The 55,491-nt window shown below is 69.6% G+C and carries 53 protein-coding genes, 1 rRNA gene and 1 riboswitch (1 of these 55 only partly in view); of the genes, 15 read left to right on the top strand and 39 right to left on the bottom strand.

Going from position 1 to position 55,491, the window contains the following annotated elements; translation table 11 throughout:
• The 6 genes from ung to ACTMVF_RS31600 form a co-directional block, all read right to left on the bottom strand.
• Nucleotides 1–140: the 5' portion of a uracil-DNA glycosylase gene (ung, locus tag ACTMVF_RS31625; RefSeq protein ID WP_441274502.1), read on the bottom strand. 544 nt of this gene lie to the left of the window's left edge; the window shows 140 of its 684 coding nt (coding positions 1–140); its start codon is at nt 138–140; its stop codon lies beyond the left edge, outside the window.
• Nucleotides 141–258: 118 nt separating this feature from the next.
• Nucleotides 259–1,842 carry an ABC transporter substrate-binding protein gene (locus tag ACTMVF_RS31620; protein ID WP_441274501.1) on the bottom strand — a complete coding sequence of 528 codons (1,584 nt, stop codon included), beginning with the start codon at nt 1,840–1,842 and terminating at the stop codon, nt 259–261.
• 206 nt (nt 1,843–2,048) lie between these two features.
• On the bottom strand, nt 2,049–2,810 hold the full coding sequence (locus ACTMVF_RS31615) for an SDR family oxidoreductase (protein WP_441274500.1): 762 nt from the start codon (nt 2,808–2,810) through the stop codon (nt 2,049–2,051).
• Nucleotides 2,811–2,830: 20 nt separating this feature from the next.
• Complete coding sequence (gene fabG / locus ACTMVF_RS31610; protein WP_048586257.1) at nt 2,831–3,592, bottom strand: 3-oxoacyl-ACP reductase FabG; 762 nt, start codon at nt 3,590–3,592, stop codon at nt 2,831–2,833.
• Nucleotides 3,593–3,718: 126 nt separating this feature from the next.
• On the bottom strand, nt 3,719–4,129 hold the full coding sequence (locus ACTMVF_RS31605) for a DUF3037 domain-containing protein (protein ID WP_441274499.1): 411 nt from the start codon (nt 4,127–4,129) through the stop codon (nt 3,719–3,721).
• The gene (locus ACTMVF_RS31600; protein ID WP_441274498.1) at nt 4,126–4,881 is read right to left on the bottom strand and encodes a HipA family kinase; all 756 of its coding nucleotides are present in this window, start codon (nt 4,879–4,881) and stop codon (nt 4,126–4,128) included. The genes ACTMVF_RS31605 and ACTMVF_RS31600 overlap by 4 nt, the downstream gene beginning before the upstream one ends.
• Nucleotides 4,882–5,100: 219 nt before the next feature.
• Here ACTMVF_RS31600 and ACTMVF_RS31595 point away from each other — a divergent pair, with 219 nt between their 5' ends.
• Nucleotides 5,101–5,589 carry a Rieske 2Fe-2S domain-containing protein gene (locus ACTMVF_RS31595; RefSeq protein ID WP_441274497.1) on the top strand — a complete coding sequence of 163 codons (489 nt, stop codon included), beginning with the start codon at nt 5,101–5,103 and terminating at the stop codon, nt 5,587–5,589.
• On the opposite strand, the gene ACTMVF_RS31590 is transcribed toward ACTMVF_RS31595, so the two are convergent.
• Nucleotides 5,576–6,226: a cysteine hydrolase gene (locus tag ACTMVF_RS31590; RefSeq protein WP_441274496.1), complete on the bottom strand. Its 651-nt coding sequence runs from the start codon at nt 6,224–6,226 to the stop codon at nt 5,576–5,578. The two genes, ACTMVF_RS31595 and ACTMVF_RS31590, sit on opposite strands and share 14 nt — an antisense overlap.
• A 160-nt stretch (nt 6,227–6,386) precedes the next feature.
• On the opposite strand from ACTMVF_RS31590, the gene ACTMVF_RS31585 reads away from it, so the two are divergent.
• Nucleotides 6,387–6,857 carry a pyridoxamine 5'-phosphate oxidase family protein gene (locus tag ACTMVF_RS31585; RefSeq protein ID WP_302002262.1) on the top strand — a complete coding sequence of 157 codons (471 nt, stop codon included), beginning with the start codon at nt 6,387–6,389 and terminating at the stop codon, nt 6,855–6,857.
• Nucleotides 6,858–6,863: 6 nt separating this feature from the next.
• On the opposite strand, the gene ACTMVF_RS31580 is transcribed toward ACTMVF_RS31585, so the two are convergent.
• On the bottom strand, nt 6,864–7,766 hold the full coding sequence (locus tag ACTMVF_RS31580) for a LysR family transcriptional regulator (protein WP_441274495.1): 903 nt from the start codon (nt 7,764–7,766) through the stop codon (nt 6,864–6,866).
• Nucleotides 7,767–7,840: 74 nt separating this feature from the next.
• On the opposite strand from ACTMVF_RS31580, the gene ACTMVF_RS31575 reads away from it, so the two are divergent.
• Entirely contained in the window at nt 7,841–8,776 is a 936-nt protein-coding gene (locus tag ACTMVF_RS31575) for a DMT family transporter (RefSeq protein WP_441274494.1), read from the top strand.
• A 100-nt stretch (nt 8,777–8,876) separates the two neighbouring features.
• Here the strand turns inward: ACTMVF_RS31575 and ACTMVF_RS31570 are convergent, their stop codons facing one another.
• Nucleotides 8,877–10,208 (bottom strand): aminotransferase class I/II-fold pyridoxal phosphate-dependent enzyme, encoded by a 1,332-nt coding sequence (locus tag ACTMVF_RS31570; protein WP_441274493.1) that lies wholly within the window; start codon nt 10,206–10,208, stop codon nt 8,877–8,879.
• Nucleotides 10,209–10,243: 35 nt separating this feature from the next.
• Here ACTMVF_RS31570 and ACTMVF_RS31565 point away from each other — a divergent pair, with 35 nt between their 5' ends.
• Together ACTMVF_RS31565 and ACTMVF_RS31560 are read left to right on the top strand one after the other, a co-directional pair.
• Nucleotides 10,244–10,927, top strand: coding sequence for a pyridoxamine 5'-phosphate oxidase family protein (locus tag ACTMVF_RS31565; protein ID WP_441274492.1), 684 nt, complete (start codon nt 10,244–10,246; stop codon nt 10,925–10,927).
• The gene (locus ACTMVF_RS31560; RefSeq protein WP_441274491.1) at nt 10,927–11,559 is read left to right on the top strand and encodes an FMN-binding negative transcriptional regulator; all 633 of its coding nucleotides are present in this window, start codon (nt 10,927–10,929) and stop codon (nt 11,557–11,559) included. Before ACTMVF_RS31565 ends, ACTMVF_RS31560 begins: the two co-directional genes overlap by 1 nt.
• A 36-nt stretch (nt 11,560–11,595) precedes the next feature.
• Here the strand turns inward: ACTMVF_RS31560 and ACTMVF_RS31555 are convergent, their stop codons facing one another.
• From ACTMVF_RS31555 to ACTMVF_RS31545, 3 genes are all read right to left on the bottom strand, one after another.
• Nucleotides 11,596–12,540, bottom strand: coding sequence for a DMT family transporter (locus ACTMVF_RS31555; protein WP_441274490.1), 945 nt, complete (start codon nt 12,538–12,540; stop codon nt 11,596–11,598).
• A gap of 238 nt (nt 12,541–12,778) precedes the next feature.
• The gene (locus ACTMVF_RS31550; protein WP_441274489.1) at nt 12,779–13,777 is read right to left on the bottom strand and encodes an EamA family transporter; all 999 of its coding nucleotides are present in this window, start codon (nt 13,775–13,777) and stop codon (nt 12,779–12,781) included.
• Nucleotides 13,778–13,917: 140 nt separating this feature from the next.
• Nucleotides 13,918–14,478 carry a Clp protease N-terminal domain-containing protein gene (locus ACTMVF_RS31545; RefSeq protein ID WP_441274488.1) on the bottom strand — a complete coding sequence of 187 codons (561 nt, stop codon included), beginning with the start codon at nt 14,476–14,478 and terminating at the stop codon, nt 13,918–13,920.
• 197 nt (nt 14,479–14,675) lie between these two features.
• Between ACTMVF_RS31545 and ACTMVF_RS31540 the strand changes: the two genes are divergently transcribed.
• Both ACTMVF_RS31540 and ACTMVF_RS31535 read left to right on the top strand, forming a co-directional pair.
• Complete coding sequence (locus ACTMVF_RS31540) at nt 14,676–14,864, top strand: hypothetical protein (protein ID WP_441274673.1); 189 nt, start codon at nt 14,676–14,678, stop codon at nt 14,862–14,864.
• 101 nt (nt 14,865–14,965) lie between these two features.
• On the top strand, nt 14,966–15,397 hold the full coding sequence (locus ACTMVF_RS31535; protein WP_441274487.1) for a type II toxin-antitoxin system Rv0910 family toxin: 432 nt from the start codon (nt 14,966–14,968) through the stop codon (nt 15,395–15,397).
• Between the two features lie 112 nt (nt 15,398–15,509).
• Here ACTMVF_RS31535 and ACTMVF_RS31530 read toward each other — a convergent pair whose 3' ends face one another.
• On the bottom strand, nt 15,510–16,130 hold the full coding sequence (locus tag ACTMVF_RS31530; protein WP_441274486.1) for a PadR family transcriptional regulator: 621 nt from the start codon (nt 16,128–16,130) through the stop codon (nt 15,510–15,512).
• Nucleotides 16,131–16,253: 123 nt separating this feature from the next.
• On the opposite strand from ACTMVF_RS31530, the gene ACTMVF_RS31525 reads away from it, so the two are divergent.
• Entirely contained in the window at nt 16,254–16,904 is a 651-nt protein-coding gene (locus ACTMVF_RS31525; RefSeq protein ID WP_441274485.1) for an HAD family hydrolase, read from the top strand.
• Nucleotides 16,905–17,013: 109 nt separating this feature from the next.
• Complete coding sequence (locus tag ACTMVF_RS31520; RefSeq protein WP_441274484.1) at nt 17,014–17,823, top strand: PhzF family phenazine biosynthesis protein; 810 nt, start codon at nt 17,014–17,016, stop codon at nt 17,821–17,823.
• Nucleotides 17,824–17,885: 62 nt separating this feature from the next.
• On the opposite strand, the gene ACTMVF_RS31515 is transcribed toward ACTMVF_RS31520, so the two are convergent.
• Both ACTMVF_RS31515 and ACTMVF_RS31510 read right to left on the bottom strand, forming a co-directional pair.
• Complete coding sequence (locus ACTMVF_RS31515; RefSeq protein WP_441274666.1) at nt 17,886–18,686, bottom strand: CPBP family intramembrane glutamic endopeptidase; 801 nt, start codon at nt 18,684–18,686, stop codon at nt 17,886–17,888.
• A 371-nt stretch (nt 18,687–19,057) separates the two neighbouring features.
• Nucleotides 19,058–20,575 (bottom strand): glutamate--cysteine ligase, encoded by a 1,518-nt coding sequence (locus tag ACTMVF_RS31510; RefSeq protein ID WP_441274483.1) that lies wholly within the window; start codon nt 20,573–20,575, stop codon nt 19,058–19,060.
• 558 nt (nt 20,576–21,133) lie between these two features.
• Here ACTMVF_RS31510 and ACTMVF_RS31505 point away from each other — a divergent pair.
• Both ACTMVF_RS31505 and ACTMVF_RS31500 read left to right on the top strand, forming a co-directional pair.
• Nucleotides 21,134–21,727 (top strand): hypothetical protein, encoded by a 594-nt coding sequence (locus ACTMVF_RS31505; protein WP_441274482.1) that lies wholly within the window; start codon nt 21,134–21,136, stop codon nt 21,725–21,727.
• 446 nt (nt 21,728–22,173) lie between these two features.
• On the top strand, nt 22,174–22,380 hold the full coding sequence (locus tag ACTMVF_RS31500) for a DUF5999 family protein (protein ID WP_030053671.1): 207 nt from the start codon (nt 22,174–22,176) through the stop codon (nt 22,378–22,380).
• A 146-nt stretch (nt 22,381–22,526) separates the two neighbouring features.
• Here the strand turns inward: ACTMVF_RS31500 and ACTMVF_RS31495 are convergent, their stop codons facing one another.
• From ACTMVF_RS31495 to kdpF, 12 genes are all read right to left on the bottom strand, one after another.
• Nucleotides 22,527–23,597 carry an endo-1,4-beta-xylanase gene (locus ACTMVF_RS31495; RefSeq protein ID WP_441274481.1) on the bottom strand — a complete coding sequence of 357 codons (1,071 nt, stop codon included), beginning with the start codon at nt 23,595–23,597 and terminating at the stop codon, nt 22,527–22,529.
• A gap of 55 nt (nt 23,598–23,652) precedes the next feature.
• Complete coding sequence (locus ACTMVF_RS31490; protein WP_441274665.1) at nt 23,653–24,417, bottom strand: carbohydrate ABC transporter permease; 765 nt, start codon at nt 24,415–24,417, stop codon at nt 23,653–23,655.
• 74 nt (nt 24,418–24,491) lie between these two features.
• Entirely contained in the window at nt 24,492–25,499 is a 1,008-nt protein-coding gene (locus tag ACTMVF_RS31485; protein ID WP_441274480.1) for a carbohydrate ABC transporter permease, read from the bottom strand.
• Between the two features lie 6 nt (nt 25,500–25,505).
• Nucleotides 25,506–26,801, bottom strand: a complete 1,296-nt coding sequence (locus ACTMVF_RS31480; RefSeq protein WP_441274664.1) for an extracellular solute-binding protein — start codon at nt 26,799–26,801, stop codon at nt 25,506–25,508.
• 347 nt (nt 26,802–27,148) lie between these two features.
• Nucleotides 27,149–28,483 carry a diaminopimelate decarboxylase gene (lysA, locus tag ACTMVF_RS31475; RefSeq protein WP_441274479.1) on the bottom strand — a complete coding sequence of 445 codons (1,335 nt, stop codon included), beginning with the start codon at nt 28,481–28,483 and terminating at the stop codon, nt 27,149–27,151.
• Between the two features lie 12 nt (nt 28,484–28,495).
• Nucleotides 28,496–28,735 carry an SAV_915 family protein gene (locus ACTMVF_RS31470; RefSeq protein ID WP_441274478.1) on the bottom strand — a complete coding sequence of 80 codons (240 nt, stop codon included), beginning with the start codon at nt 28,733–28,735 and terminating at the stop codon, nt 28,496–28,498.
• 297 nt (nt 28,736–29,032) lie between these two features.
• On the bottom strand, nt 29,033–31,585 hold the full coding sequence (locus ACTMVF_RS31465; RefSeq protein ID WP_441274477.1) for a DUF4118 domain-containing protein: 2,553 nt from the start codon (nt 31,583–31,585) through the stop codon (nt 29,033–29,035).
• 2 nt (nt 31,586–31,587) lie between these two features.
• Entirely contained in the window at nt 31,588–32,271 is a 684-nt protein-coding gene (locus ACTMVF_RS31460) for a response regulator (protein WP_441274476.1), read from the bottom strand.
• A gap of 3 nt (nt 32,272–32,274) precedes the next feature.
• The gene (locus ACTMVF_RS31455) at nt 32,275–32,907 is read right to left on the bottom strand and encodes a potassium-transporting ATPase subunit C (protein ID WP_441274475.1); all 633 of its coding nucleotides are present in this window, start codon (nt 32,905–32,907) and stop codon (nt 32,275–32,277) included.
• A gap of 25 nt (nt 32,908–32,932) precedes the next feature.
• Nucleotides 32,933–35,062 (bottom strand): potassium-transporting ATPase subunit KdpB, encoded by a 2,130-nt coding sequence (kdpB, locus tag ACTMVF_RS31450; protein WP_441274474.1) that lies wholly within the window; start codon nt 35,060–35,062, stop codon nt 32,933–32,935.
• On the bottom strand, nt 35,059–36,723 hold the full coding sequence (gene kdpA / locus ACTMVF_RS31445) for a potassium-transporting ATPase subunit KdpA (RefSeq protein ID WP_441274473.1): 1,665 nt from the start codon (nt 36,721–36,723) through the stop codon (nt 35,059–35,061). The genes kdpB and kdpA overlap by 4 nt, the downstream gene beginning before the upstream one ends.
• An 8-nt stretch (nt 36,724–36,731) precedes the next feature.
• A complete protein-coding gene (gene kdpF / locus ACTMVF_RS31440) occupies nt 36,732–36,821 on the bottom strand; it encodes a K(+)-transporting ATPase subunit F (protein ID WP_016434100.1) in 90 nt (29 codons plus the stop codon).
• A gap of 545 nt (nt 36,822–37,366) precedes the next feature.
• Between kdpF and ACTMVF_RS31435 the strand changes: the two genes are divergently transcribed.
• From ACTMVF_RS31435 to ACTMVF_RS31425, 3 genes are all read left to right on the top strand, one after another.
• Complete coding sequence (locus ACTMVF_RS31435; RefSeq protein WP_441274472.1) at nt 37,367–39,322, top strand: amino acid transporter; 1,956 nt, start codon at nt 37,367–37,369, stop codon at nt 39,320–39,322.
• 177 nt (nt 39,323–39,499) lie between these two features.
• Nucleotides 39,500–39,952: a hypothetical protein gene (locus ACTMVF_RS31430; protein ID WP_441274663.1), complete on the top strand. Its 453-nt coding sequence runs from the start codon at nt 39,500–39,502 to the stop codon at nt 39,950–39,952.
• Between the two features lie 82 nt (nt 39,953–40,034).
• Nucleotides 40,035–40,454, top strand: a complete 420-nt coding sequence (locus ACTMVF_RS31425) for a TOBE domain-containing protein (RefSeq protein WP_441274471.1) — start codon at nt 40,035–40,037, stop codon at nt 40,452–40,454.
• Between the two features lie 65 nt (nt 40,455–40,519).
• Here ACTMVF_RS31425 and gcvP read toward each other — a convergent pair whose 3' ends face one another.
• Nucleotides 40,520–43,405, bottom strand: coding sequence for an aminomethyl-transferring glycine dehydrogenase (gene gcvP / locus ACTMVF_RS31420; protein ID WP_441274470.1), 2,886 nt, complete (start codon nt 43,403–43,405; stop codon nt 40,520–40,522).
• 177 nt (nt 43,406–43,582) lie between these two features.
• Nucleotides 43,583–43,679: riboswitch (glycine riboswitch) on the bottom strand.
• Nucleotides 43,680–43,793: 114 nt separating this feature from the next.
• Between gcvP and ACTMVF_RS31415 the strand changes: the two genes are divergently transcribed.
• Nucleotides 43,794–44,201, top strand: coding sequence for a PRC-barrel domain-containing protein (locus ACTMVF_RS31415; RefSeq protein ID WP_441274469.1), 408 nt, complete (start codon nt 43,794–43,796; stop codon nt 44,199–44,201).
• A gap of 678 nt (nt 44,202–44,879) precedes the next feature.
• Here the strand turns inward: ACTMVF_RS31415 and ACTMVF_RS31410 are convergent.
• The 11 genes from ACTMVF_RS31410 to rrf all read right to left on the bottom strand — a co-directional run bounded on the left by ACTMVF_RS31410 (nt 44,880) and on the right by rrf (nt 55,346).
• Complete coding sequence (locus ACTMVF_RS31410) at nt 44,880–46,343, bottom strand: DNA polymerase IV (protein WP_441274468.1); 1,464 nt, start codon at nt 46,341–46,343, stop codon at nt 44,880–44,882.
• Nucleotides 46,344–46,478: 135 nt separating this feature from the next.
• Nucleotides 46,479–47,138 carry a MerR family transcriptional regulator gene (locus ACTMVF_RS31405; protein ID WP_441274467.1) on the bottom strand — a complete coding sequence of 220 codons (660 nt, stop codon included), beginning with the start codon at nt 47,136–47,138 and terminating at the stop codon, nt 46,479–46,481.
• 266 nt (nt 47,139–47,404) lie between these two features.
• Entirely contained in the window at nt 47,405–47,878 is a 474-nt protein-coding gene (locus tag ACTMVF_RS31400; protein WP_004002801.1) for a bifunctional nuclease family protein, read from the bottom strand.
• Nucleotides 47,879–47,963: 85 nt separating this feature from the next.
• The gene (ftsR, locus tag ACTMVF_RS31395) at nt 47,964–48,701 is read right to left on the bottom strand and encodes a transcriptional regulator FtsR (protein WP_441274466.1); all 738 of its coding nucleotides are present in this window, start codon (nt 48,699–48,701) and stop codon (nt 47,964–47,966) included.
• 41 nt (nt 48,702–48,742) lie between these two features.
• Complete coding sequence (locus tag ACTMVF_RS31390; protein ID WP_441274465.1) at nt 48,743–49,648, bottom strand: FHA domain-containing protein; 906 nt, start codon at nt 49,646–49,648, stop codon at nt 48,743–48,745.
• 61 nt (nt 49,649–49,709) lie between these two features.
• Nucleotides 49,710–50,555 carry a DUF881 domain-containing protein gene (locus tag ACTMVF_RS31385; protein WP_441274464.1) on the bottom strand — a complete coding sequence of 282 codons (846 nt, stop codon included), beginning with the start codon at nt 50,553–50,555 and terminating at the stop codon, nt 49,710–49,712.
• Nucleotides 50,556–50,560: 5 nt separating this feature from the next.
• Nucleotides 50,561–50,893, bottom strand: coding sequence for a small basic family protein (locus ACTMVF_RS31380; protein ID WP_003988855.1), 333 nt, complete (start codon nt 50,891–50,893; stop codon nt 50,561–50,563).
• A complete protein-coding gene (locus ACTMVF_RS31375) occupies nt 50,890–51,801 on the bottom strand; it encodes a DUF881 domain-containing protein (protein ID WP_441274463.1) in 912 nt (303 codons plus the stop codon). The genes ACTMVF_RS31380 and ACTMVF_RS31375 overlap by 4 nt, the downstream gene beginning before the upstream one ends.
• A 100-nt stretch (nt 51,802–51,901) precedes the next feature.
• Nucleotides 51,902–54,397: a sugar phosphate nucleotidyltransferase gene (locus ACTMVF_RS31370; protein WP_441274462.1), complete on the bottom strand. Its 2,496-nt coding sequence runs from the start codon at nt 54,395–54,397 to the stop codon at nt 51,902–51,904.
• A gap of 114 nt (nt 54,398–54,511) precedes the next feature.
• Nucleotides 54,512–55,120 carry a CDP-alcohol phosphatidyltransferase family protein gene (locus ACTMVF_RS31365; protein ID WP_441274461.1) on the bottom strand — a complete coding sequence of 203 codons (609 nt, stop codon included), beginning with the start codon at nt 55,118–55,120 and terminating at the stop codon, nt 54,512–54,514.
• A gap of 109 nt (nt 55,121–55,229) precedes the next feature.
• Nucleotides 55,230–55,346: ribosomal RNA gene (rrf, locus tag ACTMVF_RS31360) — 5S ribosomal RNA — on the bottom strand.
• Nucleotides 55,347–55,491 lie beyond the last annotated feature (145 nt).

The raw sequence follows: 55,491 nt of genomic DNA, 5'->3' as shown, positions 1-55,491 counted from the left end.
ACCTCCTCGCGCGGCGGGTAGACGGGACCCTTCGCCCGCTCCTCCTCGACGAACTCCGTCAGCTCCTTGAAATAGGGCTGCTGCAGCTCGTCACCCAGAACCCCGCGCCAGGACTCGGGCAGCATGGCGATGTCGGTCACGTCAACTTCCTTACGATGTGCGGCGAACGGTGGGAGGTGACCGCCGCGCGGTCACTTCCAGGCCTCCGAACCTACAGGCGGGCACTGACAATCGCCCCGCCCACCGCACATCCCGCCGCTACCAGCTGGTCTTGCGGTACAGCTCCCCCACCATCATGATCGTCGACGGGTCCAGCGCCCGCTCCGCGCCCGAGATCTCCGCGCTCGCGGCCACGTACTGCCGGCCCTGCCACAGCGGCAGCAGTCGCGCGTCCTCGACGAGGATCCGCTGGGCCTCCTCGAAGTCCTTGACCACGTTGGCACGGTCGCTCTGGGAGCGGGAGTTGGGCAGCAGCGTCTCGGTGATCTTGGGCGTCACATACGGCGTACCGAGCGCGTTCTGCTTGCCGACGAACGGCGCGATGAAGTTGTCCGCGTCCGGGAAGTCGGGGAACCAGCCGCGTCCGAACACGGGGTACTCGCCGTTCTGGTAGCCCGTGACGTACGTCTTCCAGGGGCGGCTCTTGAGGGTGACCTCGAAGAGACCGGACGCCTCGAGCTGGCTCTTCAGCTCCTGGAACTCCGCCTTGGTGGCGGAGCCGTAGCGGTCGCTGGTGTACCAGAGCTCAAGCGGGACGGGCGTCGTGATGCCGGCGTCGGTGAGGATCTTGGCGGCCTTGGCCTTGCTGGGCTCGCCGTAGTCGTCGAAGAAGCCCGTGGTGTGTCCGGTCAGGCCCTTGGGGACCATGGAGTACAGCGGCTCGACGGTGTCCTTGTAGACCTTGTGGGCGATCGCGGGGCGGTCGACGACCTGGGCGATGGCCTTGCGGACGGCGGACTTGCCCGCCATGGGGTCCTTGGGGTTGAAGACCAGGTAGTTGATCTCGGTGCCGGAGCCCTCGATCAGCTGGAGCTCGTCATCGTCGTCGGCCTGGATGTCGACGATGTCGTCGGCGGCGAGGCCACGGAAGGCGACGTCGAGCTCCTTGTCGCGCAGCGCGGCGACCATGGTGGGCGAGTCCTGGAAGTAACGGATGGTCACCGCATCGTTCTTGCGCTCCGCGTATCCCTGGTAGCCGTCGTACTTGACGAGCTCGGCCTGCTGGCCCTCGTCGTAGGACTCAAGGGTGTACGGCCCGGAACCGACGACGGTGGCGTCGTCCTCGCGCAGCTTGTCGGCCGGGTAGTCGTCGGGGTCGACGATCGACATGGCGGGTGTGGCGAGCACGAACGGGAAGGTCGCGTCGGCCTTGTTGAGGTGGAAGACGACCTCGCGGTCGTTGAGCACCTGGACCCGGTTGAGGCTGCCCAGCAGACCGGCCGGGCCGCCGTTGACGTTGATCTTCCGGATGCGGTCGATGGAGTACTTGACCGCCTGCGCGTCGAGGGCGTGTCCGTCGGAGAACTTCAGGCCCTCGCGCAGCTCGCACTTGTACTTCGTATTCGAGCTGTCGGTGAACTGGCAGCTCTCGGCGGCGTCGGGCTCGGGCGCGCTCGCGCCGGAGGGGTAGCTCAGCAGCGTCTGGTAAATGTTCCGGAACAGTTCCCAGGAGCTGTCCCAGGACGCGGCGGGATCAAGGGTGCTGGGGGCGGCGGTCGTCCCCACGACGATCGCGCCCTCCTCCTCCGTCGAATCGGACGAGAGGACGCCGCACCCTGCCACCAGGGACGATATGGACGCGATGGCCGCCACCTGCCGCAGGCGTCGGATCCGGTTGAACACGCGCACGCTCCTCGATCTGCCATGCCAAGGGTCGGCAAAACATACCGCAGTGTTCCGGCCGGTGGACCTCCGGTCTCAGGAGCGCTTGCTCACCTCTGCGGTGACTACGTTGTCAAGGGCTGTTGATCCCCCGATACGCCGACACGGGCGCCGCTGGTGTCCAGCAGCGCCCGTGTCGCCGAGTCCCGTGTCCTGAGTCCCCTGCGTCAGCCGACGCCGGCGTTGAGGAAGATGCCGCCGTCGACGACGAGCGTCTGCCCGGTGACCCAGTCGGACTGGTCCGAGGTGAGGAACGCGGCGGCGCCGCCGATGTCGGACGGCACGCCGAGCCGGCCCAGCGGGTAGGACGCGGCGGCCTCCGCCTCCCGGCCCTCGTACAGGGCCTGGGCGAACTTGGTCTTCACCACGGCCGGGGCGATCGCGTTGACCCGCACCTTGGGCGCGAACTCGTGCGCGAGCTGCTGGGTGAGGTTGATCAGCGCGGCCTTGCTGACGCCGTAGGCGGCGATGAACGGCGAGGGCGCGATGCCCGCGACGGAGGCGATGTTGACGATCGCGCCGCCGTTGTCCTTCTGCCAGGCGTGCCAGGTCTTCTGCGCGAAGCCGAGCGCCGAGATCACGTTGGTCTCGAAGACCTTGCGGGCCACGTTCAGGTCGAGGTCGGCGATGGGGCCGAACACCGGGTTCGTACCGGCGTTGTTGACCAGGTAGTCGACCCGGCCGAAGGCCTCCATGGCGCGCTCGACGGCGGCGGCCTGGTGGGCCTCGTCATGGGCCTTGCCTGCCACGTAGACGGCGCGGTCGGCGCCGAGTTGCTCGACGGCCTCCTTGAGGGCGTCCTCGCCCCGGCCGGTGATGACGACGCGGTCGCCGCGGGCGACGAGCGCCTCGGCCACGCCGTAACCGATGCCGCGGCTGGCGCCCGTGACGAGGGCGACCTTGCCGGAGAGTTCAGGCAGTCCAGTCATGTCCGTGTGTCCCCAGTTCCCTAGTCGAGCGGTCCGCCGGCGACGTACAGCACCTGGCCGGAGACGAAGCCGGCCGCCTCACCGGTGAAGAAGGCGATGGCGTTGGCGATGTCCTCCGGCTCACCGACCCGCGCCACCGGGATCTGGGTGGCGGCGGCGGCCTTGAAGTCCTCGAAGCCCATGCCGACGCGGTCGGCGGTGGCCTTGGTCATCTCGGTGGCGATGAAGCCGGGGGCGACGGCGTTGGCGGTGACGCCGAACTTGCCGAGCTCCTTGGCGAGGGTCTTGGTGAAGCCCTGGAGACCGGCCTTGGCGGCGGAGTAGTTGACCTGGCCGCGGTTGCCGAGCGCGGAGGACGAGGAGAGGTTGACGATCCGGCCGAAGCCCGCGTCCACCATGTGCTTCTGACAGGCCTTGGACATCAGGAAGGCGCCGCGCAGGTGCACGTTCATGACGGTGTCCCAGTCGGCGACGCTCATCTTGAACAGCAGGTTGTCACGGAGCACACCCGCGTTGTTGACCAGGATCGTCGGGGCACCGAGCTCCTCGGCGATCCGCGCGACGGCCGCCTCGACCTGCGCCTCGTCGGAGACGTCGCAGCCGACCGCGATGGCCTTGCCGCCGGCCGCGGTGATCTTCTCCACGGTGTCCTTGCAGGCGGCCTCGTCGAGGTCGATCACGGCGACCGCGCGGCCCTCGGCGGCCAGGCGTACGGCGGTGGCGGCGCCGATGCCGCGCGCTCCGCCGGTGACTACGGCGACCCGCTGCTCAGTGGTGGACATGGATGACTCTCCTCGGGTGAGCGACCGCTTAGTACCTTCGATGGACGTGACGCTAGAAGTCCTGGCACGCGGTGTCAACGGCCACCGCACGCATGTGATCCATTACCTGATCCGTAACCCGATCCGTCACTTCACCAACAGATCGAGCAGCCGCTCCGCCTCGACCGCCGGATCCGACGTGAGCCCGGTGTGCACGGGCCCCGGCTGGACGACCGTGGAGCGGGGCGCGATCAGCCAGCGAAAGCGCCGGCCGGCGTCGTCGGCCCCGGCCTGCCCGGCCGCGTCGCCGCCCGCGCAGACGCCCTCGACGGCACGGAGTGCGGCCCGCACCCCGGCGAGGTCGGCATCGGGGTCCAGCGCCCGAAGCCTGGTCTCGTCCAGGTGGGTCCGGGCGGCGACGAAGGACCGGGCGCGGCAGTACACGAGCACGCCCGCGTTGAGGCACTCCCCGCGCTCGATGCGCGGGACGACCCTCAGCAGCGCGTACTCGAAGACGTCCTGCGTGCGGGAACGGGTCCCCAGGGTGCGCTCGCTCACTTGATCCCCTCGATGCGTTCATGGATGACGGCGGCCCGTGCGACCAGTGGCTGCGCGTACGCCCTCCGGAGTGCGTCCGCCGACTCGAACCCCGGCTCGTCCGCCAGCCACACGCCGGGGATCTCGGCGGTCACCTCGGCGAGCAACTCCTCGGTGACCAGCGGCGCCAACTCGGCCGCGGCTGCCCGCACATCCGGCGCGAAGGAGGCGAGGGCGTGGTCGGAGGCGTCGTACGGGCGAGCCGCCGAAGCCTGTGCCCCGGGCCAGTTGTGCTGCCAGATCATGGTCGCGCCGTGGTCGATGAGCCACAACTCGCCCTGCCACATCAGCAGGTTGGGGTTGCGCCAGGAGCGGTCGACGTTGTTCACCAGGGCGTCGAACCAGACGATCCGGCCGGCGTCCTCGGGGCTCACCTCGAACGCGAGGGGGTCGAAGCCGAGCGCTCCGGAGAGGAAGTCCATGCCGAGGTTGGTGCCGCCGCTGGACTTGAGCAGCCCCTGCACCTCCTGGTCCGGTTCGCCGAGCCCCAGTACCGGATCGAGCTCCACGGTCACCAGGCGGGGCACCCGGAAGCCCAGTCTGCGGGCGAGTTCACCGCAGACGACCTCGGCGACCAGCGTCTTACGGCCCTGTCCGGCGCCGGTGAACTTGATGACGTACGTCCCGAAGTCGTCGGCCTCGACGAGCCCCGGCAGCGAGCCGCCCTCACGCAGGGGCGTGATGAAGCGGGTCGCGATGACTTCCTTGAGCATCGCCCCAGGTTACTGGCGCGGAGGCGGGCACGGGACGGCCCGGGCGGGCGGCGGCGGGTTTGCGCCGACAGCACATCGACAGCACCGGACAGTGAACCGACAGCTCCGCTTTACCCACCTCTTCACCGGGGCGGGCCAGGATTTCGACTGCATCTGAACAGCCGGTCCCGAAGGACCGTACCTCTCGCCAGATCAAGAATCCGTGGAAGGAACGTCAGCATGACCAGCGAATCAGTTCAGCCGGTGTCGGGCCCGAGTCGCCGTACCGTCGTGGCGGCGGTCGGCTCGGCGGGGCTCGCCGTTGCGCTGACCGCGTGCGGGTCGGACGACGACGCGTCCGGCTCGTCCACCGAACAGGGCGCCACCAGTGGCGGTGCGAGCACCGAAGCGGGTGGCTCGTCCCCCGAAGCCGGTGCCGGCGGTGCGGCGCTCGCGAAGACCAGCGACATCCCGGAGGGCGGCGGCAAGGTCTTCAGCGACGAGAAGGTGGTGGTCTCGCAGCCGACGGCGGGCGATTACAAGGCCTTCTCGACGATCTGCACCCATCAGAAGTGTCCGATGACGGACCTGCAGGGCGACACGATCACCTGCGCCTGCCACAAGAGCCAGTTCTCCGTCCTCGACGGCAGCGTGAAGAAGGGGCCCGCCACCGAGCCGCTGGAGGCCAAGCAGATCAGCGTGGCGGGCGACTCGATCACCCTCGCCTGACCTGACGCGGACGCTTGAAGCCGTCCAGTACCTCGTCCGTGGTCGCGACCGTGGCGACCAATGCGAGGGTGTGGCGGATCATCGCGGGGGTGTAGTCGGAGGGCACCCCCGCGATGGCGTCCCGGGGCACGACCACGACGTAACCCCGGTTCACGGCGTCGAAGACGGCGTTGGGGATCGCCACGTTGGCCGAGACGCCGGTGACGATCAGCGTGCGGCAGCCGAGGTTGCGCAGCAGGGCGTCGACATCGGTGCCCTGGATCGGGGACAGGCCGTGCAGCCGTCGTACGACGAGGTCCTCCTCGGCGACCTCGATCGGCGCCGCCACGCGGACCGCCGACGAACCGGACAGCTGCTGGACGGGGAGCCGTGCGGCGGCCCGGAACAGGCGGGCGTTGCGGTTGGCGCCCCGGCCGTCGGGGCGGCGTTCGGCGACCGCGTGGACCACCTGGACGCCGCCGGCGTGGGCGGCCGCGACCAGCCGGGCGACGTTGGCGAGGGCGCCCGAGGAGCGGGCCTGCTCGGCGAGTTCGGGCAGCGCGCTGTCCGGTCCGACGACGCCCTGCTGGCACTCGACGGTGAGCAGGACGGTGCTCGCGGGGTCGAGGAGGTCGCTGAGTTCGGCGTACGACGGCATGGGTCCCCCTGTGACCGACGGCGGCGTGGGCCGGCGAGCGTAGCCACCTTCGGGTGAGGACGGAACCACCATTGCGTGTGGACGGAAGACGACCCATCCTTTTCTGACGTGATGTCAGAGGATCTCTCCTCTGACACGACGTGAGAGAAGAGGGGGCCGCATGACCGTCACTGAGCAGCGCCGGGGCCGGAAGATCATGATGACGCCCGGTGAGTTGGACGAGTTCCTCACCAGCCAGCGCACCTGCCGGGTCGCCACGGTGTCCGCCGACGGCTTCCCGCATGTCAGCGCCCTGTGGTTCGCCTGGGACGGCACCTCGCTGTGGCTGTACTCGGTCGTCCGCAGCAAGCGGTGGGCCGAGATGCGGCGCGATCCGCGGGTCGCCGTCGTGATCGACACGGGCGAGGAGTACGAGCAGCTGCGCGGCGTCGAGCTGTCCGGGACCGTCGAGTTCGTGGGCGAGAGCCCTCGCGTCGGCGAACTGCGCGCCGAACTCGACGTCCCCGAGACGCTGTTCGCGCGCAAGAACTTCGGCCTCGACGAGATGCCGCACGACGGCCGGCACGCGTGGGTGCGGCTGACGCCCGAGAAGATCGTGTCCTGGGACTTCCGGAAGCTGGGCGCGCTGTAGCCGGCGTCAGGAGACGTTCGCCCCCGCCTCCTGCAGCGCCCGCACCGCCGCCCGGATCGACGGTCGGCGGTCGGCGTCGGCTCGCCAGACGACGTGCACATGGCGCCGCACCCGCTGCTTCAGCGGCACGGTCACGACCCCCGCGGGCATCGGGTGCCGCCCCAGCAGCGGCGCGATGCACACGCCGAGTCCGGCTGCGACCAGCGCCAGCTGGGTGTGTGTCTCGGGGGCACGGTGGCCGAGAAGGGGCTCGATGCCCTTGGAGCGCAGCGTGAACATCAGCCACTCGTGGCAGAACTCTCCCTCGCCCCAGGTGATCCACTCGTCCTCGGCGAACTCGGCGAGGTCCACCTCGTCCCGGTCGGCGAACCGGTGCCCCGCGGGCATCGCCACGTCGGCCGGATCGTCCAGGATGTGCGCCTTGACCAGGCCCTCGGGCAGTGCCATCGGCTTGTTGTACCAGTCGAGCACGACGGCCAGGTCGAGGTCGCCGCGGATCACCCCGGCGATGCCGCTCTCCGGCTCCAGCTCGCAACTGCGCACGCGCAGCGCGGGATGCGCCGTGCGCAGGGCGGACAGCGCGGCCGGGAACAGCCCTCGGGCGCCCGTCGGGAACGCGGCCAGCCGCAGCTCGCCGACGACCTTCCCGCGCTGCGCCTCCAGGTCGGACTGGGCCAGCTCGACCTGCGACAGGATGCGCGCCGCGTGCTCGGCCAGCAGCCGGCCCGCGTCGGTGAGCCGTACGCCCCGGCCGTTCTTGGCGAGGAGTTGCTGGCCGACCTCCCGCTCCAGCTTCGACATCTGCTGCGACACGGCCGACGTCGTGATGTGCAGCCCCTCGGCCGCGCCGCTGACCGAGCCGTGGCGGGCGAGGGCGTCGAGGGTGCGCAGGCGCTCCAGATTCAACATATAAGCAATACTACGAGGTATCACGTGCGAAATCTCGATTGTGCTACGAGATTGGCTGCACCATCGTTGCTGCCATGACCACCGCCACCGCGTCCCGCAACCCGGCCGAAGCCGCCGCCCGCCCGCTCCCCCGCGCCCGCCTCGACTGGCGTCTGCGCTTCGCCGCCCTCTCCTTGATCTGGGGCTTCAGCTTCCTGCTCATCAAGGTGGGCACCGACGGCTACGCCCCCTTCCAAGTCACCTTCGGGCGGCTGGTGTTCGGTACGGCCGTACTGGCGGCCGCGATGGCGGTGAAGCGGGAGCGGCTGCCGCGCGGGGCCCGCACGTGGGGGCATCTCACGGTCGCCGCGTTTCTGCTCAACGCGCTGCCGTTCTCGTTGTTCGCGTACGCAGAGCTGACGATCCCGTCCACGCTCGCGGGCATCTGCAACGCGACCTCGCCGCTGTGGGGCATGGCCCTGTCCCTGGTCGCCCTCTCCGAGGACCGGCCGACGCGGGTCAGGGTCGCGGGTCTCGGCATCGGCTTCCTCGGCGTGCTGACGGTGCTCGGGGCGTGGCAGGGCTTTCATGGGCTGGATGCCACGGGGACGGCGATGGCACTGCTGGCCTCGTTGAGCTACCCGATCGGCTGGATATACGTCCGGCGTACGCTGGCCGGGTCCCGTGAGTCGCATCTGTCGCTGACCGGGGCACAGTTGTTGCTGGCCACGGTGCAACTGGCCGTTGTGACACCGGTGTTCACGTCCGTGCCGAGCAGCTTGCCGGTGCTGCCCCTGCTCGCGATCGTGGCGTTGGGCGCGCTCGGTACGGGGCTCGCGGTTCTGCTGCAGTACGGGCTGGTCGCCGAGGTGGGGCCGACCACGGCTCAGATGGTCACGTACTTCGTTCCGGTCATCGCGACGGCTGCGGGGGTGGCTGTTCTTGGGGAGTCTCTGAGCTGGTCGACGCCGGTGGGTGCGGTGGTCGTTCTTGTGGGGGCGGCGCTCACTCAGGTGCAGCGGGGCGCCTAGTGGGGTGGGGGCGGGGAGTGTTGGCGGCTGCGGGCCGATTGTGGCTGGTCGCGCAGTTCCCCGCGCCCCCAAGAAGCAGGTTGGCTGCACCCGCCCCTGTCTAGACGTAACCCCTCGGCGGTGCTGAGCCAACCGCCTTCGCCACCGCGTCTGCCAGCGGGGCGATCTCGTCGGCACCGAGCGTCGCGATGGTGATGCGGATCCCAGGCGGCGCACTCATGCGGAAGCGGGCGCCTGGTGCTACGGCCCAGCCGGCGTGCAGCAGCCGGGCCACGGCGCCCGTCTCGTCGGGCACCGGGATCCACACGTTCAGCCCGCTGCGGCCGTGGGCCGTGATGCCTCGCTCCGCCAGCGCGGCAATCAGCGCGTCCCGGCGGGTGGCGTACGCCGCTGACACCGCCTTCGGGTCGACGGCGCCGTCGGCCCACAGTCGCGCCAGGGCCCGCTGACCGATGCGGCTGACCCAGCCGGGGCCGAGGCGCTGGCGGCCTCGGACCCGGTCGACGGTGACGGCGTCGCCGGTGAACACGGCGAGCCGCAGGTCGGGGCCGTACGCCTTGGCGGCCGAGCGGACGAACGCCCAGTGACGGGTGACGCCGGCCAGGGCGTGCAGGGGCAGGTCGACGATGCCGTGTCCGTGGTCGTCCTCGATGAGCAGGACGTCCGGGTGGTCCTTCAGCAGGGATCGCAGGGCACGCGCGCGTGCGGCGCTCAGGACCGCGCCCGTCGGATTCTGCGCCCGATCGGTGACGATCAAGGCGCGCGCCCCGGCTTCCAGGGCCCGGCGCACGTCGTCCGGGAGCGGGCCCTCGTCGTCCACGCCGACAGGAGCCGTCCGCAGCCCGACGGCCGGGACGAGGTCGAGCAGGCTGCCCCATCCGGGATCCTCGACGGCGACGGCGTCGCCGGGCTTGAGATGGGCGGCGAGGACCCGTTCGATCATGTCGAGCGAGCCGGAGGTGACGACGATCGGCCCGTCCGGGACGCCGTCGACGTCGAGCGCGGCCCGCGCGATGCGCGCGAACTCCGGCTCCACGGCCTCGTCCCCATACATGACGGGCGCGCGGTCGTTCTGTTCGGCGGCCGCCGCGAACGCCTTGGCCAACGGCGGCAGCAGCAGCGGGTCCGGGTTGCCGGTCGCCACGTCCCGTACGCCCTCCGGTACGTCCACCCGGATGGACTCGCGCCCGGTCGTGGCCGGCCTGGGCCGCACCCGACTGCCCCGTCGCCCCGCCGTCTCGATCACCCCGCGCTCACGCAGGATGCGATACGCGGCCGCGACGGTATTGGGATTCACGCCCAGTTCGACCGCCAACTCCCTCATGGGTGGCAGCAGTTGACCCGGTTCCAGTTCCCCGGACCCGACCGCGCGCTCGACGCTCGCCGCGATCTCGGCTGCACGTCGCCCTTCGATCCGATATCCTCCTAGCACAAACCACATTATGCACTAGTGCAATGGAGAGCGCAATGCAGGGGACCCCGCAGCCGACGTCGCCGCCCGCCGCCTACTCGCCGACCGACCGCACCGTCCCCACGCGCTCCCCGGACAGGGCGTCGTACGACAAGGAACTGGTGCACGCGATACTCGACGAGGCCTACGTCTGCCATCTCGGCTTCGTGCGCGACGGCACGCCGGTCGTGCTGCCCACGCTGTTCGGCCGGGTCGGCGAGACGCTCTACGTGCACGGCTCGACGGGCTCGCGCCCGCTGCGGATGACCGGCCGGGCCGACCCGGGGCTGCCGGTGTGTCTGACGGTCACGCATGTCGACGCGCTCATCCTGGCACGCTCGGCGTTCCACCACTCCATCAACTACCGGTCCGTGGTGGTGCACGGCCTCGCGTACGACGTGACAGACCCCGAGGAGAAGCGGGTCGCGCTCGACGCCCTGGTCGACCACGTGGTGCCGGGCCGGTCGGCCGACTCCCGCCCCGCCAACAAGAAGGAGCTGGCCGCCACCGCCGTGATCCGCCTCGACCTGAACGAGGTCTCCGCCAAGCTCCGCACGGGCGGCGTCAACGACGAGCCCGAGGACCTCGCCCTCCCCCACTGGGCGGGCGTCGTCCCCCTGCGCAAGGGCTATGACACGCCCGTCGGGGACCCCGGCCTGGCCCCGGGCACCGAGCTCCCCGACTACCTCGGAGCCCTGTGATGCTGATCCACCCCTGGGACGCGCCCCGCGACGACGGGGAGTGGCAGGCGTGGCTGGGCGACCACGACTTCGGGCAGCTCGTCGTCAACGGGCGGGACGGCGAGCCGCCGCATGTCCAGCCGCTGCACTTCGCGTACGACGCCGAGCGCGGTGAGGCCGTGACGCACCTGGCCCGCCCCAACCCGTTGTGGCCCGCGCTGCTGGCCAACCCCGAGGTGGTGCTGAGCGTGGTCGACGACCATGTGTACGTGCCCGGCCCTTGGCAGGCCGACCCGGACGGCCCGCCCGAACACGGCACGCCCACGAGCTTCTACGCGGCCGTCCAACTCCGTTGCCGGGCCCGTCCGGTGGACGACCCGGCGGAGAAGGCCGCCCTCCTCAACCGTCAGGTCGGCCATTTCCAGCCGGAGGGCGGCTCCGCGCGGGTGGCGGTGCGCGAGGTGCCGTATGGGCGGATGTTGTCGGGGATTCGGGGACTTCGGCTCGAAGTGACCGGTGTGCGGGCGAAGTTCAAGTACGCCGGGAAGCGGTCCGCACCGGTGCGGGACCGGATCGCGGCCGAGCTGGCGAGGCGCGGTGGTCCGGGGGACACGGCGGCCCGCGAGCACCTGCTCAGACGGGGAGGAGCCTGAGCGTGGGGCCCTGCGAAGAGACAGGGCCCCACGGGCTCAGACGAGCACCGATTCCTCCTGCCTGCCTGCGCCCCGTGCCTCCGCGACCGCCAGCCACACGACCGACCCCAGCATGAGCAGGGTGCCGACGATCGTGGCCGCGGTGAGGTGCTCACCGAGCAGGACGACGGCGAGCACCGCCGCGCTCACCGGCTCCAGCAGCATGATCACGGAGACGGTGGCGGACCGTACGACGGCCGCGCCCGCGAAGTAGAGGGCGTAGGCGAGGGCCGTGGGGATCGCCGCGATGTAGGCCAGCAACAGCAACACCCGGGCGGGTTCGGCGATGTGCGGCAGCAGTCCCTCGCCCAGGGCGAGCGGCAGCAGGCACAAGGCGGCCGCACCGAACGTCCCCACGGCCGTGGCCGAGGCGTCGGCCCCGCCGCCGCGACCCCAACGCCGCGTGAGCAGCGTCACCGCGCACTGTCCGCCTGCGGACATCACGGCGAACAGCACCCCCAGCGGCCGTACCGTCGCGCCCGAATTCCCCAGCACGACCTCCCCCAGTCCGAGCAGGGCGCCGGCCACGGCGACGACGCCCCCGAGTCCGAGCCGCTCCCCCATGGTCAACCGCGCGCCGAGCGCGATCAGGACGGGACCGGTGCCCAGGGTGACGACCGTGGCCACGGCGAGCCCGGTGGTCGAGACGGCGGCGAAGTAGGCGCCCTGGAACACGGCGAGCCCCAGGCCGGTCGCCGCGCTGCGCAGCACCCTGCGCCCGAGTGGTTCGGATGCGACGCGCCGGATGCGGGGGCGCAGGAGATGGACGCCGAGCAGCAGGACGAACCCTGCCGCACAGCGCCAGAAGGACAGGGCGACGGGCCCCATGTCACTGGACCGGTAGACCAGCGAGGCCGCGGCGCCGGCCGTCCCCCAGACGGCACCGGCGACGATCAGATAGACAAGGCCTCGCCCAACGGGCAGGCCGGAAGCATTCGACACGACTTCTCTCCGCAGACGCGCGGCGGCGCCCCGGAGAGCGGCGGCCGCGCGGAAGTTCGGGAACGGACCTCGCGCGGGGCGCGTCAGGTCCTCGGACTTCGTCTGCGGGCAGCACCGTCACGCCCGGCGGGACGTGGGGTTCGGTCCCCGTGCCGTCCCCGGGGCGTGGTGTCCGGAGGGCCCGCCTCAGACGGCCGGCGGAGAGATGATGAAGGTGCCGCAGTGCATGGCTCGCAGCCTAGGTCGCCGGTTCCCGGGCCGACAACTCGGTTTCCGTACGGGCGTCTGCGCCCGCCACCGGCTCGGCGGAGCCCTTCGCGGGCGCGGACGACTGCGCGATGAACGCCCCGACGAGGACGACCGCGCCACCGATGATCTGCGGCGCCGAGAGGTGCTCGCCGAGCAGGAACCAGGCGAGGACGGTGGCGATGACCGCTTCGAGGCAGGCCACGACTCCGGCGACCTGCGGTGAGAGCCGGCGTACGGAGAGCACGCCGGTGACGTAGGCGACGACCGTGGCGAGCAGCACGATCCAGGCCAGCAGCGCGGCGGCCGCGACCGGGGTGCCGTTCATGTCGGCGGTGTCCGCGAGGACCGACCAGTCCATGCTCCACGGACGGGCGACGACGGTCAGGACGGCGGCGCCGACGAGCAGGCCGTACGCGATAACGCCGAGCGGGTCGGGCGCCGCCTCACCGGAGTCGCTGCCCTGGTCGGACAGAACGAAGTAGCCGACCTGGCAGCAGGCCGCGCCGAGCGCGAGGAGCAGGCCGACGGCGTCGAAGCTCAGTCCCGACCAGACCTCGACCACACAGGCCAGGCCGCCGACCGCGAGGACCACGCCGAGCGCGGCGGCACGCGTCACCGGCCGCCGCTGCACGAACCGCACCCAGCCGAGCACGAGGGCGGGGGCGAAGTACTCGACAAGCAGCGCGACCCCGACCGGTATCCGGGAGATCGAGGCGAAGTAGAACGCCTGCACACCGGCCACGCCGAGCAGGCCGAACCCGGCGAGCAGCGCGGGGCGGCTGCGCAGCAGCCCGCGGTGGCGCACGGCGAGCGGCAGCATCACCAGGGCGGCACCGGCCACCCGCAGCCACACCACATGGAGCGGGTCGAGCCCCGCCTCGATCAGCGGCTTGGCGGCGACACCCGACCCGCCGAAGGCGACCGCGGACCCGACCGCCAGACCGAGCCCGACGCCCTTGCCGCGGCCGACCTGACTGCTCTCAGACATACGCACCGGCACATGATGACAGGCGATGACATGAGCGTCATCCCCGATGACACCTGTCTCGCCGAGTGGACAGGGGCGGCGGGGCGGAGTCGGCGCGCCGGGCCGCCAGGGCCGGGCCCAGCGCGTGGCGGGGGCGGCGCCTAGCAGGCCGTCTCGCCGTCGGCGGCGTACTCGTGACGGCGCTCGTCGATGCGGGCATGCACCACGTTCGCGTCGATGCCGGCGCGGGCGAGCACCTCCACGGCGCGTGCCTGCGGGTCCGCCACGATCGCCGCGAGCAGGTCGATACCGCGGGCCCGTGGATCGCCACGCCGGGCGGCGCGTCGGCAGGCGTGCTCCATGGCGCTCGCCGCCAGCGGGGAGAAGCCTTCGCCGTCCAGCACCACGGGGACGGCGCCGGAGTCCTCGACCGTGCCCTGCCAGCGCAGGCCGTAGCCGATGCTGCGCTGTACGAGGTAGCCGAGCAGGCGAGCGATCCGGGGGCCGTCGCCGAAGACGGCGTAGACGTCCGGATCGCGCTCCAGCAGCGAGTGCAGCAGATGAGCCGTGTCGATCTGCCGGTCCCCGTCCCTGACCGCCCGGCGGCGGGCACCGGAGATCACCGCTGCCAGCTCGTCGCTGAGCCTGGCATCGTCCGCCGCGGCGTCCGGGCGCCGGCAGTCCGGCTCCTGGGCCGACTGCCGGGGAATACGGGGTTGCACACCCCCACCCCATCAACCACTTCGAGCCAAGTCATCCCCGAGGGGAAGCATTCTCGCGTCCCACACAGAGTGGACTCCGGTGGCCGGAATCTCCTCCTTACGGATGAGATCAGGCCGAACGACCCCGAGGGGCGCGCGCCGCCTTGCCGTGCCCCCCGTACGCAACCATGGCGCTCCGTCGCACGTCCCACAGGGACATGGAGCGCAGGTGCTGGCTGGTGGCGTTGCCCGCCGTCGACGGCAGGCAGTACGTCTACCGGGTGTACGCGCCGGAGGACGCCCTGCTCGCCGACCTGTTCTGGGAGGCGTGGCACTGCCACGACGAGAGCGGGTTCCCGCGCGCGTGGGATCTGTTCGACGCGGCGGTGATACGGCTGGTGGGCTGAGCCGACGTCTCCACATTTCCTGACGGTTCATCAGTATTGAATGTTCCACGCCCCGCGGCTACGTTCCGCGACACCGTAGCCCGACACGAAGGGGTGGTCGCATGGCCGAAGTCAGCGCGGAGGCACGCATCGAGGCGCCGGCGGAGAAGATCTGGGCGCAGCTGACGGACTGGTCGGTGTACGGACAGTGGAACGCCACCCACACCAGCTTCCCGGGCGGCGGCCCCACGGCCCTCGAAGTGGGCGCGACCTTCCAGGAGAACATGAAGCTGATGGGGTTCCCGGCCGAGGTCGAGTGGACCATCGAGGAACTGGAACCGGCGCGGGTGCTCGCCATCCGCGGCAAGGGGCCGATGGCGGTGACCGTGGCCACGCGCTACACGCTGACTCCGGACGGGGACGCCGCCACGGCCGTACGGATCGACGGGGAGTTCACGGGTGCGGCCGTGTCGTTGATGGCGGGCAAGCTGAAGGACTCGGCGACGGCGGCACTGAACGAGTCGCTGCGCAAGCTGGCGGGGTTGGTGGCCTGAACGCCCGTACGGCGCACACGAAAGCGCCCCGCGGATCACTCCACGGGGCGCCTTCGCTCACGGGCGACCTCAGCCACGGCGGGGAGGCCGCCGGCTCTTCCCACTCCTCGCCTCAGTCCTCGTCGGCAAGGATCAGGTACAGCTTCTTGCGGGACTCGTTGATGACGGCGAGCGCCTTCTCGCGCTGCTCCTTGTTGCCCGTCTTCCAGACTTGCCCGAAGGCCTCCATCAGACCGAAGCCGGCCTGCCGGATCTCCCCCAGGGCCTCCCAGTCGACGCCGCGGGAGGCTTCCTCCCAGGGCGCCTCGGGCCCCGCCCCGGCCGCCTCGCGGCCCGCCTCGGTGAGCGAGAACAGCTTCTTGCCACCCTCGGTCTCACTGGCGATCAGGCCCTCGTCCTCCAAGAGCTGGAGGGTGGGGTACACCGAGCCGGGGCTGGGCTTCCATGCCCCGCCGCTGCGCTCGGCGATCTCCTGGATCATCTCGTAGCCGTGCATGGGGCGGTCCTTCAGCAGGGCGAGGATCGAGGCGCGCACATCACCGCGCCGCGCCCTCCCTCGCGGCCCGCCTCGACCACCCCTCGACCCCCAGGGCCCGGGCCCGAATCCAGGCCCACCGAAACCGGGGCCGCCACCCGGCCCGAAGGGCCCGAAGGCGCCGCGAAGCCCCTCGAAGCCACCTCGGCCGTGGTGGCCGTGCCCACCGTGTCCACGCTCGAATCCGTGGGAACGCATCGCAATCACTCCATTCCATCGTTGATCTGTCGCGATGCCTCAACGATATATCGGGATAGCTCGCATGACAAGGGAGCCGGGCAAGGGAGCCGAGGGAGCTGAGTCCGTGGTCTACTGCCGGCCATGCCGTTGCTGCTGCTCGACCTCGACAACACGCTGGTCGACCGCGACGCCGCCTTCCGTCGCGCCGCCGCCGACTTCCTCGCCGGGCACGGCCTGCCCGCCTCGGACCTCACGTGGCTGATGGCCACGGACGCCGGCGGCTATACCGCCCGCGACCAGCTGGCCGATGCCATGACCGACCGCTACGGGGACGTCGTGCCGGCCACCGCCGTCCGCACCCTGCTCGACACCGGCGCCGCCGACCGCGTCCGCCTGGCGCCCACCTCCCGCCGGGCGCTGGTGAACGCCCGGGCCGACGGCTGGACCTGCGTGATCGTCACCAACGGCCGCACCGCCCAGCAGGAAGCGAAGATCCACAACACCGGGCTCGACCGACTCGTCCAGGGCTGGGTCGTCTCCGAAGCCGTCGGCCACAAGAAGCCCGACCCGGAGATCTTCCGGGCGGCGGCAGCGGCCGTCGGCGCCTCCCTCTCCGGCGCATGGGTCATCGGCGATTCACCGCACGCAGACATCGCCGGCGCCGACGCACTCGGACTGCGCAGTGTGTGGGTGACGGACGGACGGCCCTGGACACAGGACTCCTACGAGCCCACCCACACGGCTCACGACGTCGCCTCCGCGATCCACCACACCCTCGGTACGCGGCCGTAGGCTGCCGCAGATCACGGCCCTCCCTTCCTGTGGCCGGGCACCGAAATCGGTCCAGCACCCCCGAATTGGCCTTGGCCGCCCCCTCCCCGCACCCCCTAGCGTCGGCGGCATGCGGATTCGAATCGTCGATGCCTTCACCGACCGTCCCTTCGCCGGCAACCCCGCCGGGGTCCTGCTGCTCGACGCCTTCCCGGAGGACGACTGGCTCCAGAAGGTGGCCATGGAGGTCAATCACGCCGAGACGGCGTTCGCGCACCGGCTGGACGAGGGCGGGGAGGCCGACTGGGCGCTGCGGTGGTTCACTCCGGTCGCCGAGGTGGCCATGTGCGGGCACGCCACGCTGGCCACGGCCCATGTGCTGCACAGCACCGGCGCCCATGAGGGGCCCGTGCGGTTCGCCACCCGCAGTGGCGTCCTCGTCGCCACGCCCCGAGAGGACGGCTCCCTCACGCTCGACTTCCCGACCGCCCCGCTCACACCGGTCGAGGTGCCGGACGGAGTCGCGAAGGCCCTCGGCGCCGAGCCGCTCGCCGCCTTCGACACCGGTCCGAACGTGGGCGACCTGCTCATCGAACTCGCCGACGAGAAGACGGTCCGCGCACTGACCCCCGACCACAAGGCCCTCGGCGCCTACTCCGAGCGCGGCATCATCGCCACCGCCCGCGCCGAGGACCCCGCCCAGGGCTACGACTTCGTCTCCCGCTGCTTCTTCCCGAACGTCGGCATCGACGAGGACCCGGTCACCGGCAGCGCCCACACGGCCCTCGCCCCCTTCTGGTCCGAGCGCCTCGGCCGGGCCGAACTCACCGGCCTGCAGGCCTCGCCGCGTTCCGGCCGCGTCCGCACCGAGCTGCGCGGCGACCGCACCCTGCTGAGCGGGAGCGCGGTGACCGTCATCGAGGGGGAGTTGGTCACCTAGACGGGGCGGCCGGCACGGCGAAGGGGGCGTACGAAGCCGTCGTACGCCCCCTTCGGAGCGGCTCACGCCGTCGGCAGCCACCCCACCTTCCCGGCCAGCAGCGCGTATCCCACGAACGCCCCTATGTCGAGCAGGGAATGCGCCACGACCAGGGGACCTACCCGACCCCAGCGCCGGTACAGGTACACGAACACCACGCCCATCGCCATGTTGCCGATGAACCCGCCGATGCCCTGGTAGAGGTGGTACGAGCCGCGCAGTACGGAACTGGCCACCAGTGCGGTGCCCGGCGTCCAGCCCAACTGGCCCAGCCGGCGCAGCAGATAGCCGACCACGATGACCTCTTCGAGGATCGCGTTCTGCAAGGCGGACAGGATCAGCACCGGGTACTTCCACCACACGTCGGGCAGCGCCTCTGGCACCACGGTGAGGTTGAAGCCGAGCCCACGGGCGGCCAGGTAGAAGGCGATTCCGGTGCTCCCGATCACCGCCGCGATCGCCGCGCCACGGCCGAGGTCCGGCCAGGGGCGGGTCCGGTCGAAGCCGAGGGTGCGCAGGCTCGCTCCCTCGCGCAGCAGGAAGTGCGCGACGAGGGCGACGGGGACCAGCGCGGTGGTGATCCCGAAGAGCTGCCAGGCGAGATCCAGCCAGGGGCGGCCCGGCGCGGCCGAGGCGTTGAGAGTGGCCGCCTGGTCCTTGAGGCCCCCCGGTTTGGTGACCGATCCGACAAAACTGATCAGGGCGGACACACCACTCGCACCGAGTGACAGCCCCAGAACGAGCAGCGTCTCATCGCGGAACGTCCGTCGCGAGGGCCGCTCATGCGGAAAAGAATCGGCCACGGGGCCTGCCTCGCCCTGCACACCTGCCTCCAGTTGAGTAATCCCGCCGCGTACCGCCCCTGTGCCTGCCATACGGCCGGACTCCGGCACGAGGTTCAGCAGGGCAACAGGGAGGGGCACCACCGTCATGGGACGTCACAGCTTGCCCGATCAGTATGGGGCGGGTGGCATCGCCCCCCGCCGACGCGCCCCTCGGGCGGGCTGCTCGCCTTCGGCTCCTCCTGCCGGGACGAACCGGTGCGGCTGCCCCCGGCCGCCTCCCCGACCTGGCTCCCGCCCTCAAGGCGGCGGCGAAACCTGCATGTGATCGCGGGGGCAGGAACCCCGGGCAGGCAGGGCTGACGCCCGGGCAGGCGGGGGTACGGGACCTGCCCCGGCAACCGCCGCGGCCGTCACCCCAGCGGCACCGGCTCCAGCAACCCCACCGGCCAGGTGTGCACCGGGTCCCCGCGGTGCATCAGCTCGCGATACCGGCGGGTCGTCGCCGCCAGTGCCGCCTCTCGGGTCAGCCCGGACTCCAGGGCCCGGTGGAAGGTGGCCGACTGCCAGGACGCCCCGTTCATGCGCCGGCGGCACCGCTCCTCGATGACGCCCAGGTAGAGATCCCGGTCGGCCGGCTCGACTCCCCAGGCGTCCAGGCCGGCCTCGGCCAGGGGCAGCAGTTCGTCGCGTACGAGGCTCACCGCGTCGACCTCGGCCGTCCCGCCGTACCGCCCCCGCCGGGGCCAGCGCAGCCGGGCGTCGATGCCGTGTTCGCACGCCGCGTCGAAGTTGGCGGCCGCCGCCTCGAAGGGCAGCCGGGTCCACACCGGCCGCGGCTCCTCGGCGAGGGCGCGGACGACGCCGTAGTAGAAGGCCGCGTTGGCGACCACGTCCGTGACGGTGGGCCCGGCGGGCAGTACGCGGTTCTCCACGCGCAGGTGCGGGACGCCGTCGGCGATGCCGTAGACCGGGCGGTTCCAGCGGTAGACGGTGCCGTTGTGCAGGACGAGCTCGGCGAGCTTGGGTACGCCGCCGGCGTCGAGGACCTCGAGCGGGTCCTCCTCGTCGCAGATCGGCAGCAGGGCCGGGAAGTAGCGGAGGTTCTCCTCGAAGAGGTCGTGCGCCGAGGAGATCCACCGCTCCCCGAACCAGGTGCGCGGCCGCACGCCCTGGGCCTGGAGTTCGGGCGGGCGGGTGTCGGTGGACTGCTGGAACAGCGGCGGGCGGGACTCGCGCCACAGCTCCCGCCCGAAGAGGAAGGGCGAGTTGGCGCCCACGGCGACCTGGGCCGCGGCGACCGCCTGGGCGGCGTTCCACACGTCGGCGAAGCGGCCCGGGGTGACCTGGAGGTGCAGTTGGACGGAGGTGCAGGCGGCCTCGGGCGCGATGGACTTCGACGTGCACGTCAGATGCTCCACGCCGTCGATGTCGAGCGTGAAGTCCTCGCCGCGGGCGGCCACGATCTGGTCGTTGAGGAGGGCGTAGCGATCGACGTCGGAGAGGTTCGAGGAGACCAGGTCGTCGCGGTCGAGGGTCGGCAGAATGCCGATCATCACGATTCCCGCGTCGAGCTCACCCGCTTTTCGGTCGGCATATGCCAGCGACGTACGGAGTTCCTCGGCGAGCCGGTCGAATACCCTCCCCTGCAATCGATGTGGGGCTATGTTGACTTCCAGATTGAACATGGCGAGTTCTGTTTGGAAGTCACGGCTCGCGATCCGCTCGAGTACCTGCGCATTCAACATTCTCGGCATGCCGTCGGCGCCGGTGAGATTCAACTCGATCTCCAGCCCCATGAGGTTCTTGGGGCGGTCGAACCGCTCGGCCTCCAGCAGCCGCTCCAGGCCCGTCAGGCACTGCCGCAGCTTGTGGCGGTAGCGCTGGCGATCGGACAGATCGAACCGACCTGCCACGACCTTCTCCCCCATCGAAGCTTCCCTCCTCGGATGGGCGGACCGAAGACCGGGCCGCCGGTCTCCCGGGTCAGGTGGGATGATGCCCAGCCGAAGCGATCGATAACGTCCCGCGCGAGGCCGGCGCCCGCTAGGCTGTCGGACGTGACCGGCGGCACATTCACCAGGCATGGACCACTGTGCAGTTTCGGTCGGCTCACGAACTCGTGAAAAACGCCGACGAGAATTGGCCGACCGCAGCCGGGGCATTTTTCGAGGTCATCGCCGCGCGGCCGGCCAGGAATCGGGATGATTCCCGCATAACGCCGACCGAATGGACCCTTGCCGGGTTCACCAAAAGCGGTTAGATGAAACACCGTCTGAACACTCGTCGTATAAACTCCGCAATCAAGGCAGAGGGTTGGCGCCCGCGGTCCAGGACCTGCCGTCCAGGTGACGTACGACAGGCCTCACCCGCACCTCTCACCCCCAGACCCCGGCCCCGCCTCTCTGACCTTCGTGAGCTGACAGCGCCGTCCGCCCCCGCCCCGCCCTCGCGCCATCGTGCCTGTCGAATGAGAGAGGCGACCCACCATGCCGCTGCATGTCCCCCCGGCTCCCGCGCCCGCCCTTCGCTCCGTCCTCACCGCGCTCGGCTCGCCCACCGCGGTCCTCGAGGCCCGAACTCCCTCCCTGCGCGCCGCCCAGGGGCCCGCGACACCCGAACTCCCGCTGCCCGTCCATGTCGTGGACGAGATCACCCCGGCGGGTGTGTCCGCGACCCGGCTGGCCGGCTGGCGTTTCTTGATCCGCTACGGCGACCGGGCGGTGGCCGCGGCCGAGACCCGGCTGACGCCCGACGGCTGGGCCTTCTCGCACTTCTTCGAGGGTCCCTACATCGCCTCCACCGAGCGGGCGCTGCGCCAGGCCGAGACGATCACGCAGGCCTACCAGCCGCGCCTGCTGTCGTTCCCCGGCCTGTACATGCTGACCCTCTGGCTGCACGGCGACTGCGCCGCGGACGGCGCCACCGGGCACCCCGACGGCAGGGACATCCTCGTGCCGCTGGCTCCGGCTCCGCCCGGCATCGCGGCCCATGTGCCGCACCGGGTCGCCGAGCTGCTCCCGGTGCTCACGCATCGGGCGACCCCGGCTCCGCTGCCTCCGCTGCTCGGCTCGCCCGCCTGACAGCTCCCCGCGCGAACGGCTCCGTGCCCCGCTGCCCGATTCCGGCAGCGGGGCACGGCGGTGTTTGCGGTGGAATCAGGGCGGTGGGATTAGGCTCGGGTCGGACAACGAAAAACACGCACGCACGAACCGTAAATAACTCGTACGAGCGAGAATGCGCTCGAATGAGCCCCGCGAGCCCCCCGACCTCCGGACTAGCCCCATCCGACCACGTAGAACCATCCGAAGTGACCGTGGAGTTGGGGTGAACCGTCCGCGCGAGTGAGGCGTCATCAACCTGTGAGAAGCGGTGCTGCGAAATCCCTGCGGATTGACGCCCGTGGGGCAACACTGGGTTCCGACCGACCAATCACTAACGGGGGGCGGCCATGAACGAAGTTTCACGCCGCGAAACAGACACCACCACAGTCACTTCACACATCACGACAGAGCGAAAGATCCCTTCCATGTGCCAGCACCAGCCACCGTGCCCCTCAGCCGACTCCGCCGACCGGGAATCCGCCCGTCTTGTGGCGCACCACCCGGAGCAGGGATGGAGCCTGCTGTGCAACGGTGTTCTGCTCTTCGAGGACACCGGTGAGCTCCTGCCGGACGGCCAGATCATCGCCCCGCACCGTCCGCTGGGCACCGGCAAGGTGATGACCGCCGCGTAACGCCTGCCGGCGGTCCACGCCGGTCAGGCCCGCACCACCGGGCGGCGCGACGGGCGCCCGGCGTACCCCCAGGGGCCGGTCGCAGACCCTGACTGCGAGCCGGCCCCGACGTGCGTCCGGGGCCGGTCACGCACCGTAGCGGGTACCTACTTCAACGCCATCCGCAGCGCGAAGTACGCCGGCTTGGGGTTCAGTTGCTCGTCCCACGGCAGGGCCGCGCCCTCGCCCTCGAAGAACGCCGGAATCCAGCTGTACTTGTCGGTGTAGTCCCAGATGGTGATGCCCACGCACCGGCGCACCGCGAGGCAGGCGTCGGTCAGGTCCGCATACCACTCGGCCTGCTGGGCCAGCTTCTCCTCCGTCGCGGGGAGGATCATCCGGATGTCCACCTCGGTGAGCGAGGTGTCGAGTCCGAGCCTGGCGAAGCGGCGGAGGTTGTCCTCCAGCGTGGTCGGATAGCCGTACTGGAGCGCCAGATGGGCCTGTAGGCCGATGCCCTGGAGCGGGACGCCCTTGGCCTTCAGCTGCCTGGCGAGGTTGTAGTAGGCGTCGCTCTTCGGGCCGATCGACTCGATGTTGTAGTCGTTGAGGTAGAGCTTCACCTTCGGGTCGGCCTGGTGGGCCCAGCGCAGGGCGTCGGCGATGTAGCCGGGGCCGAGCGTCTTGTAGAAGATCGTCTCGCGGTAGGTGCCGTCCTCGTTGAACGCCTCGTTGACGACGTCCCAGGCGAAGACCTTGCCCCGGTAGTGGCGTACCTCGGTCTGGATGTGCTTCTTCAGTACGGCCCTCAGCTCGGTCGCCGTCCACTCGCGGTCGGTCAGCCAGCCGGGCAGCTGGCTGTGCCAGACGAGGGTGTGGCCGCGCACCTTCTGGTGGTTGGCGCGGGCGAGGTTCACGATCTCGTCGCCCTGGGTGAAGTCGAACACGCCCTGCTGCGGCTCGGTGGCGTACCACTTCATGCCGTTGCCCGGCGTGATCTGGTCGAACTCGCTGCCGAGGATCGCCTTGTACGGCTCGTCGACGAGCTCGGGGTTGTCGGTGGCGCTGCCGAAGTAGCGGCCGTGGCGCTGGGCCAGTTCGGCGAGGGTGGGCTGCTTGCCGTGCCGTTCGTCCGCCTGCGCCGCCGGGCCGGTGGCCACGCCGGCCGCGACCAGCACGGCGGCGAGGGCCCCGGCGAGTCTGAGCCGGGTGCGGGAGCGGGTGGTCGTACTGCGCATGGTGCGACTCCTCACGGATCGGTGGTGTGTCGAGCCGTACGTCCGCCTGCGCGCGTCATCCCTTGGTGGCGCCGGCGGTGAGGCCGCCGACGAGCTGGCGCTCGGCGACCGAGTAGAAGGCGAGGGCGGGGACCATGGCCAGCACGAGGTAGGCGAACACGCGGGCGTAGTCCGCGGAGTACTGGCCCTGGAACTGCTGGACGCCGATCGGCAGGGTCCACCAGGTCGAGTCGGTGAAGACCAGCAGCGGCAGGAAGAAGTTGTTCCAGCTGGTGACGACGGCGAGGACCGAGACCGTGCCGAGCGCCGGACGCGCCATGGGCAGCAGGACCCGCCAGAAGAACCCGAGCGGTCCGCACCCGTCCAGCGTGGCCGCCTCCTCCAGCTCACCGGGGATCTGCCGGAAGAAGCCGCGCAGGATGATGATCGTCATCGGCAGCCCGAAGGCGGCCTGCGGAAGGATCACGCCCAGCGGGTTGTCGAGCAGCCCCATGGAGCGAAGCAGCAGGAACAGCGGCAGGGCCGCCACCGCGAACGGGAACATCAGCCCCATCGTGAACAGCGTGAACAGCAACTCCCGGCCACGGAAGGCGAATCGGGCGAAGGAGAACGCGGCCAGCGCGGACACGGCGACCACGAGCACGGTCGTCGCCACCGCGATCAGCGTGCTGTTGCCTACCAGCCGCCAGAAGTCCCCCGACCCGAGGATGCCGCGGTAGTTGGAGAACACCCACGGGTCGGGCAGCCCCACCGGGTTGCGGGAGAGCTGGTCGGTGGACTTGAAGCCGGACAGGACGGCGTACAGCAGTGGCAGGCCCATCACGGCGCCGACCAGGACGAGGATCACGTGCAGGGGCAGGTTCTTCCTGCCGGTCTTCCTGCCAGGCCTGGCGGTCACTTGGCGTCTCCCCTCATCGTCGTGGTGGCCCCTTGGAGGTCTCGGCGGAGCACGAACCGCTGGTAGGCGAGGGCGAAGACGAGGCTGATACCGAACATGACCACGCTGATCGCGCTGGCGTAGCCGACCTGGTAGCGCTTGAAGCCGTACTGGAACATGGTCACGGCCATGGTCTCGGAGTGGTGGTCGGGGCCGCCCGCGGTGGTCACCCACACCAGGTCGAAGAGCTGGATCGCCCCGATGACCGACAGGAAGACGCTGATGCGCAGGGTGGGCGCGAGCAACGGCAGGGTGACGCTGCGGAAGCGCTGCCAGGCGTTCGCGCCGTCGATCAGCGCGGCCTCGGTCAGCTCCCTGGGGATGGACTGGAGTCCGGCCAGGTAGAGCATCATGTGGAAGCCGAAGTACTTCCACGTCATGACCAGGAAGAGCGTCGCCATCACCGTGGACGGGTCGGCGAACCACTCCCCGCCCAGCCCGTCCAGCCCGACGTAGCCCAGGAGGTGGTCGGCGAAGCCGTCGTCGGGGGCGAAGATCATGCTGAACAGCACGCCCGTGATGGCCTCGGACAGCACGTACGGTGCGAAGAACAGCATCCGGTACACGGCCCGGCCGCGCAGCCTCTGGTTGAGCAGTACGGCCATGGCGAGCGCGAACGGCAGCTGGACGGCCACCGACAGCGCGACCAGGAGCAGGCAGCGCCACAGGTCCCCGAGGAAGACAGGGTCCTCGAAGAGGCGGGTGAAGTTGTCGGTGCCGATGTAGTCGGAGGGCATGCCGAAGCCGCCCCAGCGGAAGAAGGCCGCGTACAGCGCGAACAGGATCGGCAGCACTACCAGGACGAGGAAGAGCACCAGGGCGGGCACCTGGAACGCGACCGCGGTGAGCCAGTGCAGCGCGCGCCGCCGGGCCCGCCCTCTTGCCGCGGCGGCGGACGGGGGCGGAACGTCGGCGTCGGGACCGTCGGGGCCGGTCCGCTTGTCCGGCAGGAACGTGGAGGTCATCGCCGGCTACTGCTCTTCCTTCGCGGTCTGCGTGATCGACTCGGTGACCTGCTGGGGGGACTTGGACCCGGCGATGAGCGCGGCCACGCTGTCGTTGACCTCCTGGCCGACGGCGGGCGCGTACGCCTGGTCGAGATAGAGCTGGAAGCCGGTGGCGCCCTTCAACTGTGCCTGTACGGCCTTGATGTTGGGGTCAGTGAGGGCGCTCTCGGCCGCCGGCACCACCGGCAGGACCCCGGTCTTCTTGACCAGTTCCACGTCCGTGGCCTCGGAGGCGAAGAACTTCAGGAAGTCGACGGCGGCCTGCGGCGCCCCGCTGCGCAGGGCGTGTCCGCCGCCCCCGCCGAACACCTCGGTGATCGCGCCCTTGCCGCCCTCGACCGTGGGGAACGGGAAGAAGCCGAGGTCGTCACCGAGGCCCTTGCCGGAGTCCGCCTGGACGACGGGCGCCCACTGGCCCATGAGCTCCATCGCCGCCTTACCGTTGCCGACGGCCGCGGCCTGACCGGTGGGGGTGGAGTAAGCGGCGCCGAGGAAGCCCTTCTGGAAGGGCTGGAGGTCGACGAGCTCCTGGAGGTGCTGACCGGCCTGGACGAAAGCGTCGTCGGTGAAGTCCTTGTCGTCGTAGGCCTTCTGCACGGCGGCGGCACCGGCGGTGCGCATCGCGAGGTAGGCCCAGTAGTACATGCCGGGCCACTTCTCCTTGCCGGCCAGGGCCAGGGGGGTGGTGCCCTTCGCCTTCAGCTCGCGTACGGCGTCGAGGAAGCCGCTCCAAGTCGTCGGCGGCTCGGTGATGCCCGCGTCCTTGAAGAGTGCCTTGTTGTACCAGAACCCGATCATGCCCATGTCGAACGGGATGCCGTACACCTTCTCGTCGAGGAGGTACGGCTCCTTCGCGACCGGCAGCAGGCCGCCGGCGAAGTCCTTCGTCCGGTCGGTGAGGTCCTCGACGAGCCCGGCATCGACCTGCTGCTTGAGCACGCCGCCGCCCCAGGTGTGGAAGATGTCGGGCAGCTTTCCGGAAGCGGTCAGCGCCGTCATCTTGGACTTGAAGGCCTCGTTCTCCAGCTGGACGATCTTTATCTTCACCTTGGGGTTCTGGGCCTCGAACTTCTTGGCAAGCGCCGCCCAGACGCTCTTGGCCGGCTCGGTGGTGGAGATGTTCCACCACTCGATGGTGGTCGTCCCGTCCGACGACCCTCCGTCCGCGTCGCCACCGCAACCACTCAGTGCCGTCATGCTCAGACCGGCCACGGCGGAGGTGGCGAGGAAGCCGCGGCGGGACAGTCCCGGGTCGCCCATCATGCGCTCCTTGGGTACGGGACGGCCCGTCCTCGGCCGTCCACTGGATCGAAAGTTTCGGAGTTGATCCAGAAAGCTGCGTCGTTGCCGCACCCTAGAGACAGCTGCCAAACGCTGGCAACCCCTTGTACGTGGTGAATCTGCCGCCAACTGCTACTGCGAGGGCTGGGATTGAGGGATGTCGGCGCCGACGTGAGGGCAAGTAGCCCGCGCCCGAAACATTCGACCTGGTGGACGAACCTTACGGAGGGTCTGCGGGGGGGGGGACGAGGGTGCCGGACCACGGCGCCTCCGGACGAGGGCCGGGCCGTCTCTCCTCCTGAGGCGGGGCGGGGATGCCCCGCCGGCTACAGGCCGACGTCGCGGCTGCGGATGTCTTCCAAGGACTCGCGGCGGATCAGGAGCCGAGCGTGGCCGTCGTCCACGGCAACCACCGGTGGGCGGCCGACCAGGTTGTAGCCGGAGGCCATGGACAGGTGGTAGGCGCCGGCGGCCGGGACGGCGAGCAGGTCTCCGGGACGGATGTCGGCGGGGAGGCCGACCTCGGCGGCGACGACGTCGCCCGCCTCACAGTGACGGCCCACCACGGTCACCGGGGTCGGGGCGGCGGTGCTGTGCCGGCCCACGAGACGGGGCGCGTACCGGACGCCGTACAGGGCAGGTCGGGGGTTGTCGCTCATGCCGCCATCGACGGCGACGTACGTCTGTGAGCCGGTGCGTTTGACGGCGAGGACGTGGTAGAGCGCGATCCCCGCCGGGCCCGCTATCGCCCGTCCGGGTTCGATGATGAGGCGCGGCACGGTGAGCCCCGCTGCCGTGCACGCCTCGATCAGCTCCGCACGCACCTTGCGGGCCAGCAGGGGCAGATCCAAGGCCGGCTCACCGGGCCGGTAGGCGATGCCGTGGCCGCCGCCCAGGTCGAGTTCGGGCAGGACCAGGCCGTGCTGTTCGTGCAGGCGGGCCATGAGGCCCACCAGGCGCCGTACGGCGGCCAGGTAGGGCTTGACGCTGGTGATCTGTGAGCCCAAGTGACAGTGCAGGCCGGTCAGTTGGTGCTGTGGCTGGTCGAGGATGCGGGCGATGGCGTGCTGCGCGTACCCGTCGGAGACGGACAGACCGAACTTCTGGTCCTCGGTGCCGGTGCGGATCTTCTCGTGGCCGCCGGCGCTGATCCCGGGCACGACGCGAACCATCACCCTCTGGTGGCCGCCGGCCCCGACCGCCGCGGCCAGCCGGGCGATCTCCGACGGGCTGTCGATGACGATACGGCCGACCCCGAGACGCAGGGCCGTCTCCAGATCGCGCGGAGACTTGGCGTTGCCGTGCAGCACGACCCTGTCCGGCGGGAATCCGGTGGTGACCGCGAGTTCGAGTTCGCCGGCCGAGCAGACGTCGAGTCCGAGTCCCTCCTCGTCGATCCAGTGGACCATCGCCCGGCACAGGAACGCCTTGGCCGCGTACAGGACTTCGGCGTCGGGGAAGACGTGCCGGTAGGTACGGCAGCGTTCACGCACCTCGGCCTCGTCCAGGACGTAGACGGGAGTGCCGAAGCGATCGGCGACCTCGGCCAGGGGCACGCCGCCGACGGAAAGGTCGCCCGGCCGGGGCTCGGCGGTGGAGACGGGCCACACGGACAGGGCGTCGGCGCCGGAGGGGATCGAGGGTTCGTGGAGGGTGGTCATGGTGTGGTCCCCTCAGCCGATCCGCGAGGCGGGAACAGGGACGACGGACTCGACCGGGGCGGGAGCCGGTGCCGCGAACTGGGGATCCAGTGTGAGGGTGGTGACACCGAGCGGTGCCGTCAGCGCGCGCAGCGCGGGCTCGGCGAGCCCGATCCACGCCTGGTCCGGGCCGAGCGTGGCGATCAACTGCCGTTCGGAGGTGAAGCCGACGGCCGTACGGTCGCCGAGAGCTGTGCGGAAGAGGCACGTCACCCACCCCGATGGTCCCGACCGGACCGGAACGTACAGCGGGCCGGCCGGGGACCGATCAGAGGGCTCCGGGTCTTCGTCGGACAGGGTGTCTGGCATGGGGTGCCTCCGGGTGGATTCAGGTGGGTCGGACGAGTAGCTCGGCAGCCCCGGACGCGGGGAGGCGGACCGGGGCTTGCCACTGACGCTATGCCCGGCGGCCGGGGTTTCGGACGGCCCATGACGCGATGCTGACGGCGATCGGTCGGATGCTGACGGCACGCTGACACACGGTCCGCCCCGGCCCGCCACATCCAGCCGCTACGAAACAACCGCAGCCGGCACCCCCGACTCCCCCGGCTCCGCCGGACCGCGCCCCCGCGCCATCCGCAGACTCAGCACCATGGTCAGCCCGCCACCAGGCGTGTCCTCGGCGTTGATCGTGCCGCCCATCGCCTCGGCGAAGCCCCGTGCGACGGCGAGGCCGAGTCCGACCCCCGCGCCGCGCGGGGCGTCGCCGTAACGCTGGAAGGGCTCGAAGATGCGTTCCTTGGCCTCGTCGGGGACGCCCGGGCCGCGGTCGACCACCCGGACCTCGACGCGGTCGGCGATGGCGCTCCCGGAGACCAGCACCGGCTTGTCCCGCGGGCTGTACTTGACGGCGTTCTCGACGACGTTGGCGACGACGCGCTCCAGCAGACCCTTGTCGACGGTGACCATCGGCAGCGTCTCGGGGATGTCCAGCTCGACGCTGTCCTCGGGTACGCCACCGAGGGCCATCGGCACCACCTCGTCGAGGTCGATCTCCCGGATCAGCGGCGTGACCGTGCCGGTCTGCAGGCGGGACATGTCCAGCAGGTTGCCGACCAGGTGGTCGAGGCGGTCGGCGCCCTCCTCGATCGCCTCCAGCAGCTCCGCCCGGTCCTCCTCGGACCATGCGACGTCGTCCGAACGCAGTGACGAGACCGACGCCTTGATGCCGGCGAGAGGGGTGCGGAGATCGTGGCTGACGGCGGCCAGCAGCGCCGTACGGATCCGGTTGCCCTCGGCCAGCCCCTTGGCCTGGTCGGCCTCGCGCTGGAGGCGCTGGCGGTCCAGCACCACAGCGGACTGCGCGGCGAAGGCGGCGAGCACCCGGCGGTCCTCGGCGGGCAGCACCCGGCCGGTCAGCGCCAGGGTCAGGTGGTCACCGACCGGCACGTCGACGTCCGCGTCCTCGGGGTCGCGGCAGGGCCGCGGGCCCACGCTGCCCGCGCAGGTCCAGGGGGCGACGTCGCTCTCCCGCTCCAGCAGCGCCACCGACCCCATGCCGAACGTCTCCCGTACGCGCTCCAGCAGCGCCTCCAGGCTGGTCTCGCCACGCAGCACGTTCCCGGCGAGGAAGGAGAGGATCTCCGACTCGGCGCGCAGCCGGGCCGCCTGGTGGGTGCGGCGGGCCGCCAGGTCGACCACGGAGGCCACCGCCACCGCCACCCCGATGAAGATCGCGATGGCGACGATGTTCTCGGGGTCGGCGATAGTCAGCGTGTGCACGGGCGGGGTGAAGAACCAGTTCAGCAGCAGTGAGCCGACCACCGCCGAGGCCAGTGCCGGCAGCAGGCCGCCGAGGAGCGCCGCGGCGACCGTCAGCGACAGGTACAGCAACATGTCGTTGGCGAGGCCGACTTCGGGGGCGACGTTCGTCAGCAGCAGGGTGAGGACGACGGGGCCGAGCACGCCGACCAGCCAGCCCCAGATGATCCGCGCCCGGCCGAGGCGCGCGCTGCGGGCCACGGGCAGCCCGCGCCCCTTGCCCGCCTCGTCGTGGGTGATGAGGTGGACATCGAGGTCGGGGCCGGAATCCCGGGCGATGGTGGCGCCGACGCCGGGCCCGAAGACGTACTGCCAGCTCTTGCGACGGGACACGCCGAGCACGATCTGGGTGGCGTTGACGCCGCGCGCGAAGTCCAGCAGGGCCGCGGGGACGTCGTCGCCGACGACGTGGTGGAAGGTGCCGCCGAGGTCCTCCACCAGCCCGCGCTGCACGGCCAGTTCCTTCGGCGACGCGGACGTCAGCCCGTCGCTGCGGGCGATGTAGACGGCCAGTACCTCGCCGCCGGCGCCCTTCTCCGCGAGCCGCGCGGCCCGGCGGATCAGGGTCCGTCCTTCCGGGCCGCCCGTGAGCCCTACGACGATCCGCTCCCTGGACCCCCATATCGTCGAGACCTCGTGCTCGCTGCGGTACGCGTTGAGGTACTCGTCGACCCGGTCGGCCACCCAGAGCAGGGCCAGTTCGCGCAGCGCGGTGAGGTTGCCGGGCCGGAAGTAGTTGGAGAGGGCGGCGTCCACCTTGTCGGGCTGGTAGATGTTGCCGTGCGCCATCCGCCGCCGCAGCGCCTGTGGCGACATGTCGACCAGCTCGACCTGGTCGGCACGGCGTACCACCTCGTCCGGCACGGTCTCCTGCTGCCGGACGCCGGTGATCGACTCCACCACGTCCCCCAGCGACTCCAGGTGCTGGATGTTGACCGTGGAGATCACATCGATGCCGGCGGCCAGGAGCTCCTCCACGTCCTGCCAGCGCTTGGCGTTGCGCGAGCCGGGGATGTTGGTGTGGGCCAGCTCGTCCACCAGCGCCACTCGGGGCCCCCGGGCCAGGACGGCGTCGATGTCCATCTCCGTGAAGGAGGTGCCCCGGTACTCCAGTTCCTTGCGCCGGATCTGCTCCAGGCCGTGCAGCATCACCTCGGTGCGCGGCCGGTGATGGTGCTCCACGAACGCGACCACGCAGTCGGTGCCGCGCTCGATCCGCCGGTGCGCCTCGGACAGCATCGCGTAGGTCTTGCCGACGCCCGGTGCCGCGCCGAGGTAGATCCGAAGCTTGCCGCGTGCCATGTTCACCCTTCGAAGCGGTAACCCATGCCGGGTTCGGTGATGAGATAGCGGGGGTGTGAGGGGTCCGCCTCGAGTTTTCGGCGCAGTTGGGCCATGTAGACCCGCAGGTAGTTGGTCTTGCCGCTCCGGGACATGCCCCAGACCTCCTGGAGCAGGTACTTGTGCGGGACGAGGCGACCGGGGTTGGTCACCAGGATCTCCAGCAGATGCCACTCGGTCGGGGTGAGACGTACGTCGCGGCCGGCCCGTACGACCTTCTTGGCCAGCAGGTCGATGGTGAACGCCTCCGTCTCCACCCGCGCCGTCCCGGGGACGAGGGACGAGTCCTCGGTACGGCGGACGGCGGCCCGCAACCGGGCCATGAGCTCGTCCATGCTGAAGGGCTTGGTGACGTAGTCGTCGGCTCCCGCGTCGAGCGCGGCCACCTTCTCGACGGAGGCCTGACGGGCCGACAGCACCAGGATCGGCATACGGGACCAGCCGCGCAGGGCCCTGATGACGTCGACCCCGTCCATGTCGGGCAGGCCGAGGTCGAGCATCACCACGTCCGGCTGACGCGCGGCCGCCAGCCGGAGGGCCGTGGCGCCGTCGGGCGCCGCGTCCACTCCGTACCGGCGTGCCTGCATGTTGATCACGAGTGCTCGTACCAGCTGGGGGTCGTCTTCCACGACCAGCACCCGGGTCATCGGTCAGCTGCCCTTGACCAGTTCCTTGACCGCGATGTTGAGCTCCAGGACGTTCACCCGGGGCTCCCCCATGAAGCCGAGCGTGCGTCCCTCGGTGTGCTCGTCGACCAGCCTGCGCACCTGGGCGACGGACAGGCCGTTCCGCTCGGCGACACGGTGGACCTGGATGTCCGCGTACTGCGGGGAGATGTCCGGGTCGAGTCCGGAGCCGGAGGACGTCACCGCGTCGGCGGGCACGTCGGTCGGCTCGACCTTGTAGTCGGCGGTGGAGTTGTCCTTGACGACCTTGGCCTTCGCCTCCGTCACCCACTTGATCAGCTCGGGGTTGTCCCCGGAGCGGTTCGTGGCGCCGGACAGGATCAGCTTGTACTGGGTGTTGACCGAGTTCTCCCCCAGCCCGCCCGCCGGGCGGGGCTGGAAGTAGTCAAGGCTGTAGCCCTGTTGACCGATCAGCGAGGAACCGACGACCTTGCCGTCCGCCTTGATCTCCGAGCCGTTCGCCTTGTTGGGGAAGAGGGCCTGGGCCACACCTGTGACGGCCAGCGGATAGGCGACGCCTGTGAGCAGGGTCAGCACGAGCAGCGCCCGCAGGCCCGCGGCCAGCAAGCGGCCGGTGTTCGCAACGGAGTTGTTCATGGTCCTTCACCACGCTTCTGAAGCATTACAGCCCGGGGATCAGAGAGATGAGCAGGTCGATGATCTTGATGCCGATGAACGGGGCGATCAGACCGCCCAGCCCGTAGAGGGTGAGGTTCCGCCGCAGCATGCGATCCGCGCTGACCGGGCGGTACCGCACGCCCTTCAGGGACAGCGGTACGAGCGCGATGATGACCAGCGCGTTGAAGACGACCGCGGACAGGATCGCGGAGTCCGGCGAGGACAGGCCCATGATGTTGAGCTTGTCCAGGCCCGGGTGGACGGCCGCGAACAGCGCCGGGATGATCGCGAAGTACTTCGCGACGTCGTTGGCGATGGAGAACGTGGTCAGCGCACCGCGCGTGATCAGCAACTGCTTGCCGATCTCGACGATCTCGATGAGCTTGGTCGGGTTGGAGTCGAGGTCGACCATGTTGCCGGCCTCCTTCGCGGCCGACGTACCGGTGTTCATCGCCACGCCGACGTCCGCCTGCGCGAGCGCGGGCGCGTCGTTCGTGCCGTCACCGGTCATCGCGACCAGCTTGCCGCCGGCCTGCTCCCGCTTGATCAGCGCCATCTTGTCCTCGGGAGTGGCCTCCGCGAGGAAGTCGTCGACGCCCGCCTCGTCGGCGATCGCCTTGGCGGTCAGCGGGTTGTCACCCGTGATCATGACGGTCTTGATGCCCATGCGGCGCAGTTCCTCGAACCGCTCCCGCATGCCGTCCTTGACGACATCCTTGAGGTGGATGACGCCCAACACCCGTGCTCCGTCGGCGTCTTCGACCGCGACCAGCAGCGGAGTGCCACCGGCCGCGGAGATGCGGCCCGCGATCCGGTCCGCGTCGTCGGCGACCGTGCAGCCCTGCTCCCGCACCCAGGCGATGACCGAACCGGCGGCGCCCTTGCGGATCTTGCGCCCGTCGACGTCCACACCGGACATCCGGGTCTGCGCGGTGAAGGCGATCCACTCGGCACCGGCCAACTCGCCCTGGTGGCGCTCGCGCAGGCCGTACCTCTCCTTCGCCAGGACGACGACGGAGCGGCCCTCGGGCGTCTCGTCGGCCAGCGACGACAGCTGGGCGGCGTCCGCGACCTCGGCCTCCGTCGCGCCGCCGACCGGCATGAACTCGGCCGCCTGGCGGTTGCCGAGCGTGATGGTGCCGGTCTTGTCGAGCAGCAGCGTGGAGACATCACCGGCGGCCTCGACCGCGCGGCCGGACATGGCGAGTACGTTGCGCTGGACCAGTCGGTCCATGCCGGCGATGCCGATCGCGGAGAGCAGAGCGCCAATGGTCGTGGGAATCAGGCAGACCAGCAGGGCGACCAGTACCACCATCGTCAGGTGCGTGCCCGCGTAGTCCGCGAGGGGCGGCAGCGTGGCCACCGCGAGCAGGAAGACGATCGTCAGGGATGCGAGCAGGATGTTCAGCGCGATCTCGTTCGGCGTCTTCTGCCGGGCCGCGCCCTCGACCAGGTTGATCATCCGGTCGATGAAGGTCTCACCGGGCTTCGTCGTGATCTTGACGACGATGCGGTCGGAGAGCACCTTCGTACCGCCGGTGACCGCCGAACGGTCACCGCCGGACTCACGGATGACCGGCGCCGACTCACCGGTGATCGCCGACTCGTCGACGGACGCGACACCCTCGACGACATCACCGTCGCCCGGGATGACATCGCCCGCTTCACAGACGACCAGGTCGCCGATCGTCAACTCGGTGCCGGGCACACGCTCTTCGACCGACCCGTGGAGCCGCCGGGCCACCGTGTCCGTCTTGGCCTTGCGCAGGGTGTCGGCCTGGGCTCTGCCGCGGCCCTCGGCGACGGCCTCCGCCAGGTTGGCGAAGATCACGGTCAGCCACAGCCAGGCGCTGATGGTCCAGCCGAACCAGTCGCCCGGGTCCTTGAAGGAGAAGACCGTGGTCAGCACCGAGCCGATCCACACCACGAACATCACGGGCGACTTGACCATCACCCGCGGATCGAGCTTGCGGAAGGCGTCCGGCAGCGACTTGACCAGCTGCTTCGGATCGAACAGGCCCGCACCCACACGGCCCTCGGGGGACTTGGGCCCGGTGGGTGGGTCGCTGTGCGGCGCCCGGGTCGGAGTGGCTGTGGACATGGAGTCCTCGTGATTCGTTACGTCGGTTGTCATGACGCCAGCCCCTCGGCCAGCGGCCCCAGCGCCAATGCCGGGAAGTACGTCAGACCGGTGATGATGAGGATCGCGCCCACCAACAGGCCGGTGAACAGCGGCTTCTCGGTGCGCAGGGTGCCCGCGGTGGCCGGAACCGGCGTCTGTTCGGCGAGGGAACCCGCCAGCGCCAGCACGAACACCATCGGCAGGAAGCGGCCGAACAGCATGCACAGGCCGAGCGTGGTGTTGAACCACTGCGTGTCCGCGTTCAGACCGGCGAAGGCCGAGCCGTTGTTGTTGGAGGCGGACGTGTAGGCGTAGAGGATCTCGGAGAATCCGTGCGCCCCGCTGTTGGTCATGGAGTTCGCCGGGGTCGGCAGGGCCATCGCGAAGGCGGTGAAGATCAGCACCAGGGCCGGGGTGATCAGGATGTAGCAGGCCGCGAGCTTGATCTCGCGGGTGCCGATCTTCTTGCCCAGGTACTCGGGCGTACGGCCGACCATCAGACCGGCGATGAACACCGCGATGATCGCCATGACCAGCATGCCGTACAGGCCGGAGCCGGTACCGCCGGGCGCGATCTCGCCCAGCATCATGCCGAGCATGGTGATGCCGCCGCCGAGGCCGGTGAAGGAGGAGTGGAAGGAGTCCACCGCTCCGGTCGAGGTGAGGGTGGTCGACGTCGCGAAGATCGACGAGGCGCCGACACCGAAGCGGACCTCCTTGCCCTCGTACGCCCCGCCCGCGATGTCGAACGCCGGACCGTGGTGGGCGAACTCGGTCCACATCATCAGGGCCGTGAAGCCGACCCAGATGGTGCCCATGGTCGCGAGAATCGCGTAGCCCTGCTTCACGCTGCCGACCATCAGGCCGAAAGTGCGGGTGAGCGCGAACGGGATGACGAGGATCAGGAAGATCTCGAAGAGGTTCGAGAAGGGGGTGGGGTTCTCCAAAGGGTGGGCGCTGTTGGCGTTGAAGTAGCCGCCGCCGTTTGTGCCGATCTCCTTGATCGCCTCCTGCGAGGCCACCGCGCCGCCGTTCCACTGCTGCGAGCCGCCCATGAACTGCCCGACCTCATGGATGCCGGAGAAGTTCTGGATGGCACCGCAGGCGACGAGCACGACCGCAGCAACCGCGGCAAGCGGCACCAGGATGCGTACGACACCCCGCACCAAGTCGGCCCAGAAGTTACCCAGTTCACCGGTGCGCGAGCGCGCGAACCCCCGCACCAGCGCCACCGCGACGGCGATACCGACGGCCGCGGAGACGAAGTTCTGCACGGCCAGCCCGGCGGTCTGCACGACGTGGCCCATGGACTGCTCGCCGTAGTACGACTGCCAGTTGGTGTTGGTCACGAAGGACACGGCGGTGTTGAACGCCTGGTCCGGGTCGATGGACGAGAAGCCGAGCGAACCCGGCAGGACGCCCTGGAGCCGCTGCAGCAGGTAGAGGAAGAGAACGCCGACGACGGAGAAGGCGAGGACGCCGCGCAGATACGCGGTCCAGCGCATCTCGGTGTCCGGGTCGGCACCGATGCCCTTGTAGATCCACTTCTCGACCCGCCAGTGCTTGTCGGAGGAGTAGACCCTGGCCATGTGGGTGCCAAGGGGTAGGTAAGCGAGGGCCAGCGCGCCGATCAGGGCGAGCAGTTGGAGGACGCCGGCGAGTACGGGACCCATGGCTGCTCTCAGAACCTCTCCGGGAAGATCAGGGCGAGGACGAGATAGCCCAGCAGGGCGACGGCCACGACGAGGCCGACGATGTTCTCGGCGGTCACAGCTTGGTCACCCCCTTGGCGACGAGAGCCACCAGCGCGAAGCACGCGATCGTGGTGACGACGAAGGCCAGATCGGCCATCGTGAGCTCCTGGAGTGAGGTTCGTCGGACAGGGACGCTTGGAGAAAACACCGTCGATGGCCGCGATCGACCGCCATTGACGCGTCCCTTACGGCGCTCTGCGCGGCTTTGACGGGACTCATACGCCGGCTGCGGCAATGTCAGGGCGACATCCACTCCGGCGCCGGGCGTGCACGCCCTCTACGGCGCAGCGGGGCTCCTCCGGGGGCGGAGAAGCCCCGCACCATGACGCTGCGTGTCCGCCGTCACAAGACAGCCGCGCATCCCCCGCCCGGCCGACCCCGTGCCCGAACAGCCCCGGAGCTCGACTCTTGACGTGCGGCCCACCCCGACACGGTGAGTCTTAACGGAAGCTTGACGCCCACAGCCCCCTGATCCGTGGGCCCATGCGTCACTCTCTGCTTACGCTGGTGCCGCCGTCCGGGTGATGGCCGGAACCGCACGCCGCACATCAGGAGCACGCAGATGGCCACCACCGAACACCCCCCGCCCAGTCGCCTGCGCGCCTGGATGCTGGAGGGCCTGTCCGACATGGGCAAGGGCCATGGGCGGCAGGCAGAACGGCCCGAACCCGAACCGGAGCACAAGGGCCAGCCCTGGTACCGCGTCATGTGCCTCACCGGTGTCGACTACTTCTCGACCCTCGGCTACCAGCCGGGCATCGCCGCGCTCGCCGCCGGCCTGCTCTCTCCTGTCGCGACCGTCGTCCTGGTCATAGTCACCCTGGCCGGCGCCCTGCCGGTCTACCGCCGCGTGGCCGAGGAAAGCCCCCACGGCGAGGGCTCGATCGCGATGCTGGAACGGCTCCTGACCTTCTGGAAGGGCAAGCTGTTCGTCCTGACCCTGCTCGGCTTCGCCGCCACCGACTTCCTGATCACCATCACCCTGTCGGCGGCCGACGCCTCGACGCACCTGGTCGAGAACCCGCACCTGAACAGCGCCCTGCACGACCAGCAGATGCTGATCACCCTCATCCTCGTGGCCCTGCTCGGCGCGGTCTTCCTCAAGGGCTTCCTGGAGGCGATCGGCGTCGCGGTCGCCCTGGTCGGCCTCTACCTCGCGCTGAACGCCGTCGTCGTGGCCGTCGGCCTATACCACGTCCTCACCGAGGGGCACGTCGTCACCGACTGGTCCAGCGCCCTCACCGCCGAACACGGCAACGTGTTCGTCATGATCGGCGTCGCCCTGATCGTCTTCCCCAAGCTCGCCCTCGGCCTCTCCGGCTTCGAGACCGGCGTCGCGGTGATGCCGCACGTCAAGGGCGACCCGGACGACACCGAGGAACGTCCGACGGGGCGGATCCGGGACACGAAGAAGCTGCTCACCACCGCCGCCCTGATCATGAGCTGCTTCCTGATCACGACGAGCTTCATCACCACGCTGCTGATCCCGGAGAAGGAGTTCGAGTCGGGCGGCCAGGCCAACGGCCGGGCGCTGGCGTTCCTCGCGCACGAGTACCTCGGCGGCGCCTTCGGCACGATCTACGACGTCTCGACGATCGCCATCCTGTGGTTCGCCGGCGCCTCCGCCATGGCCGGCCTGCTCAACCTGATGCCCCGCTATCTGCCCCGATACGGCATGGCCCCGCACTGGGCACGCGCCGTGCGCCCGATGGTCATCGTCTTCACCCTCATCGCCTTCCTGGTCACCTGGATCTTCGACGCCGACGTCGACGCCCAGGGCGGCGCGTACGCCACGGGCGTGCTGGTCCTCATCAGCTCCGCCGCGATCGCCGTGACCATCGCGGCCCGCAAGGCCGGTCAGCGCGGATGGTTCATCGCCTTCGCGGTCATCTCGGCGGTGTTCCTCTACACGACCGTCATGAACGTCATCGAGCGCCCCGACGGCGTGAAGATCGGCGCCTGCTTCATCGCCGGCATCATCCTGGTCTCGCTCCTGTCCCGGCTGGCCCGCGCCTTCGAACTGCGCGTGACCGACGTGACGCTCGACGACATGGCGGAACGTTTCATCCGGGACATGGCCAACCGCAAGATCCGGTTCATCGCCAATGAGCCCGACCGGCGGGACACCGCCGAGTACCGCGACAAGATCGAGCAGATCCGGGCGGACAACGACGTCCCCGGCCAGGAGGACTTCGTCTTCGTCGAGGTGACGGTCACCGACCCGTCCGAGTTCGAGTCCGGCCTGACCGTACGCGGCGAGGTCCTGCACAACCGCTACCGCGTCCTGACCCTGGAGTCCTCCTCCATCTCCAACGCCCTGGCCGCACTGCTCCTGCATGTCCGCGACACGACCGGCCGCATCCCGCACATCTACTTCGAGTGGACCGAGGGCAACCCCTTCGCCAACTTCCTGCGCTTCTTCCTCTTCGGCCAGGGCGAAGTCGCCCCGGTCACCCGCGAGGTGCTGCGCGAGGCGGAGCCGGACCGGGACCGCAGGCCCCGGGTGCACACCGGCTGAAACGGCCGCGGACATCAGAATCGCGTCAAGGTTGCACCGTAAGGCGTCAGAGCACCGGGAAGCGGCGGCCGTTCCGGCGCCCTGGCCCCTACCGTCTGCACTGTGCCGTCCGGAGGAAGCAGACCGCGTCCGGCCCCGACCGGCGACCGCCACTGGCGTGTCGACGCTCGCTTCGCCATGGGCTGCGCGCTGGCCTTCCTCGGCATGGCTCTGCTGGTCGACTATGACGCGCAGACCCTGACCCCGCCGCGCGCTCTGCTGTGGCTGGTGCTGACGGCCGTGGTCTTCACGATCCTGCTCCCGCAGCGCGTCACCGCGGGCCCGGGGTGGCTGGCGGTACGGGGTCTCGTACGACGGCAGGCGGTGCGCACGGACGCGCTGGTGACGGTACGGCAGTACGGCGACATCTCCGCCCACCTGACCCTGTGCGACACGGGTGGCCGCCGCCTGGAACTGGACCCACGGATCCTCGTCGCCAACCCGCTGCTGTGGCACGAGGTGGACACCGGGGTACGCCGCTCACGCCAACGAGGGACGCTGCGCGAGGGTGCGGACGTACTGGAGCGGCTGGGACATCAGATCGACGACGCCACGACGCAAGCGGTGCTCAAGGCGTCGGGGATCTCCTGACCTCCGCACTACGGTAGGGACCGCCCCAAAAGCCTCAATCGATACCAAACACCCCTACCCCACCACTTGCGAGGCGTCCTCCATGACCCTGAGCATCCGCAACCAACTCCCCGGCACGATCACCGCCATCACCCCCGGCGAGGTCATGGCAACGGTCAAGCTCCGCCTCACCGGCGGCCAGGACCTCACCGCGGCGATCACCCTGGAGGCCGTCGAGGAACTCGGCCTGGCCGAGGGCACCGCCGTGAACGCCCTCATGAAAGCGACGGAGATCTCCCTCGCCACGGCCCCGGTCGACGGCCTGTCCACCCGCAACCGGCTGCCCGGCACGATCACCGGCATCGCCACGGGGGGCGCGATGGCGTCGATCAAGGTCGCCGTGGAGGGCGGTGCCCTGACCGCGGTCATCACCAGGGACGCCGCCACCGACCTCGCGCTCTCCCTCGGAGCCCCGGTCGTCGCGCTCATCAAGGCGACCGACGTGGCCCTGGCGACGGCGTGACGCGGAAGGGCTCCGCCCGGCCGGGTACGCCAGGGCGGAGCCCTTCCTTCACCTGCGTCTGTACGTCAGCCCTCGTACGCGTCCAGCGGCGGGCAGGAGCACACGAGGTTCCGGTCGCCGAAGGCCTGGTCGATCCGGCGCACCGGCGGCCAGTACTTGTCAGCGGCCGCGACCCCGGCCGGGAACACGGCCTCCTCACGGCTGTAGGCGTGCTCCCACTCCCCGCCCAGCGCACCGGCGGTGTGCGGGGCGTTCCGCAGCGGGTTGTCGTCGCCGGGCCACTCACCCGTTCCGACCTTCTCGATCTCCGCACGGATGGCGATCATCGCCTCGCAGAACCGGTCGAGTTCGGTCAGATCCTCGGACTCGGTCGGCTCGATCATCAGCGTCCCGGCCACCGGGAACGACATCGTCGGCGCGTGGAAGCCGTAGTCGATGAGCCGCTTGGCCACGTCGTCGACGCTCACACCGGTCGCCTTGGTCAGCGGCCGCAGGTCGATGATGCACTCGTGCGCGACGAGCCCGCCGGGCCCGGTGTAGAGCACCGGGTAGTGCGGCTCCAGTCGCTTGGCGATGTAGTTGGCGGACAGCACAGCCACCTGCGTGGCCCGCTTGAGCCCCTCGCCGCCCATGAGCCGGACGTATGCCCACGAGATCGGCAGGATCCCGGCGGAACCCCAGGGCGCGGCCGAGATCGGCCCGACGCCCGTCTCCGGGCCGGCCGCGGGCTGCAACGGGTGGTTCGGCAGATACGGCGCCAGGTGCGCACGCACACCCACGGGCCCGACCCCCGGACCGCCACCGCCATGCGGGATGCAGAAGGTCTTGTGCAGGTTCAGGTGCGAGACGTCACCACCGAAGTGCCCCGGCTTGGCAAGCCCCACCAGGGCGTTGAGGTTGGCGCCATCGACGTACACCTGCCCGCCGGCCTCGTGCACCTGCGCGCAGATGTCGGCGACATGCTCCTCGAACACACCGTGCGTCGACGGGTACGTGATCATCAGCACCGACAGCTCGTCCCGGTACTGCTCGATCTTGGCCCGCAGGTCCTCGACGTCGATCTCGCCGTCCTCGGCGGTCTTCACGACGACGACCTTCATGCCGGCCATGACGGCGCTGGCGGCATTGGTCCCATGGGCGGAGGACGGAATCAGACACACGGTCCGCTGCTCGTCCCCGTTGGCCCGGTGGTATCCGCGTACGGCGAGCAGCCCGGCCAGCTCACCCTGCGACCCGGCGTTGGGCTGCAGCGACACCTTGTCGTAGCCGGTGACCTCGGCGAGACGTTCCTCCAGCTCACGAATGAGGGTCAGATAGCCCTGCGCCTGCTCGGCCGGCGCGAAGGGGTGCAGCTGCCCGAACTCCGGCCAGGTGACCGGCTCCATCTCGGTCGTGGCGTTGAGCTTCATGGTGCAGGACCCGAGCGGGATCATGCCGCGGTCCAGCGCGTAGTCGCGGTCGGCGAGCCTGCGCAGGTAGCGCAGCATCGCGGTCTCGGAGCGGTTCTGGTGGAAGACGGGGTGCGTGAGGTAGTCGTCGCTGCGCAGCAGCCCGCCCGCGAGCGCGTCCTCGGTCACCGCGTCCAGCGCCTCGATGTCCCCCTCGACCTCGAACGCCCTCCATACAGCGCCCAGTTGGGCCCTCGTGGTGGTCTCGTCGCAGGCGACGGACACGTGGTCGGCGTCGACGAGGTGCAGGTTGACGCCGTTCTGCCGGGCGGCGACGACGATCTCGGCGGCCTTCGCAGGCACGCGCACGGTCAGCGTGTCGAAGTAGGAGCCATGCACGACCTCGACCCCACCCGCCGTGAGACCGGCGGCGAGGATGGAGGCGTACCGGTGCGTCCGCCGGGCGATGCCCTTCAGCCCCTCGGGCCCGTGGTACACGGCGTACATCCCGGCCATGACAGCGAGCAGCACCTGAGCCGTACAGATGTTGCTGGTGGCCTTCTCCCGCCGGATGTGCTGCTCACGCGTCTGCAGGGCCAGCCGGTACGCCTTGTTCCCGTCCGCGTCCACGGACACACCCACGAGCCGCCCGGGAAGGCTGCGCGCGAACTTCTCGTGCACGGCCATGTAACCGGCGTGCGGCCCGCCGAAGCCCATCGGCACACCGAACCGCTGCGTCGTCCCGACCGCGATGTCCGCCCCGAGCTCACCGGGCGACTTCAGCAGCGTCAGCGCGAGCAGATCGGCGGCGACGGTGACGAGGGCGCCGAGCTCATGTGCCTGCTCGATGACGGGCTTGATGTCCCGTACGACACCGGAGGCGCCCGGGTACTGAAGGAGCACGCCGTTGATCTCACGGGAGGCGACGTCGGCCGGAATACCGCCACTGAGGTCGGCGACGACGACCTCCACACCGGCCGGCTCGGCCCGGGTCTCGATCACGGCGATGGTCTGCGGCAGCACATCCGCGTCGACCAGGAACAGCCCCTTCTTGTTCTTGCCCATGCGCCGGGACAGGGCCACGGCCTCCGCCGCCGCCGTCCCCTCGTCGAGCAGCGAGGCACCGGAGGTCGGCAGCCCGGTGAGTTCGGCGACCATGGTCTGGAAGTTCAGCAGGGCCTCGAGCCGCCCCTGAGAGATCTCCGGCTGGTACGGCGTATAGGCCGTGTACCAGGCAGGATTCTCCATGACGTTCCGCAGGATGACCGGCGGCGTGAAGGTGCCGTAGTACCCGAGCCCGATCATCGAGTCCAGCACCTGGTTGCGATCGGCGAGCGACCGCAGCTCGGCGAGCACCTCGGCCTCGGTACGCGCCCCCGGCAGATCGAGGGAGTCGGCATTCTTGATCACATCGGGCACCGCGGCGGCGGTGAGCTCATCGAGCGAGCCGTACCCGACGTGGGCCAGCATCTTGGCCCGAGCCTCATGGTCAGGACCGATATGACGCTGCTCGAAAGGGATCCCCTGTTCGAGCTCTGAGAGCGGAATGCGATGGGCGGTCATTACGGAGGCCTCCTGGTCTGACACGACCTTCGAGGGGCACCACGGCACGGGTACCCGGACGGCCTCCCCCTCTGTCATCTCAACCTGAGAGCTTCACCGGGATCGCCACAGGGCTCCCGGCTTTCACCGTCGGTGAGAGCGGGAGCCGTCGACACCCGCCCTGCTTTCCAGAGTGACCTCGTCCGTGCGGTACGTGAGCCTGAGAGATTCCGGGGAGGATTTGCTCCTTCGGCGCCTCCGGATGGTGTCCGGAGGACTCTCCCGCACGGGGTCAGCAGCCGCTAGCAAGCCTACCAGCGGGGTCAACGCACGAACCTTCGAGTGGCCGCGCTCACCAAAGTGCCTTTTCGTAGTGCTTACGGATGAGTTGCGACCAAGTGGAGGGCCCGTGCAGACCGACATCGATCCGCGCAATCTGATCGGCCGCAAGGCCTTCGACCGCAACGGCACCAAGATCGGCACCATCGACGAGGTCTACCTCGACGACGCGACCGGAGTGCCGGAATGGGCCGCGATACGCACCGGCCTGTTCTCCCGGGACGCCTTCGTCCCCCTGGAGCCCAGCGAACTGGTCGAGGGCACCCTTCACGTCCCCTTCGACCGCTCCCTGATCAAGGACGCCCCCGACTTCGGCGTGGGCCGCCATCTCTCCCCCGAACAGGAACTCCAGCTCTACCACCACTACGGCCTCGACGTGACCCCTCCCTCCCCACCCCCGGACCGAGACTTCGGCAACTTGGCAGGCACGGAGACCCCAGAAGACAACGGGCCCAGAACAAGCCACCCCCACGCCTGACCCCACACGACCACACCACGCAGCTACCCCACGGCCCCCGGTGCGTCCTGTGGTGTCCGCACTCATGTCGGTGGGGCGTCTGCTCGCGGCGGACCCGCGTGCCCCACCCGCGTCCACCCTTACCGGACGCACCGCCCGAGTGCCCATCGCTGCGTCCCCTTCGTCCCCTTACAGGAACGCGCCGCCCCAGGCCGTCCTGGAGCGCCGTCCGCTGCTATGCAGGCTAGGGCGGCGGTGTCTCCCGGAGCTGCGCGAAGCTCTACCCATGCTGTGGCAGGCCGTCCTGTAGGGGCATACGCGGCGGCTACGCACGCTGGGGCGGGCCGACCGGTAGGCGCGCCCGTTGCTATTGGCTGCTGGGGCGAGCTGCGGTCCGCCCGGCGAGCGCAGCTCTACCGGCGCCTCTCCGGAACGAGCCGTGCGTAGCCTGGGACAGCCCTTGTGCACGTGCGGCGCGGACGAACCGCCCCCATCAAGCCATAGCTGCGGGCGCCGCAACGGTCGCGCCGCCGCCCTCACGCGCAGCGCACGCAGCTGCGGGCAGTCGTGCCGCTGTGGCGGCACGGGTGGGCGCAGCGGCACCGCCGGCGCGGGCAAGCGCCCCCACCCTCACGGCGACCCCGTGGCGCCCCCACGCCGGGCAGGCAACCGCACGGCAACCTTCCACCCCCGCCCTTCCTATCCAGACGCCACAGGCACCTCCCCCACGCCCCCACCATCCCCCTTCGGCAGTCCGACATCCCCCGCCTCTAAAACCCCACCAGCCCCGGAGTCCCCGCGCCCCCCACTCCCTCCATGTCTCCTCCGCACCAACGGCAACGGATCCGCCGCCTCCAACCCCGGATCGTCAACCCGAAACGTCCGCACCCGCCCCGGCTCCGACGACTCCGGCGTCTCAAACCGCACCGTCACCCGCCCAAGCCCGCTCCCCTGCACCCACCCATGCCCATACTCGGCATGCCGCACATCGTGCCCCGCAGGCCACCGCCGCTCGACAGGCACAGCCTGCCGTTCCTCCGCAGGCTCCTCATGATCGTCGCCCTCCTCCTCGGAGTGCTCGACCAGCTCCCCCGCGGCTTGCGCGAACAGATCCTCCTGCGTGTAGTCGGCCAACCCACTGACTCCAACCCCCAGCAGCCGCACACCCCCCGTCGTGTCCACGGAATCCAGCAGCCGCGCCGCAGCCTCCCGCACCACCGCCGGATCATCCGTGGGCCCACGCAGCGTCTCGGAACGGGTCAACGTGGAGAAGTCGTACCGCCGCACCTTCAGCACGATGGTCCGCCCGGACAACCCCGCCCCCCGCAACCGCCGCACACAACGATCGGCGAGCCGCTGCACCTCCAGCCCCACCCGAACCCGGTCGTGAATGTCCACGTCATACGTGTCCTCGACCGACACCGACTTGGCCTCCCGCTCGGCCACCACCGGCCGCTCGTCGTGCGCCAGCGCCATGGCGTACAGGGCATGCCCATGAGCCTTGCCCAGCAGCCGAACGAGCTCGTCCTCACCCGCCTCGGCGATCTCCTCGACCGTGTGGATCCCGGCACGCCGCAGATGGTCCCCCGTCGCCGGCCCCACCCCCGGCAACGTCCGCACGGACATCGGCCCGAGCAACGCCCGCTCGGTCCCGGGCTCGATCACCACCAGCCCATCGGGCTTGGCCTGCTCCGAGGCGATCTTCGCCAGCATCTTGGACGCGGCCAGCCCCACCGACCCCGCGAGCCCCGTGACCGCCCGTATGTCGGCGCGCAGCTTCGCCCCGACCAGCCGCGCGGATCCCTCGTCCCAGGCCGCTCCCCCGGCCTCCAGATCCACGAAGGCCTCGTCCAGGCTCAGTGGCTCCACCAGCGGCGACAGCTCCCGCAGCAGCGCCATCACCTGCTCGCTGATGTCACGGTAGATCCCGAAGCGCGGCACGAGATACGCGGCATTCGGCGCCAGTCGGCGTGCCTGGGCCATGGGCATCGCCGAGTGAACCCCGAACACCCGAGCCTCATAGGACGCGGTGGCCACGACTCCCCGCGGCCCGAGCCCGCCCACGATCACGGCCTTTCCGCGCAGGCTCGGCTTGGATGCCTGCTCCACCGAGGCGTAGAAGGCATCCATGTCGAGATGCAGGATCGTAGGCGCGTTCCTCACATCTACGATGCTGCCTCACGCCACTGACAATGCCCTGCTACGACCGCCTGGCCCGCGACCCGCCGGAAACTCGCCCCACCCGCCACAACCCCCGCGAGGCACCTCCGCGAAGGCCGAACAAGCCACAAGGACCGCTCAGCCGGCCCGGTTACGCCGCCGAGCCAGCTCGTCGGCCGGATTGTGCCCGACCAGCGTCTCCCCGGTGTCGATGCGCTCCCCGTGCAGCTGCGACAAGGCACTTTCCACGTCCCGCCACACCACACCCACGGCGATCCCGAAGATCCCCTGTCCACCCTGAAGCAGCGCGTGGACCTCGTCCGGCGAGGTGCACTCGTACACCGTCGCACCGTCGCTCATCAGCGTCATACGCTCCAGATCACTAAAGCCCCGCTCCCGCAGATGCTGCACCGCGGTACGGATGTTCTGCAGCGACACACCGGTGTCGAGGAACCGCTTGACGATCTTCAGGACGACGACGTCCCGGAAGCTGTAGAGCCGCTGGGTCCCCGACCCGTAGGCGGGCCGCACGCTCGGCTCAACAAGGCCGGTGCGCGCCCAGTAGTCCAGTTGCCGGTACGTGATGCCGGCGGCCGCACACGCCGTCGGACCGCGGTAGCCGATCTGCTCGGTCTCCATGGACGCCGCCCCTCCGCCGCTGCTCGGCACGGCCGTCGGTCGCTGCGTAGCGTGATCGGCCGCACTGCCCTGAAGCGGGCTCTGAAGCGGGTACGGGCCGCTCGCCCCGAAATTGCGTCCGGGGGCACCCCCAGCCGTACCGTCGCCGCTGCTTCTCACGCCGACCTCCGTCCTTGACCTGCCTTCTCGACGGTAGGCAGTCACCAGGGGTGCGTCAACGATCGCCACACTCGGCACGCCGAGTGATAATCACCCTAGGAGTGGTTTCCCGTACCCCACCGCGGGGAAAGGCTAGCCGAATGCGCTCGGAGCAGTGCGTAGGACGCTCGCGCTCGCCGCTGGCAAATACCGGCATTTGAGCCGGAACCGACTGTGGGCCGCACGACCACGGACCGCGAGTCCGCCGGGCCGCCGCCCACGTCGCCTCACTGACTGCTGGTACCGAAGTCCTCGGGCGAGATCTGATCGAGGAACTCGCGGAACTTCTCCACCTCGTCCTCCTGCTCGTCCGGGATCGCGATGCCCGCGTCGTCGAGCACTCCGTCACTGCCGTAGATCGGCGTTCCGGTGCGCAGGGCCAGCGCTATGGCATCGGACGGGCGGGCGCTCACCTCGACACCGCTGGCGAAGACCAGCTCGGCATAGAAGACGCCCTCACGCAGGTCCGTGATGCGTACCTCGGTGAGCTCCTGGCCGACGGCCTCCAGCACGTCCTTGAACAGGTCGTGGGTCAGCGGTCGCGCGGGGGCCATGCCCTGCTGGGCGAAAGCGATCGCCGTCGCCTCCCCCGGCCCGATCCAGATGGGGAGGTAGCGGTCGCCTCCCACTTCGCGCAGGAGCACGATCGGTTGGTTGGAGGGCATTTCGACCCGGACACCTACGACATCGAGCTCGTTCACACAGCAACCCTAGGCCGTGCTCGGGACGTTTGGGTAGTCGGGCCGAGAACGGGTGGCCGATCCGGCCTTCCTCGGGTAGGCCGGCTCAGGGCAGCCGTACCCCGAGAGCGGTCTGCACCAGCGCGGCGTGCAGCTTCACCGTGAGCCCCGCGAGCTCCTTCGCACGCGCCTCGGCGTGTGCCCTGGTCTGCGGATTGCGGTGCCGCCTCAGCGGGGCCACCACCTGGTCCACGAGCCCGGCCTCACGGTCGGCGGCGCCCTTCATCACCCGCAGATGCCTCGGCTCGATCCCGAAGCGCCCCAGCTCGGCGACGAGCGAGGCCACGGTGACCGCCTCCGCGTCGTACGCCCCGTCCGGCAGCGGAGTAATCAGCCCGTACGACTCCCACTCCTCGAGCTCCTGCTCACCGATCTCGGCGGCGGCGAGCAGTTCGTCCCGCCCGATCCGGGCCGCGGTACGCCTCTCGGCGGGCTCCAGGACTGCTTCGCCGTCCCGCTGACGGCCCACGGTCGGCAGCGGCGCGGCCTCCCCGCGCTCCATGGCGTCCAGGTGCTCACGGATCACCCTGAGCGGCAGATAGTGGTCCCGCTGCATCCGCAGTACGTGTCCGAGCCGCTCGACGTCCTGCGCGCTGAACTTGCGATACCCCGAGGGGGTCCGCTGAGGCTCGACGAGGCCCTCCGACTCCAGGAAGCGGATCTTGGAGATGGTGATGTCAGGGAATTCCTCGCGCAGCACATTCAGCACCGTGCCGATACTCATCAGCCGACTGTCCGTGGCGGCGATGCCGTGCCCGGCACCGCCGCTCGGTGATTTCAGCATGGACCTTCCCTGGGTCTCCCCGGACGGCCTCCGGGGGAGGGTCAGTAGCCCCGCTGGCTCGCGTAGAACACCAGACGGTACTTGCCGATCTGGACCTCGTCGCCGTTGTTCAGAGCGACCTGGTCGATCCGCTCACGGTTGACGTACGTACCGTTCAGACTGCCGACATCGGCCACCGTGAACGAGCCGTCCGGGCTGCGACGGAACTCCACGTGCCGACGCGAAACCGTCACGTCGTCCAGGAAGATGTCGCTCTGCGGATGCCGCCCAGCCGTGGTCAGATCGCTGTCCAGCAAGAAGCGGCTGCCCGAGTTCGGCCCCCGGCGCACCACCAGAAGCGCGGAACCCAGCGGCAGCGCGTCGACGGCCGCCTGAGCCTCGGGAGACAGCGCCGGGATCTGCGTCTGGCCGGTGGCCTCGGCGTCGTAGGCCTCGAGGCCTGAAATGGAGATCGTGGAGGTCGTCTCGGACGGGCGCTCGGCGGCCGCACCGGCCCGCAGCGGCGCGCCGCAGTTGGAACAGAAGCGGCTGTTCTCCGCGTTGCGGTTACCGCACCTCGTACACACCAGGGCCGACATCGGGGAAAACCCTCCACCCGTACTTGAGGTTGACGGTTGCCCGAAACCTATGCCGCCGGACTGGGCAGGGTCAACTGACGGCGCGCCCTGACCACCGGGAATGTCACCGCCCGGCCCAGGCACCTGGTCCCTGAACAGCGGGCGCTGGCCTTCCTCGTCCCCCTGTGCGCGATGACGAGCGGTGGCATTGTCCCTGCCCTCTCGCGCGCTCTTGCCGAACAACTTCGCAAACAACTTCACGGGCGATTCCCCTTGACCGAAACAGACCCGCCCGTGGGGCAGGACGAACCCTGACTGCACTCTCCGAACGACCCGGACATCCTCACAACGTCCGTCTCCACCAGACAGTTTCCACCACGCACCACCCATTCGGTGCGCCGACCCCCCGCAACCTCATGCCCTCGCCGGATGTCCCCCATGCACCCCCGGTTCACTGGGAGGACGACCGAGCGTAGTCAGGCCGCTTCGCCGCTCGCAAGGCGTCCACGACGATCTTGTCCGATCGCTCGATGGTCACGGTGGCCTGCTCCTTCTCGAGAGTCTGCACCACGCCTCCAGGGATGTTGAGCGCTGGTTCGAGGTCCTGCGGTTTGCCGATGACCTTGAAACGATAGGGCGCGGTGATCTTGTTCCCGTCGACGCTCACGCTGTTGCCGGAATCCGTCAGATAGGTGTCCGCGACAACGCGCACGCCGTTCACTTGGATCGCCTCCGCGCCTGCCGCGCGCAACTCCTGGATCGCGTCGAGCAGCATGTCCGCCTCGACCGTCCCCTTCGTGTCGTCGATGGTCATCGTGATGCCGGGTCCCTGCGCGGCCACCGTGCCCGCCAGAATGCCGAGTTGCCTCTCCTTCTCGACCGTCTGCTTGCGGGCCTCCTCGGCCTGGTTCGAACTGTTCTCCAGTTCGTCGCGCTGCTTCTCGAGACCTTGCTTCTCGTCCTCAAGACGCTGAGTACGGTCGTCCAGTTCATCGAGGATGCGAACTAGATCTTCCTGACGTGCGCCTCGCAGGGCACTGTCACCGTCGCTGTTGGAGGCGACCTGGACGGCCAGGCCGAAGCCGAGGCCGAACAGCAGCAGGGCGACGATGAGTTGGGCCCGGGTCACGCGCGGCGGCCACAGTCCCTTCGCCAGCCGCTGGCGCCCGGTGAGCCCGCTCCCCTGCTCCTCGGTGGCGTCCACGGCTTCGGACGCGTCGGAGGCGTTGGCAGCCGGCACCTCTTCGGGCAGTTCCTTGCGCAACCTGTTCTCGGGCTTCTCGTCGTGCTTGCTCATCGGCCTCACGCCCGGAACACGTGCCGGCGAATCGCCGCGGCGTTCGAGAAGATACGGATGCCGAGCACGACCACGACACCGGTGGACAGCTGGGCGCCCACGCCCAACTTGTCGCCCAGGAACACGATCAGCGCGGCCACGACCACATTGGACAGGAACGACACGACGAAGACCTTGTCGTCGAAGATCCCGTCGAGCATGGCCCGCAGACCTCCGAAGACGGCGTCGAGAGCCGCCACGACGGCGATCGGCAAGTAAGGCTCGACGACCGCCGGAACCTCAGGCCGGACCAACAGGCCGGCCACGACTCCCACGACGAGGCCCAGTACGGCGATCACGATGTGCCCTTCTCGGTTTTCTCGGTGTTCGGCTGTGCTGTACGTACGATCACGCTCGGTGCGGCGGGCAGGCGGAGGTCGTCCTGCACGGAAATACTGGTCCTGACCCCGAAATTCTCCTGCAGGGCGTGCAGATACAGGCCGTCGGCACTGTCCTGGAACCTGGAGCTGAGCCGCTCACCGTCCCCCACCGCGAGCACCGTGTACGGCGGAACCAGCGGCTTGTTGTCGACCAGTATCGCGTCACCCGCGGCCCTGATCGCCGACAGGGCGGTCAGGCGCTGCCCGTTGATCGAGACGGCCTCGGCACCCGACTCCCACAGTCCGTTGACCACACGCTGCATGTCCCGGTCGCGCACCCGCCCGGTGTCGGAGAAGCCGGACGTCCCGCGCGGTTCGCCGTCGCCGCCCGTGCTGGCTTCCTTGGCGTCGTTCACGACCAGCTTGACACCGGGCCCGTGCACCTCGACTGCGCCCGCCAGGATGCCCACGAGCTCCGCCTGGTCACTGTCGCCGGTCGTCTTCAGCGCCTCGCGCTGCCGCGCGCTCACATCCTCGCGCAGCTTGTCGACGCTCTCCTCCAGCTTGTCCGCCGCCGCGGTCTCACGGTCGATGCGGTCGATCAGTTCCTCGCGCTCCTTGGCCATGACGGGCGCCGCGACCCGCGCCTGCGCCGCTCCCACAGTCACCACGAGCGCCGCCAGCACCAGCCCGGCGGCGAGCCCGAGCTTCGCCCTCAGCGTCTTGGGCAGGCCCCCGTCCCCTGCGGCCTTCTTGCGAGCGGCGGCCTCGGCGTACCCGTCGTCGAGGCTGTGATCCATGACGTTGGTGAGCAGCGACATGGACGCGTCCGGGCGCGAGGGGCGCGTGGGTGTGCTCCGAACGGGGGGCTGCGGCATGCCGCACATCGTCGCACGTCGCGGCCGATACCTCCGAATGGCCCCACACCGGCGTGCCGGACAGGCCCCCTGGGGATGCCTGTCCGGCACGCACGCGCGTACTGGGCGCCTAGCGGCCGGCGCTGTCCACGACCGCCGCCCACTCGTCGAGCAGGGCCTGCGCGGACGCGTCGTCCGGCCCTTCGGCCCACAGACGGGTGACCGCCTCGGCCGGGTCGGGCAGCACCATCACCCAACGCCCGTCGGTCTCCACGACCCGAACGCCGTCGGTCGTGTCGACAAAGCGATCTCCGGCCGCCTCCACGACCCGCCGCATCACCAGTCCCTTGACGGCCCAAGGAGTCGCAAGATCCCGCTTGATGACATGCGCCCGCGGAATCCGCGCGTCGATCTGGCTGAGCGTGAGCTGCGTCCGGGCGACCAGCCCGATCAGCCGTACGAAGGCCGCCGTACCGTCGAAGACGCTGCTGAACTCAGGGACGATGAACCCGCCCCTGCCGTCCCCACCGAAGATCGTCGTGTCATCACCACCGACCCGCGTCAGATCATCCGGCGAGGTGGTCGTCCACTCCACCTGTGTCCCGTGATAGGCCGCCACCTGCTCGGCGATCCGCGTGGTGGTCACGGGCAGCGCCACCCGCCCGCTGCGCCGCTCCGCAGCCACGAGGTCGAGCATGACGAGCAGGGCCCGGTCGTCCTCGACGATCCGCCCCTTCTCGTCGACCAGCGAAAGCCGCTCACCGACGGGATCGAACCGCACTCCGAACGCCGCCCGCGCGGACGCCACGATCTCTCCCAGCCGCACCAAGCCGGACCGCCGAGCATCCGCCGACTCCGTGGGCCTGGACTCGTCGAGGCCTGGATTGATGGTCAGCGAGTCCACACCGAGCTTCCCGAGCAGGCTGGGCAGCACAAGCCCAGCGCTGCCGTTGGACGCGTCCACGACGACCTTCAGCCCCGACTCCGAAATCCCGGTCGTATCGACGTTCCGCAGCAACGACCCGGTGTAGGAGTCGAACACACTGGCCGGGAAATACAGGTCCCCGATCTCGCCCGGGAACGCACGCCGGTACTCCTGCCGTGCGAAGACCCGGTCCAACTTCCGCTGACTACCCTGCGACAGGTCTGCACCCTGCCCGTCGAAGAACATGATGTCCACGGAATCCGGCACCCCGGGCGTCGTCCGGATCATGATCCCGCCCGCACTGCCCCGCGCCGTCTGCTGCCGCGCCACAGGCAGGGGTACGTTCTCCAGATCTCGTACGTCGATGGCGCTGGCCTGCAGCGCGGAAATGACCGCCCGCTTGAGCGCCCGGGCACCGCGGGAGTGGTCGCGGGCCGTGGTGACGGTGGACCCCTTCTTCAACGTCGTCGCATAGGCGCCGGCGAGCCGCACGGCCAGCTCAGGCGTGATCTCCACGTTCAGGATTCCAGAGACACCCCGAGCACCGAAGAGGTGCGCCTGGCCTCTCGACTCCCAGATCACCGAGGTGTTGACAAAGGCGCCGGCCTCGATGGTCTTGAACGGATAGACGCGCACGTTGCCCTGGACGATCGATTCTTCACCGATCAGACACTCGTCACCGATGACCGCCCCGTCCTCGATCCGGGCGGCACGCATGATGTCGGTGTTCTTCCCGACGACACAACCACGCAGATTGCTGTGCTGCCCGATATACACGTTGTCGTGCACGACAGCCTTGTGCAGGAAGGCACCGCTCTTGACGACGACGTTCGAGCCGACGACGGTGTGCTCCCGGATTTCCGCACCGGCCTCGACCTTGGCGTAGTCCCCGATGTACAGCGGCCCTCGGAGAACGGCGTCGGGATGCACCTCGGCGCCTTCCGCCACCCACACACCCGGGGAGATCTCGAAACCGTCGATCTCGACGTCGACCTTGCCCTCCAGGACATCGGCCTGCGCCTTCACATAGCTCTCGTGAGTACCGACGTCCTCCCAGTACCCCTCCGCGACATACCCATAGATCGGCTTGCCCTCCTTCATCAGCTGCGGGAAGACATCGCCGGACCAGTCCACAGGCACGTCTGCCTCGACATAGTCGAAGACCTCCGGCTCCATGACATAGATGCCGGTGTTCACGGTGTCCGAGAAGACCTGCCCCCAGGTCGGCTTCTCGAGGAAGCGCTCGACCCGGCCTTCCTCGTCGACAATGGTGATGCCGAATTCCAGTGGATTGGGCACACGCGTCAGACAGACGGTGACCAGCGCGCCCTTTTCCTTGTGGAAGTTGATCAGCTCAGTGAGGTCGAAGTCAGTCAGGGCATCACCGGAGATGACGAGGAAAGCATCGTCCTTCAACGCCTCTTCGGCGTTCTTGACGCTTCCGGCGGTACCGAGTGGCTTCTCCTCATTGGCATAGCTGAGCTCCATTCCGAGCTCTTCACCGTCACCGAAGTAGTTCTTGACCAGGGAGGCCAGGAACTGAACAGTAACGACGGTCTCACTCAGCCCATGCCTTTTGAGCAGCCGCAGAACGTGCTCCATGATCGGCCGGTTGGCCACCGGCAGGAGCGGCTTGGGCATGCTTGAGGTCATGGGGCGAAGGCGTGTGCCTTCGCCTCCGGCCATCACGACGGCCTTCATGTCGGAAGCGTCCTCCTATAAGAGACGACGGTCTAGCCGACTTCACCCGTCCAGATTGTCCCGCACTTTTCCGCCGCGGGCCATCGAGCCGCTACGCCCGTTCAATCCGCGAGTTCAATCGGCCATGGCGTCCGCACGGACCAGGCGGCGGACCTGTACCACGTAGAGGACTCCTGCCCACCAGTACAGCGTTGTACCCCATCCGGCGAACGCCCATCCGAAAATAGCAGCGAGTGACGCGATCCAGCCACTTCCGTCACTGAGCAGCAACAGCGGGAAGGCATACATCAGGTTGAACGTAGCCGCCTTCCCGAGGAAGTTCACCTGAGGCGGCGGATAGCCATGCCGCCGGAGGATGCCCACCATCACCAGCAGAACCAGTTCTCGCGCCAAAAGTACAGCGGTCAACCAGACTGGCAGAATCTCGCGCCAGGTGAGACCGACCAAAGTCGAGAGAATGTAGAGCCGATCGGCCGCCGGATCAAGAAGCCGGCCGAGGCTGCTGATCTGGTTCCAACGCCGCGCGAGCTTGCCGTCGAGGTAGTCACTGACGCCGCTCAGAGCCAGCACCAGAAGCGCCCAGCCGTCACTCTTCGGCCCACCGAACTCAGGCCTGAGAATCAGCCACAGGAACAGCGGCACCCCCAGGAGCCGCGCCATGCTGAGGATGTTGGGGATGGTGAGTACCCGGTCCGTCTGAACACGGGTCTCCTGGACCTCCACCCGGGGGCCTCCTGTGGGAAACGTACTTACGATGCCCCCTGACCCTACCTCAACGCAAAAAAGCTCTGGCTCTCGGGCTGCGTGCCCAAGAGCCAGAGCTCTAAAAGGAGTTCGGCGGCGTCCTACTCTCCCACAGGGTCCCCCCTGCAGTACCATCGGCGCTGTAAGGCTTAGCTTCCGGGTTCGGAATGTAACCGGGCGTTTCCCTCACGCTATAACCACCGAAACACTATGAAACTGTCCAGCCGCACCATGCCGTGACCTTGGCATGGGGCTGTTCGTGGTTTCAGAACCAACACAGTGGACGCGAGCAACTGAGGACAAGCCCTCGGCCTATTAGTACCGGTCACCTCCACACCTTGCGGTGCTTC

Origin of the sequence: Streptomyces sp. SD31 (genome assembly GCF_052068475.1) — a bacterium.
GTDB lineage: Bacteria > Actinomycetota > Actinomycetes > Streptomycetales > Streptomycetaceae > Streptomyces.
The sequence above is the reverse complement of the archived record's forward strand: the minus strand, read 5'-3'. Positions and strand labels throughout refer to the sequence as shown.

What these genes read in the sequence shown, in the direction of transcription:
- ACTMVF_RS31615 (WP_441274500.1), bottom strand. Translation starts at nt 2,810, where the DNA reads ATGACTGGACTGCCTGAACTCTCCGGCAAGGTCGCCCTCGTCACGGGC.
- fabG (WP_048586257.1), bottom strand. Translation starts at nt 3,592, where the DNA reads ATGTCCACCACTGAGCAGCGGGTCGCCGTAGTCACCGGCGGAGCGCGC.
- ACTMVF_RS31600 (WP_441274498.1), bottom strand. Translation starts at nt 4,881, where the DNA reads ATGCTCAAGGAAGTCATCGCGACCCGCTTCATCACGCCCCTGCGTGAG.
- ACTMVF_RS31595 (WP_441274497.1), top strand. Translation starts at nt 5,101, where the DNA reads ATGACCAGCGAATCAGTTCAGCCGGTGTCGGGCCCGAGTCGCCGTACC.
- ACTMVF_RS31590 (WP_441274496.1), bottom strand. Translation starts at nt 6,226, where the DNA reads ATGCCGTCGTACGCCGAACTCAGCGACCTCCTCGACCCCGCGAGCACC.
- ACTMVF_RS31585 (WP_302002262.1), top strand. Translation starts at nt 6,387, where the DNA reads ATGACCGTCACTGAGCAGCGCCGGGGCCGGAAGATCATGATGACGCCC.
- ACTMVF_RS31580 (WP_441274495.1), bottom strand. Translation starts at nt 7,766, where the DNA reads ATGTTGAATCTGGAGCGCCTGCGCACCCTCGACGCCCTCGCCCGCCAC.
- ACTMVF_RS31575 (WP_441274494.1), top strand. Translation starts at nt 7,841, where the DNA reads ATGACCACCGCCACCGCGTCCCGCAACCCGGCCGAAGCCGCCGCCCGC.
- ACTMVF_RS31565 (WP_441274492.1), top strand. Translation starts at nt 10,244, where the DNA reads ATGCAGGGGACCCCGCAGCCGACGTCGCCGCCCGCCGCCTACTCGCCG.
- ACTMVF_RS31560 (WP_441274491.1), top strand. Translation starts at nt 10,927, where the DNA reads ATGCTGATCCACCCCTGGGACGCGCCCCGCGACGACGGGGAGTGGCAG.
- ACTMVF_RS31550 (WP_441274489.1), bottom strand. Translation starts at nt 13,777, where the DNA reads ATGTCTGAGAGCAGTCAGGTCGGCCGCGGCAAGGGCGTCGGGCTCGGT.
- ACTMVF_RS31540 (WP_441274673.1), top strand. Translation starts at nt 14,676, where the DNA reads ATGGAGCGCAGGTGCTGGCTGGTGGCGTTGCCCGCCGTCGACGGCAGG.
- ACTMVF_RS31535 (WP_441274487.1), top strand. Translation starts at nt 14,966, where the DNA reads ATGGCCGAAGTCAGCGCGGAGGCACGCATCGAGGCGCCGGCGGAGAAG.
- ACTMVF_RS31530 (WP_441274486.1), bottom strand. Translation starts at nt 16,130, where the DNA reads ATGCGTTCCCACGGATTCGAGCGTGGACACGGTGGGCACGGCCACCAC.
- ACTMVF_RS31525 (WP_441274485.1), top strand. Translation starts at nt 16,254, where the DNA reads ATGCCGTTGCTGCTGCTCGACCTCGACAACACGCTGGTCGACCGCGAC.
- ACTMVF_RS31520 (WP_441274484.1), top strand. Translation starts at nt 17,014, where the DNA reads ATGCGGATTCGAATCGTCGATGCCTTCACCGACCGTCCCTTCGCCGGC.
- ACTMVF_RS31510 (WP_441274483.1), bottom strand. Translation starts at nt 20,575, where the DNA reads ATGGGGGAGAAGGTCGTGGCAGGTCGGTTCGATCTGTCCGATCGCCAG.
- ACTMVF_RS31505 (WP_441274482.1), top strand. Translation starts at nt 21,134, where the DNA reads ATGCCGCTGCATGTCCCCCCGGCTCCCGCGCCCGCCCTTCGCTCCGTC.
- ACTMVF_RS31500 (WP_030053671.1), top strand. Translation starts at nt 22,174, where the DNA reads ATGTGCCAGCACCAGCCACCGTGCCCCTCAGCCGACTCCGCCGACCGG.
- ACTMVF_RS31495 (WP_441274481.1), bottom strand. Translation starts at nt 23,597, where the DNA reads ATGCGCAGTACGACCACCCGCTCCCGCACCCGGCTCAGACTCGCCGGG.
- ACTMVF_RS31490 (WP_441274665.1), bottom strand. Translation starts at nt 24,417, where the DNA reads ATGGGCCTGCCACTGCTGTACGCCGTCCTGTCCGGCTTCAAGTCCACC.
- ACTMVF_RS31485 (WP_441274480.1), bottom strand. Translation starts at nt 25,499, where the DNA reads ATGACCTCCACGTTCCTGCCGGACAAGCGGACCGGCCCCGACGGTCCC.
- ACTMVF_RS31480 (WP_441274664.1), bottom strand. Translation starts at nt 26,801, where the DNA reads ATGGGCGACCCGGGACTGTCCCGCCGCGGCTTCCTCGCCACCTCCGCC.
- lysA (WP_441274479.1), bottom strand. Translation starts at nt 28,483, where the DNA reads ATGACCACCCTCCACGAACCCTCGATCCCCTCCGGCGCCGACGCCCTG.
- ACTMVF_RS31465 (WP_441274477.1), bottom strand. Translation starts at nt 31,585, where the DNA reads ATGGCACGCGGCAAGCTTCGGATCTACCTCGGCGCGGCACCGGGCGTC.
- ACTMVF_RS31460 (WP_441274476.1), bottom strand. Translation starts at nt 32,271, where the DNA reads ATGACCCGGGTGCTGGTCGTGGAAGACGACCCCCAGCTGGTACGAGCA.
- ACTMVF_RS31455 (WP_441274475.1), bottom strand. Translation starts at nt 32,907, where the DNA reads ATGAACAACTCCGTTGCGAACACCGGCCGCTTGCTGGCCGCGGGCCTG.
- kdpB (WP_441274474.1), bottom strand. Translation starts at nt 35,062, where the DNA reads ATGACAACCGACGTAACGAATCACGAGGACTCCATGTCCACAGCCACT.
- kdpA (WP_441274473.1), bottom strand. Translation starts at nt 36,723, where the DNA reads ATGGGTCCCGTACTCGCCGGCGTCCTCCAACTGCTCGCCCTGATCGGC.
- ACTMVF_RS31435 (WP_441274472.1), top strand. Translation starts at nt 37,367, where the DNA reads ATGGCCACCACCGAACACCCCCCGCCCAGTCGCCTGCGCGCCTGGATG.
- ACTMVF_RS31430 (WP_441274663.1), top strand. Translation starts at nt 39,500, where the DNA reads ATGGGCTGCGCGCTGGCCTTCCTCGGCATGGCTCTGCTGGTCGACTAT.
- ACTMVF_RS31425 (WP_441274471.1), top strand. Translation starts at nt 40,035, where the DNA reads ATGACCCTGAGCATCCGCAACCAACTCCCCGGCACGATCACCGCCATC.
- gcvP (WP_441274470.1), bottom strand. Translation starts at nt 43,405, where the DNA reads ATGACCGCCCATCGCATTCCGCTCTCAGAGCTCGAACAGGGGATCCCT.
- ftsR (WP_441274466.1), bottom strand. Translation starts at nt 48,701, where the DNA reads ATGCTGAAATCACCGAGCGGCGGTGCCGGGCACGGCATCGCCGCCACG.
- ACTMVF_RS31390 (WP_441274465.1), bottom strand. Translation starts at nt 49,648, where the DNA reads ATGGGTGGTGCGTGGTGGAAACTGTCTGGTGGAGACGGACGTTGTGAG.
- ACTMVF_RS31385 (WP_441274464.1), bottom strand. Translation starts at nt 50,555, where the DNA reads ATGAGCAAGCACGACGAGAAGCCCGAGAACAGGTTGCGCAAGGAACTG.
- ACTMVF_RS31375 (WP_441274463.1), bottom strand. Translation starts at nt 51,801, where the DNA reads ATGTGCGGCATGCCGCAGCCCCCCGTTCGGAGCACACCCACGCGCCCC.
- ACTMVF_RS31370 (WP_441274462.1), bottom strand. Translation starts at nt 54,397, where the DNA reads ATGAAGGCCGTCGTGATGGCCGGAGGCGAAGGCACACGCCTTCGCCCC.